The organism is Modestobacter sp. SYSU DS0657, assembly GCF_054050925.1.
The window spans coordinates 1-53,013 of sequence record NZ_JBJHAG010000027.1; the positions used below are offsets into that span (position 1 = coordinate 1).

Consider the following 53,013-nt stretch of genomic DNA (forward strand, 5'->3'; position numbering starts at 1 on the left):
AGCACGCCGCCAGCGTTCGTCCTGAGCCAGGATCAAACTCTCCGTAGATGAATTCAACCCACGGCTGAGAACCGAGAGCTAGCACTCTCGATGTCAATCAACCAAAGGAATCCCCAACCCAATCGCAGAACGACCAGGCCGAATGGGGGTTTAACTATATGGCACTGACTTTCGGCACGCTGTTGAGTTCTCAAGGAGCGGACGCGCACGAAACCCGACCGAATCTCTCCGGCCATCGTTCGCGGCGGCTTGTTCCACGTTACGCCGTGCACGGCTCGCTGTCACACCCGGGGGTCTGACCTCGCGGCTCCCGGCCCTTTCGGCCCGGTCTCGCTCGGCGCAGAAAGAAAGTTACGTGGCCGGAGGGGGCTCGTCAAACCGCAGGTGGCCATCTGGTGCACGTTCCGCCTCCCATGGGACGGGTTGCACGGCGAACGCGCAGGTCAGCGCCGTGCAGTCGACGCTGGAATGCGAGCCAGGTCACGTGCTGCGAGCCCGTTCGAGCGCCGCAGGAGCCCCCCGTGCACCACGGGGAGGTGCTCAGAGGCCCAGGAGGGACTCGATCCCGACCGTCAGGCCGGGGCGGTTGCGGACCTCGCGCACGGCCAGGAGGACGCCGGGCATGAAGGACGCCCGGTCGTAGGAGTCGTGCCGCAGGGTCAGCGTCTCCCCCGCCGCGCCCATCAGGACCTCCTGGTGCGCGACCAGTCCGGTCAACCGGACCGCGTGCACGGGGACCCCCTCGACGTCCGCGCCCCGGGCGCCCGGCAGGGAGTCCGATTCGCGGGTCGCGTCCGGCGCGTCCGGGACACCGGCCGCCCGCCGGGCCGCAGCGACCAGGCGGGCGGTGCGCGCGGCGGTGCCGGACGGGGCGTCGACCTTGGCCGGGTGGTGCAGTTCCACGATCTCCACCGAGGGGAAGAAGCGGGCGGCCTCCTGGGCGAAGCGCATGAGCAGCACGGCGCCGATGCCGAAGTTCGGCGCGATGAGCACCCCGAGGTCGGGCTTGGGCTGCAACCACTGGGCGATCGTCGCCAGGCGCTCCTCGTCGAAGCCCGTCGTCCCCACCACGCAGTGGATGTTCTGGTCGATGCAGAAGCGGATGTTCTCCATGACCGAGTCCGGGCGGGTGAAGTCCACGACCACCTGTGCGCCGGCGTCGGCGACGTTGAACAGCCAGTCCCGCTCGTCGACCATGGCGACGAGCTCCATGTCCTCGGCCGCGTCGACGGCGCGGCACACCTCGGTGCCCATCCGGCCCCGTGCGCCCAGCACGCCGACCGGGATGAGCGGGGCCTCCCCGGCGGGGGCCTCGGCGGCGGACACGGTCGGGGTGGGGGGTGTGCTCACCCCGCGATGCTCACCAACCCGGCCGCCCGGCGCAAGGCGGCCCACCCGGCGGCAGCAGATCAGCTCACGGTCGTGCGGCGTCGGCGGGTGAACGCCGTCCAGACCGCCAGGCCGAGGACCAGCCCGACCACGTCGGCGAGCAGGTCGCCCACGGAGGCGTTCCGGCCCACCATGTCGGTTCCCTGGAGCAGCTCGCTCACCGCGGCGTAGAGCACGAGCGTGCCGGCCAGGACGGCACGACCGATGCCCGCCCAGCGTCCGCTGCCCGCCAGCGCGGCGAAGAGCAGCAGGTGGACCAGCTTGTCCACGCCGGGCGGGCTGTCCGGCACGCCGCCTGGCGGTGCGAACAGCACCGCCAGGGAGACCAGGACGGTGACGGCGAGGACGCCCCGGGACAGGGCGCCGTGCATCCGCAGCGGTGAGGACACCGCTCAGCCCAGGAGCGCGTCGAGGTCGCGCTCGCGGTACGGGCCGACGACGGCCAGGCAGGTGGGGCGGGTCAGCAGGTCGGCGGCGACCGACCGCACCTGCTCCTCGTCGACCGAGTCCAGCCGCTCCAGCACGGTGCGGACCGGCAGGTACTCCCCGTAGGAGAGCTCGCTCTTGCCCAGCCGGCTCATCCGCGAGCCGGTGTCCTCCAACCCCAGCACGAGCCCGCCCTTCAGCTGCCCACGGCCACGGGCCACCTCGTCGCTGCGCAGCCCGCGGGCGGCCACCTCGGCGAGCTCCGCACGCACCAGTCGGAGCACCTCCGGAACCCGCTTGGGCGAGCAGCCGGCGTACACCGAGAAGGTGCCCGTGCCCGCGTAGTGGGTGAGCGACGAACCGACGCTGTACACCAGCCCGCGCTTCTCGCGGACCTCCTGGAACAGCCGGGAGCTCATCCCCCCGCCGACGGCGGCGTCGAGCACCGCCGCGGCGTACCGGCGGTCGTCGAGCCGTGGGAGGCCGACGCTCCCCAGCAGCAGGTGGGTCTGCTCGGTCCGCCGGTGGATCAGTCCGGCCGGGCGGGCCGGCCCGTCCGGCCGGTCGTCGCCCGACCGCAGCGGGTCCGGTCCCCCGGTCCCGGTCAGCCGGTCGCCGAACGCCGCGGTCACCAGGTCCACCACCTGCTGGTGGTCGACACGTCCCGCGGCCGAGACCACGATCGAGGGGACCCGGTAGCGCGAGCGGTACCAGCCGTCGACGTCGTCGCGGGTCAGCGCCTCGATCGACTCGATGGTGCCGAGCACCGACCGGCCCAGCGGGGAGTCGCCGAACAGGGTCTCGGAGAACAGGTCGTGCACGGCGTCGGCGGGCTCGTCGTCGCGCATGGCGATCTCCTCGAGCACCACCGTGCGCTCGGACTCGAGGTCCGGGGCGGTGTTGAGCGCCTCGGTGACCAGGTCACCGAGGAGCGTGACCGCCAGCGGCAGGTCGCTGGCGAGCACGTTCGCGTAGTAGCAGGTGTGCTCCTTGGCGGTGAAGGCGTTCATCTCACCGCCCACGGCGTCCATCGCCGTGGCGATCTCCAGCGCCGTGCGGCTGCGCGTGCCCTTGAACAGCAGGTGCTCGAGGAAGTGCGAGGAGCCCCCCAGCGCCGGGCTCTCGTCCCGGGATCCGACGCCGACCCAGATGCCCAGGGTCGCCGAGAGGACACCCGGCATGGACTCGGTGACCACCCGGAGCCCCCCGGGCAGCTCCGTCCGCTCCACCCGGCCGCCGACCTCGTCGACGTCCAGCACCTGCGTCGTGCCGGCGGTGAGACCGGCCGGGGCCGGGACGGACGCCGCAGCGCCCGTCCCGGCCCCGGTCAGGCCGTCCGAGGTGGTCACGCCTCCGCGGGCGTGGCGTCGGCGGCCGGAGCCGCGTCGCCGGCGGCGGCCGCGTCACCCTCGGCGACCGGCACCAGGCTGATCTTGCCGCGGGCGTCGATGTCGGTGATCTCCACCTGGAGCTTGTCACCGACGTTCGCGACGTCCTCGACCTTGGCGATCCGCTTGCCGCCACCGAGCTTGCTGATGTGCACCAGGCCGTCGCGGCCGGGCAGCAGCGAGACGAACGCACCGAAGGCGGTCGTCTTCACCACGGTGCCGAGGAACCGCTCGCCGACCTTGGGCAGCGTCGGGTTGGCGATCGCGTTGATCCGGTCGACCGCGGCCTGGGCCGAGGGGCCGTCGGAGGCGCCGACGTAGATCGTGCCGTCGTCCTCGATGGTGATGTCGGCGCCGGTCTCGTCCTGGATCGCGTTGATCATCTGGCCCTTCGGGCCGATGACCGCGCCGATCTTGTCGACCGGGATGCGCACCGTGGTCACCCGCGGGGCGTACGGGCTCATCTCGTCGGGGCCGTCGATCGCCTCGAGCATGACGTCGAGGATGTGCAGCCGGGCCGCGCGGGCCTGGGTCAGCGCACCGGCGAGGACGTCGGAGGGGATGCCGTCGAGCTTCGTGTCCAGCTGGAGGGCCGTGACGAAGTCCTTGGTGCCGGCGACCTTGAAGTCCATGTCACCGAAGGCGTCCTCGGCACCGAGGATGTCGGTCAGCGCGACGTACTCGGTCTTGCCGTCGACCTCGTCGGAGACCAGGCCCATGGCGATGCCGGCCACCGGGGCCTTCAGCGGCACACCGGCGTTCAGCAGGGCCAGCGTCGAGGCGCAGACCGAGCCCATCGAGGTGGAGCCGTTGGAGCCGAGGGCCTCGGAGACCTGACGGATCGCGTAGGGGAACTCCTCGCGGTCGGGCAGCACCGGCAGCAGCGCACGCTCGGCAAGCGCGCCGTGCCCGATCTCGCGGCGCTTGGGCGAGCCCACCCGGCCGGTCTCACCGGTGGAGTAGGGCGGGAAGTTGTAGTTGTGCATGTACCGCTTGCGGGTGACCGGGTTCAGCGTGTCCAGCTGCTGCTCCATGCGGAGCATGTTCAGCGTGGTGACGCCCAGGATCTGGGTCTCGCCGCGCTCGAACAGCGCCGAACCGTGCACCCGCGGGAGCACCTCGACCTCGGCCGACAGCGGCCGGATGTCGGTGAGGCCGCGGCCGTCGATGCGGATCTTGTCGCGCAGGATGCGCTGCCGGACGACCTTCTTGGTGACGGCACGGAAGGCCCCGGAGATCTCCTTCTCGCGGCCCTCGAACTGGCCGGCCAGCGCGGCCTTGACCTCGTCCTTGAGGGCGTCGGTGGCCTCCTCGCGCTCCTGCTTGCCGGCGATCGCCTGGGCGACGGCGAGCTTCTCGGCGGCCTGGGCCTCGACGGCGGCGTAGACGTCGTCGGAGTAGTCCAGGAAGCGGGGGAAGTGCGCCTCGGGCTTGGCGGCCTTGCCGGCCAGCTCGGACTGCGCCTGGCACAGCGCCTTGATGAACGGCTTGGCGGCCTCGAGGCCCTGGGCCACGACCTCCTCGGTCGGGGCGGTGGCCCCACCGGCGACCAGCTCGACGGTCTTCTCGGTGGCCTCGGCCTCGACCATCATGATCGCGACATCGCCGTCGGGCAGGACCCGGCCGGCCACGACCATGTCGAAGACGGCGTCCTCGAGTTCGGCGTGGGTCGGGAAGCCCACCCACTGGCCGTTGATCAGCGCCACCCGGGTGCCGCCGATCGGGCCGGAGAACGGCAGGCCGGAGAGCTGGGTGGAGGCCGACGCGCCGTTGATGGCGAGCACGTCGTACAGGTGGTCGGGGTCCAGGGACAGCACCGTGATGACGACCTGGACCTCGTTGCGCAGGCCCTTGGCGAAGGTCGGGCGCAGCGGGCGGTCGATCAGCCGGCAGGTGAGGATCGCGTCCTCGGACGGGCGGCCCTCGCGGCGGAAGAACGAACCGGGGATCTTCCCGAGCGAGTACATCCGCTCCTCGACGTCCACCGTGAGCGGGAAGAAGTCGAACTGCTCCTTGGGCTGGCGGCCTGCCGTGGTGGCCGACAGCAGCGTGGTGTCGCCCATGGTGGCGACGACGGAGCCGGCGGCCTGCTTGGCGAGACGGCCGGTCTCGAAGGTGACGGTGCGGGAGCCGAGGGCCCCGTTGTCGATCACCGCGGTCGCGGTGTAGACGCCGTCCTCGGCGTCGAAGTCGGTGGTCTCTGTGCTGGGTGCGGACATCGTGTCCTCTTCCTACGTCGCATACGGCGACGTCCTCTTCGCGGCGGGCTGCGCCGGCTCTCCTCCGGGGCGACCGGTCTTCGATCGAAGCTCCCGGGTGTCGTGTGCCCGCACCGGGTGCGGGCCGAACGTGCCCGGGGGCCACTACCGAGGACCGGCCCGCTGGTGGGGGACGGCAGACCGCCGGTGGGCCCGTGCGGCGGGTGCCGCACGAGTGAGGGGACCGTCCCGGCGTGCCGGAGCGGTCCCCTCGGTGGTGCTAGCGGCGCAGGCCGAGCCGCTCGATGAGCGAGCGGTACCGGTTGATGTCGGTCTTCGCCAGGTAGTTCAGCAGCCGCCGGCGGCGGCCGACCAGCAGGAGCAGGCCCCGCCGGCTGTGGTGGTCGTGCTTGTGCATCTTGAGGTGCTCGGTCAGGTCGCTGATCCGTCGGGTCAGCATCGCGACCTGCACCTCGGGGGAACCGGTGTCGTTCTCGACCGTCGCGTACTCGGTCATGATCTGCTTCTTCGTCGCGCTCTCCAGCGCCATGGTGCCTCCAGGGCAGGTCACGTGTGGCCCCCGGTCTGTGTCACGGGGGCAGCATGCACACACGTCGGTCACCCGACGTCCGCGCCAAGGTTACACACCGGTCACAGCCGACGCCGACGGCCGGTCAGGTCAGACCCAGCACCGCACGGGTCCGGGCGACGTCCTCGGCCATCGCCACGAGCAGTTCCGGGACGCCCGGGAAGGCGGTCATCGGGCGGAGCCGCTCGGCGAACTCGACCCCGACGTGCTCGCCGTAGAGGTCGCCGTCGAAGTCGAGCAGGTGCGCCTCGACCGTGCGGCGGGCGCCGGCGAACGTGGGGTTGGAGCCCACCGAGATCGCCGCGGGGTGCCGGGCCCCGCTGGCCCCGGTCTGGTGGTCGCGCAGCACCAGGTGCCCGGCGTAGACACCGTCGGCCGGGACGGCGGTGTGCGCCGGGCTCTCCACGTTGGCCGTCGGGTACCCCAGCTCACGGCCCCGCCGGTCCCCGCGCACGACGATGCCGTCGACCCGGTGCGGCCGGCCCAGCGCCAGCGCCGCCGACGTCATGTCGCCGGCGGCCACGCAGGCGCGGATGTACGTGGAGGAGATCGTGACGTCGCCACCGCCGACCGGGTCGGGTGCCTGCGCGACGCTGGCCAGGTCGACCCCCTCGACGCTGAACCCGAACCGGCGGCCCTCCGCGGTCAGGGTGGCCACCGTGCCGGCGGCCTTGTGCCCATAGGTGAAGTTGCGGCCGACGACGACCCGCGCGGCGTGCAGGTGCTCGACCAGCACGGTGTGGGTGAACTCGCCGGGGTCGAGCCGGCTGAACTCCTGGGTGAAGGGCAGCACGCACATCGCGTCCACGCCGAGGGCGGCCACCAGCTCGGCCTTGCGATCGGCCGAGGTGAGGATCGCCGGGTGGGACCCGGGGCGGACCACCTCCGACGGGTGCGGGTCGAAGGTGAGCAGCAGCGCCGGGCGGCCCATCGCGCGGGCGCGGGCCACCGCGGCACCGATCAGCTGCTGGTGCCCCCGGTGGACCCCGTCGTACATGCCGATGGTCACCACCGTGCGCCCTAGGTCACCGGGCGTGGCGTCCAGCCCGCGCCAGCGCAGCACGTCGCTCCCCCGTACCGGCCGGCTCAGGAGGCGGCGGGGACGCGGTGCAGCCAGCCGTGGGTGTCGGCCACCCGGCCGTGCTGGACGTCGAGCAGGTGCTCGCGCAGCCGCATGGTGAGCGGGCCGGGCTCGCCGTTGCCGACGACGAAGTCACCGGTGCGCGCCTTGACCGAGCCGACCGGGGTGATCACCGCGGCGGTGCCGCAGGCGAAGGTCTCGGTGATCGTGCCGTCGGCCACCCCGGCCCGCCACTCCTCGACGCTGAACTTCCGCTCGGTCACGGTGTGCCCCAGTTCGCGGGCGACGGTGACCAGTGAGTCACGGGTGATGCCGGGGAGCAGCGTGCCGGTGAGCTCGGGGGTGACCAGCTCGGCGTCGTCGCCGGCGCCGAGGACGAAGAACAGGTTCATCCCGCCCATCTCCTCGACGTACTTCTTCTCCACGGCGTCCAGCCACACGACCTGGTCGCAGCCGGCTGCGATGGCCTGCTCCTGGGCCAGCAGGCTGGCGGCGTAGTTGCCGGCGCACTTGACGTCGCCGGTGCCCCCGGGAGCCGCGCGGATGTAGTCCTCGGAGAGGTAGACCGACACCGGGTGCACCCCGCGCGGGAAGTAGGCACCGGCCGGGCTGGCGATGACCACGAAGAGGTACTCGTGCGCCGGCCGGACGCCGAGGAAGGGCTCGACCGCGAGCTGGTAGGGGCGCAGGTAGAGCGTCTGGTCGGGGCCGGTGGGCACCCAGTCGCGGTCGGCGTCGACCAGCGCGTCGACAGCGGTGAGGAAGGCGTCCTCGGGCACCGGCGGCATGGCCAGCCGGCGGGCACTGCGGGCGAAGCGGGCGGCGTTGGCCTCCGGGCGGAAGGTGGCCACGCTGCCGTCGGGCTGGGCGTAGGCCTTGAGCCCCTCGAAGATCGACTGGGCGTAGTGCAGCGCGGCGGCGCTCGGGTCGAGCTGCAGCGGCGCGTAGGCGGTGAGCCGGGCGTCGACCCAACCCTCGCCAGCCCGGTACCGGGCCACGAACATCGAGTCGGTGAAGTGCCGCCCGAAGCCCGGGTCGGCCAGCACGGCCGCGCGCTCGACGGTGGGCCGGCGCGGCACGTCCTCCGCGACCACCGGCACGCCGTCGGTGAAGACCCGAGCGGAGGTACGGCTGTCGGCGAGCGTGTCGGTCATGGCTCCCACCTGCTGGTGCTCGTGCTGGCGCGGTGCCCGGCGGGTGCCGGGCCGCCCCGTCACCCTAGTCCGCAGCTCCCGTGCGGCCAGTGGCACCGGGGCGGCCCACCCCGCGGACGGGGGAGCTCAGCTCTTCTCGCCGTGCGGACCGGAGGACTGGACGACCTCGTAGCTCCACAGGTGGTTCTTCGACCGCTCCGCGGCGGGGGCGAGCGTGTCGCCTCCGCCGGCGTGGGCGCGGTCGAAGTCCTGGCTGGACTGCCAGGCCTGGTAGGCCTCCTCGCTGGTCCACCGGGTGTAGACGAGGTAGGCATCGGTGCCCTCGACGGGGCGCAGCAGCTCGAACCACTCGAAGCCCTCGGTGGTCTCCACGGCGCCGGCCCGGCCCCGGAACCGCTCCTCGAACCGCTCGCGCTTGTCCTCCGGCATGGTCACCACGTTGATCTTCACGACGCTCATGCCCCGCATCCTGCCCGCCCGGCCGGGAACCGACACGCCGGGTGCGCCAGACTCCGGCCACGGGCCAGCAGCCGCGCACCACCGACCTCGGGCTCGCCCGGCTCGACCCGGACCCGGCCGCCCGCTGGTCGGGTCCGCTCACGCCCCGCAGGTGCCGCCGCGATCAGGCCTGCGGGAAGCCGACGGCGACCCGCGCCACCGGGCCGGCGTCCTCGACCAGGGCCACCAGCCGGCCGTCGGGGGCGATCGCGGCGTGCAGGCCGGGTGCGCCGGTGGCCGGCACCCGCTGGCCGTAGCCGAGGGCGACGGCCTCCTCCGCGGTGAGCTCGCGGGCCGGGAAGACCGCGCGGGCCGCCTCGGCCAGCGGCAGCACGCCGGGGCCGCTCCCCCGTTCGCCCAGCGCCCCGGCGGCCTCCTCGACCGGCCGGGCCTGGCCGGTGTCGAAGGGCCCGGAGGACGTGCGCCGCAGTGCGGTGAGGTGCCCGCCGACGCCGAGGGCCGCACCGACGTCCCGGGCGATCGCCCGGATGTAGGTGCCGGTGCTGCAGGAGACGGTGACCTCGACGTCGACCAGGTCCGGGGCCGGCCGGGTCACCCGGTGGACGTCGATGGCGTGCACGGTGACCGACCGGGCGGCCAGCTCGACCTCCTCACCGGCCCGCACCCGGTCGTAGGAGCGCCGTCCGTCGACCTTGACCGCGCTGACCGATGAGGGCACCTGCTGGAGGGGCCCGACCTGGGCGGCCAGGGCGGCCCGCACGGCGTCCTCGGTGACCCCGGCGGCCGACGTGGTGTCGGTGACCTCCCCCTCCCGGTCGTCGGTCACCGTCGACTGCCCGAGCCGGAGGGTGGCCGCGTAGACCTTGTCGGAGCCGGCCAGGTGACCCAGCAGCCGGGTGGCGGCCCCCACCCCGAGCACCAGCAGGCCGGTGGCCATGGGGTCGAGCGTGCCGGCGTGGCCGACCTTGCGCACCGACAGCACCCGGCGGGCGCGGGCCACGACGTCGTGGGAGGTCATGCCGCCGGGCTTGTCGACCAGCAGCAGGGACGGCGGGACGTCGGCATCCGGTCTCTTGGGACTCACGTCGTCACCGTCTCACCCAGCCAGGCGCTGCCCCGCACCCGCCAGCCGACCGCGACCAGCCGCAGCACGATGAAGAGGGTCAGCCCGCTCCACACCCCGGTCAGCCCCCAGTCCAGCCAGCCGGACAGCAGTGACAGCGGCACGAAGCCCACCAGCGCCGACCCGACGGTGACCGTGCGGAGCCAGGCGACGTCGCCGGCGCCCATGAGCACGCCGTCGAGGGCGAAGGCCGCGCCCGCCAGCGGCTGCATCAAGGCCAGGAACCACCAGACCACCCCGGTCTGGGCGAGCACCGCGGGGTCGTCGGTGAACAGCCCGGGCAGCGCCGGGCGCAGCAGGAGCAGCAGCGCCGCCACCAGCACGCCGGTGCCCAGACCCCAGCGGAGGACCCGGGCCGCCGTGCGGCGGGCATCGGCCGGCCGGGCGGCGCCGAGGGCGTGCCCGACCAGGGTCTGCGCGGCGATGGCGTAGGCGTCCAGCACCAGGGCGAGGAACAGCCACAGCTGCAGGGCGATCTGGTGGGCGGCCAGCTGCGCGGTGCTCGCGCGGGCCACGACCGCCGCCGCCGCCGCGAACGCCAGCTGCAGGACCGCCGCCCGCACGAGCAGGTCCCGGCCGAGCACCAGCTGCCCCCGCAGCGCCGCGGAACGGGGGCGCCAGTCGATCCCGTGCCGGGCCACCTCCCGGGCCAGTGACCAGCCGAACAGCGCTGCGGCGACGGCCTGACCGGTCACGTTCGCCACGGCGGAGCCGACCAGGCCCAGGCCGGCCGCGTGCACCAGCAGGGGGCACAGCACCAGGCTGACGAGGCTGCCGGCCAGCACGTAGCCCATCGGCCGGCGGAGCTCCTGCACGCCGCGCAGCCAGCCGTTGCCGGCCAGGGCGACCAGGAGCAGCGGCAGGCCGGCGCTGGCCACCCGCAGCCACTGCTCACCGGCGGCGGCGACCGGCCCGGCACCGCCGGCCATCAGCCGGGTGAGCGGCCCGGCCAGCAGCTGGAGCAGCATCGCGCCCCCCAGGCCGAGGCACCCGGCCAGCCAGGTGGCCTGGACCCCCTCGGCGACGGCGCCGGCCCGGTCCCCGGCGCCCGCCCGTCGGGCGGCGCGGGCGGTGGTGCCGTAGGCGAGGAAGTTCAGCAGTCCGGCGACGACCGCCAGGACGCCACCTCCGACGGCCAGGCCGCCCAGGGCGACCGTGCCCAGGTTGCCGACCACGGCGGTGTCGACGAGCAGGTACAGCGGCTCGGCGGCGAGCACGACCAGCGCGGGCGCCGCCAGCGACGGGATGCTCCGCTCGGCCGCGGGCGGGCCGGCCTCGGTCATGCCCGGCCGAGCTCCGACCGCAGCTGGTCGACGGTGCCCTCCAGGTCGAGCGCGGAGGTGTACCCGGCGGCCGCGCGGTGCCCGCCGCCCCCGAGGGCGATCGCGACCCGGGACACGTCGGTGGCGCCCCGGGAGCGCATGGAGACCACCCAGCTGCCGTCGTCGTGCCCCTTGACCACGGCGGCGACGTCGGCCTCGGCGGTGGCCCGGACCACGTCGACCAGCGCCTCGAGCTGGTCGGCGGCCAGCCCGTGCCCGCGCGCCTCGGCCGCGGTGGCCCAGGTCCACACCAGGCCCTCGCCGACCCCGGTCTCCAGCTGGGCCCGGCCGGTGACCTGGGACAGCAGCCCCAGCCAGCCGAAGGGCGCGGTGTCGAACAGCCGCCGGCTGATCGCGGCGTGGTCGATGCCGGTGCGCAGCAGCCGCGCGGCCAGCTCGTGGGTGCCGGGGGCGGTGTTGCCGAAGCGGAAGGACCCGGTGTCGGCGGCCAGCCCGGCGTACAGGCAGGTGGCCAGCTCCCGGTCCAGCGCGACGTCGAGCCCGTCCAGGATCTCGGCGACCAGCGCGACGGTCGCCGCGGCGTGCGGCTCGACCAGCCGCACCTGGCCGAAGCCGGGGTTGCTGGCGTGGTGGTCGACGACCACGGAGCGCCCGGCGGACGCCAGCAGCGGGGCGAGCTCGCCCAGCCGGCCGGGTGAGGCGGCGTCCAGGCTCACGAAGACGTCGACCGCGGCCGGCACGGTCGCCGGGTCGGTCAGCCGGTCGGCGCCGGGCAGCCAGGCGAGCGAGTCGGGCAGGGTGAACGGTGCCGGGAAGGTGGCGACCACGCGGGCACCCCGACGGCGCAGCCCCTCGGCCAGGGCCAGGGTGCTGCCCAGCGCGTCGGCGTCGGGCTGCACGTGCCCGGAGAGCACGACCGTCGCGCCCCCGTCGGCCGCCTCCGCCAGCACCCGCACCGCGGCCGCCAGCGGGGCGGAGACGGTGGCGGTCACGGGGTTCCGTCGGGCCCGGGGTCGGCGTGCGGGGGCTGCTGCGGCTCGGCGGAGATGTCGCCACCGCCGACCGGGTAGGTGCTGCCGTCGTCGGGCTCGTCGGCGGCGATGCTCGGGACCTCCCCGATCTCCCCGCGCTTGCCGCCCGCGGTCGGGTCGCCGGTGGCCGGCTCCTCCCGCCCGCCCAGGGTCACCCGTGGCTCGTCGGGGCCCTCGGGGTCGATCGGGTCGCTGGTCTCGGTCACGTGGCGCTCCGGGGGGTCGCCGGCGCGTCGGCCGGGTCGGTGAGCTCGGCGGTGTCGTCGTCGACGGCGTCGTGGCCCTCGCGGTCGTCGCCGTCCTGGTCGTCCTCGTCGACGGCGGGACGGCGGTACGGGTCGGCCTCGCCGGCGTACTGCGCGCCCTCCCGGGCGCGCGCCAGCTCGGCGTCGGCTCGCCGGACGCGCTCGAGGGCCTCCTCGAGCTCCCGCGCGGTGTCCGGGACGATGTCGGCCACGAAGGTCAGCGAGGGCACGAACTTGATGCCGGTCTGCTTGCCCACGGTGGAGCGCAGGACCCCGGTCGCGCTGGCCAGCGCCTTGGCGGAGTCCTCGATCTCCTGGGCGTCGCCGTACACGGTGTAGAACACCGTCGCCTCGCGCAGGTCGCTGGTCACCCGCGAGTCGGTGATGGTGACCATCCCCAGGCGTGGGTCCTTGATCTGCGTCTCGATGGTGGCGGAGACGATCTGGCGGATGCGCACCGCCAGCCGTCGTGCCCGGGCCGGGTCAGCCATCTCGGATCTCCTGGTTCGTGGGATGGAGCGGCCCCCTCGCAGGGGCCCGTCGCGAGCCTGCGAGCGGCGGGGGGCGAGGGGGTCCTTCCGTCAATCGGTGTCGCTGTGCAGCTGCCGATGGGTCGACAGCAGCGTCACCTCGGGGCGTTCGGCCAGCAACCGCTCGCACGCGTCGAGCACGTCGGTCACCTGCCCGGCCTCGCCGGCCACGGTGGCCACCCCGACCTGCACCCGGCGGTGGAGGTCCTGGTCACCCACCTCGGCGGCCGCCACGGCGAAGCGTCGCCGCAGCTCGGCCACGATCGGCCGGACGACGGCCCGCTTGCCCTTGAGCGAGTGGACGTCCCCCAGCAGCAGGTCGGCGGTCAGTGATCCGGTGAACACCGGACCACCTCCCGCCGACCTGCGGCCCCCGTGCAGGGGCCCGCCACGAGCCTGCGAGTGGTGGGGGGCACGGGGGTCCTTCGATTACGCGCGCGGCTTCTCGCGCAGCTCGAAGGTCTCGATCACGTCGTCGACCTTGATGTCGTTGAACGACCCCAGGCCGATACCGCACTCGTAGCCCTCGCGGACCTCGGTCGCGTCGTCCTTGAAGCGGCGCAGGGAGTCGACCGACAGGTTGTCGGCGACCACGGCACCGTCGCGGATGAGGCGCGCCTTGGAGTTGCGCACGATCGTGCCGCTGCGGACCAGCGAGCCGGCGACGTTGCCGATGCGCGGGACACGGAAGACCTCGCGGACCTCCGCGGTGCCCAGCTGCACCTCTTCGTACTCCGGCTTGAGCATGCCCTTGAGGGCGGACTCGATCTCCTCGATGGCCTGGTAGATGACCGTGTAGTACCGGACGTCCACACCCTCGCGGTTGGCCAGCTCGGTGGCCTGGCCCTCGGCCCGGACGTTGAAGCCCAGGACGATGACGTCGTCGGCCAGCGCCAGGTCGATGTCGCTCTTGGTGATCCCGCCGACGCCGCGGTGGATGACCCGCAGCGACAGGTCGTCGCTCACCTCGATCTTCATCAGCGCCTCTTCGAGCGCCTCGACGGTGCCCGAGTTGTCGCCCTTGATGATCAGGTTGAGCTGACGGGTCTCCTTGAGCGCCGCGTCCAGGTCCTCCAGGCTGATCCGCTTCCGCATCTGCGCGTTCTGCGCGTTGCGGATCCGGGCCTGGCGGCGGTCGGCGATCTGCCGGGCGACGCGGTCCTCCTCGACGACGAGGAAGGTGTCCCCGGCCCGCGGCACGGAGGTGAGGCCGACGACCTGCACCGGGCGGGCCGGCAGCGCCTCCTTGAGCTTGTTGCCGTGCTCGTCGAGCAGCGACCGGACACGCCCGTAGGCGTCGCCGGCCACGATCGAGTCGCCCTGGCGCAGCGTGCCGCGCTGGACCAGCACCGTGGCCACCGGGCCCCGGCCCTTGTCCAGCTTGCCCTCGATCACCACGCCCTGGGGGTCCTGCTCGGTGTTCGCGCGCAGGTCCAGGGAGGCGTCGGCGGTCAGCAGGATCGCCGCGAGCAGGTCGTTGAGGCCCTGGCCCGAGATCGCGGAGACGTCGACGAACATCGTCTCGCCGCCGTACTCCTCGGCCACCAGCCCGTACTCGGTGAGCTGCTGGCGGATCTTGGCGGGGTTGGCCCCCTCCTTGTCGATCTTGTTGACCGCGACCACGATCGGCACCTCGGCGGCCTGGGCGTGGTTCAGCGCCTCGACCGTCTGCGGCATGACGCCGTCGTCGGCGGCCACGACCAGCACGACGATGTCGGTGACCTTCGCACCACGGGCACGCATCGCGGTGAACGACTCGTGACCCGGGGTGTCGATGAAGGTGACCGGGCGCTCGTTGCCCTCCAGCTCGGTGACGATCTGGTAGGCGCCGATGTGCTGCGTGATGCCACCGGCCTCCTTGCCGGCCACGTTGGCGTTCCGCAGCGCGTCGAGGAGCTTGGTCTTCCCGTGGTCGACGTGACCCATGACGGTGACCACCGGCGGGCGGGAGGACCAGTCCTCCTCGTCACCTTCCTCGTCACCGAAGGTCAGGTCGAAGGTCTCGAGGAGCTCGCGGTCCTCGTCCTCGGGGCTGACCACCTGGATGACCCAGCCGATCTCGGCACCGAGCAGCTGCAGCGTGTCGTCGTTCACCGACTGCGTCGCGGTGACCATCTCGCCCAGGTGGAACAAGGCGGTGACCAGCGCGGCCGGCTGGGCGTTGATCCGCTCGGCCAGGTCGGTCAGCGAGGCGCCCCGCGGCAGGCGGACGGTCTGCCCGTTGCCACGCGGCAGGCTGACGCCGCCCATGTTGGGCGCCGCCATGGAGTCGAACTCCTGACGCCGCTGCTTCTTGCTCTTGCGCCCACGGACCGGACCGCGACCGCCCGGACGCCCGAAGGCACCCGCGGTGCCCGCACCGGAGCCACCGCGACCACGACCGCGGCCACCGCCGCCCGGGCGGAAGCCACCGCCGGCCGGAGCGCCACCGGGCGCGCCGCCACCACCGGGACGGAAACCGCCACCACCGCCGGGACCACCCGGGCGACCGCGGCCGCCGGGGGCACCGGGGCGACCGCCGCCGGCGGGGCGCGGCGGCATCATGCCCGGGCTCGGACGCTGCGGCATCATGCCCGGGTTGGGACGGGGCCCACCCGGACCGGCCGAGGGACGGGGCCCACCGGGACCGGCGGAGGGACGGGGCCCACCGGGACCGGCCGCGGGACGCGGGCCACCGGCGCCCGGGCCGGGACGGGGACCGCCCTGGCCGGGAGCGCCACCGGGGCCGGGACGACCCGGGGCCGCGGGCCGCGGCGCGCTGCTGAAGGGGTTGTTGCCCGGACGCGGCGCCGGCCGGGGGCCGGGACGCGGTCCGGCGCCCGCCGGACGCGGAGCGCCCGGGGTGGCGCCGCCACCGGGACCGGGACGCGCCGCGGGACCGGGACGGGGCCCGGACTGCGGAGCGGCCGGGGGCTGCTGGGGCGGTGCGCTCGCCGCGGCCGGGGCCGGGGCGGGAGCCGGAGTCGGGGCCGGAGCCGCCGGACGGGGACCGGGCCGCGGCCCGGGACGAGGCCCAGCCGCCGGTGCTGGCGCGGCAGGCGCTGCCGGTGCGGGCGCGGCAGGAGCCGCCGGAGCCTGCGGCGCAGGCGCCTCGGCCTGCGGCGCGGGCGCCGGAGCGGGGGTCGCCGGAGCCTGGGGCGCGGCCGCCGGCGCGCTGGGCGCGGCCGGACGGGGGGCCGGGCGCGGACCGGGACGGGGGGCGGAGCTGCTGCGGCTCTCACCGGAGCCTGAGCCACCCCCGGGGAACGCCTCTCGCAGCCGTCGGGCCACCGGGGCCTCGACGGTGGACGAGGCGGACTTCACGAACTCGCCCTGCTCCTTGAGCTTGGCGAGCACTGCCTTGCTGTCGACGCCGAGCTCTTTCGCGAGCTCGTGTACGCGGGCCTTGCCTGGCACGGGTCTCCTCTTCGTGAGGCCGGCGGCTGGCCCGCTCGACCTCGTCGTCAGTGGTGCATGGTCATCGTGGCGACTTCACGGGTTGCTCATCCGAGGGGTCGTCCTGTTCGAGTGGTGGACCGGCCGGGTGCCGGTCCGACGGTGTCCCGCCCGGCGCCGCACGCCCGGCGGACCGGGCGACGTGGCTCTCGAGCGGACCGGTCTCCAGCGGCACGCTGCTGCGCAGCGCGCGCGGGAAGGCCCGGCGCCGCACTGCTGCGTGCAGGCACTCACCGGTGGGGTGCAGGGACGCACCCCGGCCGGGGAGCCGCCGCCGCGGGTCGGGGGTGAGACCCCCGTCACGGACGACGACACGCAACAGCTCGGTGACCGGAGCGCGTCGCCGGCACCCCACACAGGTGCGGACCGGGATCGACGTGTCGGCCATCGATGAGTCTAGCGCGCTGCTCGTCCGGGATGTTCCGCCCGCCGCACCGGAGGGCGCTGCCCCGTCTGCGGACCGCGGAGCCCGGGTCGCTGCTCGGCCGGGCCGGGGCGCAGCGGCGCCCGCCCGACGCCCGGTGAGGCCGGGCCGTCGTCGAGGGGCTGGGCGTCGCTGCGGATGTCGATCCGGCACCCGGTCAGCCGCGCGGCGAGGCGGGCGTTCTGGCCCTCCTTGCCGATCGCCAGCGACAGCTGGTAGTCGGGGACGACGACCTGCACGGCCCGCGCCTTGGGGTCGACGACCCGGGCGCTGGAGACCCGGGCGGGCGACAGCGCGGAGGCGACGAAGGTGGCGTCGTCGTCCGACCAGTCCACGATGTCGATCTTCTCGCCGTTGAGCTCGCTCATCACGTTGCGCACCCGCTGGCCCATCGGGCCGATGCAGGCACCCTTCGCGTTGAGCCCGGGCACCGAGGTGCGGACGGCGATCTTGGTCCGGTGCCCGGCCTCGCGGGCCACCGAGACGATCTCGACGCTGCCGTCGGCGACCTCTGGGGCCTCCAGCGCGAACAGCTTGCGCACCAGGTTCGGGTGGGTGCGCGAGACGGTCACCTGCGGGCCACGGAAGCTGCGGGCCACCGAGACCACGTACCCCTTGAGCCGGCTGCCGTGGACGTAGCGCTCCCCCGGCACCTGCTCGGCGGCCGGCAGGGTGGCCTCCACCTTGCCGATGTCGACCATGACGACGCCGCTGGCGTTGCGCCGCTGGTCGGCCTGGACGATGCCGCTGACGATGTCGCCTTCCTTGCCCGCGTACTCCCCGAAGGTCTGCTCGTTCTCGGCGTCGCGCAGCCGCTGCACGATGACCTGCTTGGCGGTGCTCGCCGCGATCCGGCCGAAGTCGCGGGGGGTGTCGTCCCACTCGTGGACGACCTCGCCGTCGGGCCCGAGTTCCTGGGCGAGCACGGCGACCTCACCGCTCTTGCGGTCCACGTGCACGCGCACGTGCTTGGCGGCGCCGTCGGCGTGCCGGTAGGCGGTGACCAGGGCGGTCTCGATCGCCTCCAGCACCGTGTCCGCGGGGATGCCCTTCTCCCGCTCGACCGCCTTGAGGGCGGTCACGTCGATGTTCACTTCCTGCCTCCTCGTCGCGGCCGGTCGTCCCGCGGCGCGCGGCGCGGCCCCGGTCGCCCGGTCCGTCCGCTCGCGTCGGCCGCGGGGGAACCGGCCGGGTCCTGCTCGTGGTCCATCTCGTCGTCGCCGGTGTCGAGGTCCGCGCTCTCGTCCTCGTCGTCGTCGTGCTCGTCGTCGTGCTCGTCGTCGTGCTCGCCGTCACCGGTCGGCTCGTCGACCAGACCGGCGTCCCGGTGCCCCGCGGGGCGGGCGAACTCGACCTGCACCCGGGCCTCCCCGAGCTCGGCCCAGACGACCGTCCGCTCCCCTGCCGCCCTGCGGACCTGGCCCTTCTTGGCCCCGCCCTTCTGCACCTCGAGGACCACGCCCTCGTCGGTGACCCGCAGCACCCGGGCGACCAGCGGCTCCCGCGACCCGTCCGGCCCGACGGTGACGTCGACCAGCCGGCCGACGTTCCGGCGCCAGTGCCGGGGCGCGGTCAACGGCCGGTCGACCCCGGGGCTGGTGACCTCCAGCACGTAGGGCGCCCGCCCGAAGGCCTCGTCCTCGCCGTCCAGCACGTCGGACAGGGCCCGGCTGAGCTCGGCGACGTCGTCGAGGCTCACGCCGGCGTCCCGGTCGATGACCACGCGGACGACCGAGCGCTGACCGGCAGGGCGCACGACCAGCTCCTCCAGGTCGTAGCCGGCGGCGGTGACGACCGGTTCGACCGAGGCGGCGAGATGGGTGGTCACCGCGTCGGGGGTGCGGGCACCTCGGGTGGACACCGGCTGCCTCCTGTCGTCCGTGCGTGCGTGGGGTGGTGCGTGCGTCGGGTGGTCGTGCGGTGCGGGCGTCACCTCGCGGACCGGGAGCCGGGGCGCGGCGCCGGTGCGGGCGCGTCGGGGTGAACCGTCAGGCTACCGCCCGGGCGGGGACCTGCTCGCGGCCAGCGACGGACTCCCGCGGCACACCGGTGCGTCACCCCCGGGGCGGAGCCGGTCGGCTGTCAGGATGGACGCCGATGTCCGCTGCCGGCTCCCCTGTCCCGCGCGCGGGCGCCTTCTCCCGGCGCACCCTGCTCGCGGCCGCCCTGGCGGGCACCGCCGCCACGGCGATGGCGTGCACGGCCGGCGACGGCGGCGACCCGGCCGACGCGGTCACCCCCCAGCAGGCCGACCAGCTGGCGGCGCAGCTGACCGTGCAGCAGACGCTGGTCCGGGCCTACGACCAGGCCTTCGCCGCCGACCCGGAGCTGGCCGCTGCCGCGGCGACGCTGGCCCAGCAGGCCCGCACCCAGCTCGACCGGCTGCAGGCGGCATCGCCCCGGGCGACAGGCAGCTCGGCCCCCCCGACCGGCGGTGGCCCGGACCCGGCCGGCGCCCGGGCGTGGCTGCGCACGCAGGTCGTCGCCGCGGCCGACGCGCACGCCGCTGCCGCCCCCACCTTCAGCGGCGCCCGCGCGGCCCTGCTGGGCAGCATCGCCGCCGGCCTGCGCGGCCAGGACGGGCTGCTGGCGTGACCGGCCGGGCCGGTCGGGAGATCACCGGCGGACGACGGGGCGGACGACGAGGCGGACGACGAGGCGGAGGGCGGCACGGCGATGGCTGACGGCACCGACGGCGGGACACCGGCGAGCGGATCGACGACCCCGGCCGGCCGGGAGGCCGCCGCGCTGCAGGACGCGCTGGCCGCCACCCGCGCGGCCGTCTGGGGCTACGGCGTGGTCGGGGCGGCCTGGCCCGAAGGGGAGCGGGCCGTGGTCGCCGCCGCCGAGGAGGCGCACCGGGACGTCCGCGACGCCCTGCTCACCCTCCTGGCCGAACGCGGTCTGGACCCGGTGCCCGCGCGGGGCGGCTACACGCTGCCCTTCCCGGTGCTCTCCCCGGTGGACGCCGCGGCCCTCGCGGCCACCCTGGAGGAGGAGACGTCCCGGTCCTGGACGTGGGTGCTCGACCAGGCCGCCGGTCAGGCGATCCGCGAGCTGGCCGTGCGCGAGCTGACCGCGGCCGAGCTGCGCGCCGTCGGCTGGCGCACGGCGGCCGGCCGGACGCCGGTCACCAGCGCCCTGCCCGGCCTCCCTGCATAGGGCGACGGAGGAGCTCGCTCCCCCTACGGCCCCGGCCGGAGGCTCGCCCCGAGCCTGCTAGGGGTGCGGGGACCGAGGTCCTTGATCAGCCGAGGTTGCCGAGGAAGGCGTCGGTGACGGCGACGGCGGCGCTGCTGGACTGCCCGGCCTCGACCAGGACGGCGAACGCGATGTCACCCTGGGGGCCGCCCAGCTGGTAGCCCATGAACCAGCCGTGGGAGTCCGGCGGGGTGTTGGTGCCGAACTCGGCGGTGCCGGTCTTGCCGAAGACCTGGCCCCGGTCGTCCAGCGCCGTGGCGGTGCCGCTGAGCACGACCTCCCGCATCAGCGGTCGCAGCTGGTCCAGCACGGCCGCGCCGGGCCCGGCGGGGGCGGGGCCCGCCGGGTCCGCGCCGATGACCTCCACCGGGGCCGCCGGGGTGCCGCTGGCGATGCCGGCGGCGACCAGCGCGAGCTGGGCCGGGCTCATCAGCACCTCACCCTGACCGATGGCGTCGGCGGCCTTGGTGGTGCCGGTGCTCGTGCTGGGCACCTGGCCGCTGAAGATGCCGACCGGGAGGTCCCACTCCGCCCCGACGCCGTAGGAGGCGGCCGCCTGCGACAGCGCGTCGTCGGGCAGGGTGAGCGCCTGCTGGATGAAGGTGGTGTTGCAGGACTCGGCGAACGCCTGGGTGAAGGGGACGGTGCCCAGGTCGAACTGGTCCTCGTTCTCGAACTCCCGGCCGTCGACGACGGTCGTGCCCGGGCAGGGCACCGGGGTCTGCGGGGTGACCACCCCGGCGCCGAGCAGCGCCGTCGCGGTCATCGTCTTCATGCTCGACCCGGGCGGGAACTGGCCCGACAGCGCGTACGAGGGGTTGGCCGCCTCGTTGGAGCTCACCGCGAGCAGCTCGCCGGTGCCCGGCCGGACCACGACCAGGTGGGTGGCCAGCGGCTGGGTCGCGGCCGCCGCGTCGGCGGCGTTCTGCACCGCCGGCACCAGCGGGGTCTGCAGCAGGGTGCCGGGCACCGGGTCGACGGTGGCGACGACCTGGCCGGCGTCGGCGGTCGCCTCGTCGGCACTGACCACCGAGACGGTGAGCCCGGGGGTGCCGGTCAGCTGCTCCTGCGCCTGCCGCTGGAGCCCGGAGAGGCCGAGCTGGTCCCCGGCGGCGTAGCGCGGGGCGCCGTCGGCCGCGCTCTCGTCCAGCACCTCCTGGGTGGCCGGGCCGACCCGGCCGAGGAACCCGACCGCGAACCGCGACGAGGGGGCCAGCAGCCGTGTGTCGGTGGGGAAGACGGCGCCGGGGAGGTCGTAGACCTGTGCCCGGATCGCCTCGAAGTCCGGACGCCGCAGGGTGATCACCGGCACGAACTGGCCGGCCGGTGCGGCCTGCACGTCGGCGGTGATCTCCGCCGCGTCGACCCCGGTGGCCGCGGCCAGCCCCTGGGCCAGGGCCGGGAGATCGGTGACCTGGGCCGGGTCGACGCCGACGTTGACCACCTCGGTCTCGGTGAACAGCGGGGCGCCGGTGGCGTCGGTGATCGGGGCGCGCTCGGGGAGCGTGCGGGTGAGCTCGAGGTGCTGGCCGGCGGCGAGCTCGGGGTGCACCGTCGTGGGCTCGGCGACCACCTCCCAGCGGTCGTCGGTCTCGGTCAGCGAGAGGGTGGCCGGGTACTCCCAGTCGGGCGCGGCCGCCAGGTCCCAGGTGGCCGTCCAGTCGACGGTCGCCGCCCCGTCCTCGCCCACGCGCACCTCGCCGACGTCGGCCGACAGCCCGGCACCGGAGAGGTCGGTGGCGGTCTGCTCCAGCAGGGCGGTGGCCGCCGCGGGGTCGGTGGTCCGGCCGGCCGCGCCCGCGGTGTCCCCGGACGACCAGTCGGCCAGGAACGCCTCCGCTGCGGCGCGGACGTCGTCGGAGGGGTCCGCCGAGCACCCGGTCAGCAGCGGTCCGAGCAGCAGCACCGCCGTCCCCGCGACCGCCGTCGCCCGTCCCGCCGTCAGCCCCGTCGTCGTTCCCCGTGCCCGCACCGGCCCAGCCTGGCAGACGTGAAGCCCGGGACCGAAGCCACCGCACCAGCAGCCCCGCAACTCACAGCAGGCGCAGCCGAGAGGGTCAGAACAGCACCGAGGCGTAGGTGCCGACCTGCCGGAAGCCGACCCGCTCGTAGGCGGCGCGCGCGGCCCGGTTGTAGTCGTTCACGTAGAGGCTCACCACGGGGGCGATCGCCGTGCGCGCGTACTCGACGACGGCCGCGGTGCCGCCCCGCCCGATCCCCTGTCCCCGCAGGTGCGGCGCGACCCAGACCCCCTGGAGCTGGCAGGCGGCCCGGGAGACCGCACCGACGTCGGCCTTGAACAGGACCTGCCCGTCCTCGATCCAGGCCAGCGCCTGCCCGGCCCGGACCAGCTCGGTCACCCGGGCCCGGTAGCCGGCGCCGCCGTCGACCCGCAGCGGGCTGACCCCGACCTCCTCGGTGAACATGGCGACCGCCGCGGGCAGCAGGGTGTCCAGCTCGGCGAGCCGGACCGGGCGCACCCGGGGTTCGACGGGCACGGCCGGCGGCCCCTCGATGGCCAGCAGCGGCTGCTGGGCACGCACCTCGCGGGCGGGGCCCCAGGACGGCTCGAGCAGCTCCCACAGCGGGAGCACGGCCGCCGCCGGCCCGACCACGGTCGAGCAGCGTCGTCCGGCGCGTCGGGCCCGGTCGGCGAACGCGGTCGCCGCGGCGTGCTCGGCGCCCGGTCGGGCGAAGGGGATCAGGTTGGCCCCGGCCAGGCAGACCGCGTCCAGCCGCCGTCCCGAGTACAGGCCCCACAGCGGCGCACCGAGGGCGGAGGTCGACGTCCCGTGGACCTCGATCCGGCCGGCCAGCATGCAGGCCGCGACCGGGTCGGTGGCCAGCAGCTCCCGGACGGCGGGCTCGTCGCCGGCGTCCAGGACCCGTGCCGACGGCGCGCGCAGCACCCCGGCCCCTCGCTCTCTCGTTCCGGTGGCTCAGGAGACGCTGACGACGGGCGGACCCGAGGGGGTGCCGTCGGCCACCTGGTCGGCGGCGATGCGCATGGCCTCCTCGATGAGGGTCTCCACGATCAGCGACTCGGGCACGGTCTTGACCACCTCGCCCTTGACGAAGATCTGGCCCTTGCCGTTGCCGGAGGCGACGCCGAGGTCGGCCTCGCGGGCCTCGCCCGGGCCGTTGACGACGCAGCCCATGACGGCGACCCGCAGCGGCACCTCCATGCCCTCCAGGCCGGCGGTGACCTCGTCGGCGAGCTTGTAGACGTCGACCTGCGCGCGGCCGCACGAGGGGCAGCTGACGATCTCCAGGCCGCGCTGGCGGAGGTTGAGCGACTCCAGGATCTGGTTGCCGACCTTGACCTCCTCCGCCGGCGGCGCGGAGAGCGAGACCCGGATGGTGTCGCCGATGCCCTGGCTCAGCAGCGCGCCGAAGGCGACGGCGGACTTGATCGTGCCCTGGAAGGCCGGCCCCGCCTCGGTGACGCCCAGGTGGAGCGGGTAGTCGCACTGGGCGGCGAGCAGCTCGTAGGCGCGCACCATCACGACCGGGTCGTTGTGCTTGACCGAGATCTTGATGTCCCGGAAGTCGTGCTCCTCGAACAGCGAGCACTCCCACAGCGCGGACTCGACCAGCGCCTCCGGGGTGGCCTTGCCGTACTTGGCGAGCAGGCGCTTGTCCAGGGAGCCGGCGTTCACGCCGATCCGGATCGGGGTGCCGGCGTCCTTGGCCGCCCGGGCGATCTCGCCGACCTTGTCGTCGAACTTCTTGATGTTGCCCGGGTTGACCCGGACCGCGGCACAGCCGGCGTCGATCGCGGCGAACACGTAGCGCGGCTGGAAGTGGATGTCGGCGATCACCGGGATCTGCGACTTCTTGGCGATGATCGGCAGCGCCTCGGCGTCGTCGGTGTCGGGCACCGCGACCCGCACGATCTGGCAGCCCGAGGCGGTGAGCTCGGCGATCTGCTGGAGCGTGGCGTTGATGTCGGCGGTCTTGGTGGTGCACATCGACTGGACGCTCACCGGGGAGTCGCTGCCGACGCCGACGCCCCCCACGTCGAGCTGACGGGTCTTGCGCCGGGGCGCGAGGACCGGCGGAGGAGCTGCGGGCATGCCGAGACTGACGGGGGTCGCCATGCCGGTCAGTATCCCCCTGCCCGCCACCGTGCCGCCGGGATGCCCGGTGTGACCGTCGTCGTGGTCGGTGAGGTGGTCGGAGCCGCGGGCCTGCGCACGGTGCGGAGGACGGGTCCTTCGTCAGCGCAGGGTGATCGGGTTGACCACGTCGGCGACGACCAGCAGCAGGGACAGCAGCACGAAGGCACCGGCGACGACGTAGGCCACCGGCATCAGCCGCGCGATGTCGAACGGGCCGGGGTCGGGGCGTCCACGCAGCCGGGCGACGGTGGACCGCGCCTTCTCGTACAGCGCGCCGGCCACGTGGCCGCCGTCCAGCGGGTACATGGGCACCAGGTTGAACAGGAAGAGGATCAGGTTGAGGCTGGCCAGCAGCCCGACGAAGAAGCTGATCTTGTCGGTGTTGCTGAACCCCTCGAACGCGAACGCCTCCCCCGAGAGCCGGCCGACGCCGACGAGCCCGATCGGGCCCTCCCGGTCGCGCTCCTCGCCCAGGAAGGCCGCCCGGAACAGCTGCGGGATGCGCTCGGGGATGCCGAGCAGCCGCTGCACGGACTCGCTGACCACGTCGGCGAAGTAGTCGGGCAGCGCGCTCACCGGCTGACGGGTGTACAGCGGCGCGGACTGGACACCCAGGTACCCGGCGGTGACGACGTCGCCGTCGGCCTCGCGCACCTGGTTCTCGATCGGCGTGACGGTGACCTGCTCGCGGGACCCGTCGCGCTCGACGGTGAGGGTGAGCGGGGTGCCGGCGCTGGCCTGGACCCGGCGGACCAGGGTGGCCCAGCCCTCGTCGTTGGGGTCCTGGGGGATCTGCTCCCCGTCGACGGCCACGATCCGGTCCCCCGCCTGCAGCCCGGCCTCGGCCGCGGGGCTGGGGGCGGGCAGGGTGCCCGAGGCGTCGATCGGGGTGTCGCAGTCGGTCGTCGTGGCCGTGGCCGGCACGACGCAGGCGGGCACCCGCTCGATCGTCGTGCTGCTCATGGGGATGCCGATGCCGACCAGCAGGACCAGGAAGAGCAGCACGGCCAGCAGCAGGTTGTGCGCCGGCCCGGCGGCCATCACGACCACCCGCTGCCACCAGGGCTTCTTGTAGAAGACCCGGTTCCCGTCGCTGGGCAGCACGTCGTTGAGCGCCGCGCCGCGGACCTCGGCGATGAAGCTGCGCATCCGGGTGGCGCGCTTGCTCTCGTCCGGCTCGGCCGGCGGGATCATGCCGACGATCCGGATGAAGCCGCCCAGCGGGACGGCCTTGATGCCGAACTCGGTCTCCCCGCGGCGGCGCGACCACACCGTCGGGCCGAAGCCGACGAAGAACTGCGGCACCCGCATGCCGAACTTCCGGGCCCAGAAGTAGTGCCCGAACTCGTGGAAGCCGATGCTGAACAGCAGCCCGACGGCGAAGGCGACGATCCCGAGGACCGTCAGCAGGAACCCGCTCAGCTCAGCTCCCTCGTCAGATGCCCGGCCTCAGGTGCGGAGGCCGATGGCGGCGCGGGCGTGCTCCCGGGCCCACCTCTCGGCAGCCAGCACGTCCTCGACGCAGGTGGGTGCGCCGAGGTCCGGCGCGGCGTCGAGGGTACGCGCGATGACCTGCACGATCGCTGGGAACGACAGGCGGTTCGCTGTGAATGCCGCGACCGCCTCCTCGTTCGCCGCGTTGTACAGCGCCGGGACGACGCCCCCCTCCTCACCCGCCTGCCGGGCCAGCCGCACCGCGGGGAAGACCTCCTCGTCCAGCGGGGCGAACTCCCAGGTGCTCGCCGTCGACCAGTCCAGCGCCGGCTGCACGGCGGGCAGCCGGTCGGGCCAGGCCAGCGCCAGCGCGATCGGCAACCGCATGTCCGGCGGGCTGGCCTGGGCGATGGTGGCGCCGTCGGCGAAGGTGACCATCGAGTGCACGATCGACTGGGGGTGCACCACGACGTCGATGTCCGCGTAGGGGACGCCGAACAGCAGGTGCGCCTCGATGAGCTCCAGGCCCTTGTTCACCAGGGTGGCGGAGTTGATGGTGACCACCGGCCCCATGTCCCAGGTGGGATGGGCCAGCGCCTCCTCCCGGGTGACGCCGGCCAGCTCGGCGGCGGTGCGGCCGCGGAACGGGCCGCCGCTGGCGGTGAGCACCAGCCGCGCCACCTCCCCGCGGTCGCCACCGCGCAGGCACTGGGCCAGCGCGGAGTGCTCGGAGTCGACCGGGACGAGCTGCCCCGGGGCCGCCGCCGCCGTCACCAGTGCGCCACCGGCGACCAGCGACTCCTTGTTGGCCAGCGCCACGGTGCGCCCGGCCGCGAGCGCCGAGAGCGTCGGGCCCAGGCCGATCGACCCGGTGATGCCGTTGAGGACGACGTCGGCGGGGCGGGCCGCGAGCTCCTCGGCGGCCCGCGGTCCGGCCAGGATCTCCGGCAGCGCGTACCGCCCCTGCGCCCAGCCACGCTGCTGGGCCGCGGCGTAGAAGGCCAGTTGCAGGTCCTGGGCGGCGGTGGCCCGCGCGACGGCCACGGTGCGCACGCCCAGCGCGAGCGCCTGCTCGGCCAGCAGGGCGACGTCGCCGCCCCCGGCCGCCAGACCGGTGATCCGCAGCCGGCCGGGGAACTGCTGCGCGACGGCGATCGCCTGCCGGCCGATCGACCCGGTCGACCCCAGCACGGTCACGGTGCGGGGCTCGGTGCTGCGGAACTCGGTCACGACCCGATCCTGTCAGGACCCGCCGCGCCGTCCGCCGGGTGCGCGCCGACAGCGCCTGGCAAGATGACCCCCGTGAGCGAGCACAGCGGCCGGGGACAGGGCCACCAGACCAGCGCCCGGGTGGTCGAGCAGTCCGAGCGCGAGGAGGGCATCGTCCGCGCGGGCGAGGCCCCGATCACCCACGAGAGCCCCGAGGACTGGGGGTGGCACGGTGAGGCCGGCAAGTGGGGCCGCATCGGCGGCTGGTTCATGGTCCTGGTGGTCCTCGCCTTCCTGATCGGCAACCACGACGGCCAGGTCGAGAACCTGTGGATCATCGGCTTCGCGCTGTACCTGGCGGGGCTGCTGGTCTGGGACGCGCGGCGGCGGAAGAACGCCTGGCGCTCACGCTGAGCAAGGACCCCGTCCTCAGCACCCCGCGCACGCCCGGGGCGAAGCCGCTGGACGGGGCCGGTCGACAGGCCCGTCCCCACCGGGGGCGGGCCTGCGTCGTTCCCGGCCGGGTCAGGCGACCGAGACGCCGATCGCCAGGCCGATGAGGTAGGTGGCCCCGGCCGCCAGCGCGCCGAACAGCAGCTGGCGCAGCCCGGCCGACCACCACGGGCGCGGGGTGAAGCGGGAGGAGAGGGCGCCGGCCACGGCCAGGCCCAGCCCACCGCTGGCCAGCGCGGCCCACAGCAGCGGGAAGCCCAACAGGTAGGGCAGCAGCGGGATCAGCGCGCCCGTCGCGAAGGTCAGGAACGAGGAGACCGCCGCGACGCGGGGTGAGGGGCGGTCGGCCGCGCTCACGCCCAGCTCGGCCAGCACGTGCAGCTGCAGGGCCGCTTCGGGGTCGCGGGACAGCTGGGTGGCCACCTGCTCGGCCAGGTCGTCGTCGACGCCGCGGTCGCGCAGCAGCGCGACCAGCTCGGCCCGCTCGCCGGCCGGGTTGCGTGCCAGCTCGCCGCGCTCCTTGGCGACCTCGAGGTCGAGCTGCTCGTTCTGGGTGCGCACGGAGGTGTACTCCCCCAGCGCCATGGAGATGGCCCCGGCCACCAGGCTGGCCACCCCGGACAGCACGACGGTGCGGGCGGCCGCGCCCCCGGCGCCGACCCCGGCCACCAGCGCGGTGTTGGTGACCAGCCCGTCCATCGCACCGAAGACGGCCGCGCGCAGCCAGCCGCCTGAGACGTCGGCGTGGGTGTGCTCGGGGGCGGACCCCGGGAGCACCCCCGGGGCGCTCACGCCTGGTCCGACTCGGACCCGAGCGGGACACCCTCCTCGACCCCGGGAGTGGCCACCGCGACGCTCGGCACCCCGTCGACCCGGTCGGCCGCGGCCAGCTGCCCGCAGGCGCCGTCGATGTCCTGGCCGCGGGTGTCGCGCACCGTCGTCGGCACGCCGGCGGCGCGGAGCCGGGCGACGAACTCGCGCTGGGCCGGCAGCGGGCTGGCGTCCCACTTGCTGCCGGGGGTCGGGTTCAGCGGGATGAGGTTCACGTGCGCCAGCCGGTCGGCCAGCAGCCGGCCGAGCAGGTCGGCCCGCTCGGGCTGGTCGTTGACGTCACGGATGAGCGCGTACTCGATCGAGTACCGCCGGCCGGTGCGCTTGACGAAGTCGTCGGCCGCGGCGAGCACCTCGGCGACCTTGAAACGGGTGTTGATCGGGACGAGCGTGTCGCGCAGCTCGTCGTCGGGCGCGTGCAGGCTGACCGCCAGGGTGATGTTGAGGCCCTCGTCGGTGAGCTTGCGGATCGCCGGCACGAGCCCGACGGTGGAGACCGTCACCGAGCGCTGGCCCAGTCCGAGCCCGTGCGGCGCCGGGGTGAGCAGCGCGTCGAGGGTCTTGCGCACCCGCGGGTAGTTGGCCAGCGGCTCGCCCATGCCCATGAAGACGACGTTGGACAGCCGGCCGGGCCCGCCCGGGATCTCCCCGTTGGCCATCGCAGCGGCCGCGGCGACCGCCTGGCCGATGATTTCCGCGGCGGAGAGGTTGCGGGTCAGGCCGTTCTGGCCGGTGGCGCAGAAGGGGCAGGCCATGCCGCAGCCGGCCTGGCTGGAGATGCACACCGTGGCCCGGTCGGGGTAGCGCATCAGCACGCTCTCCACCAGCGCCCCGTCGTGCAGCCGCCACAGCGTCTTGCGGGTGCGCCCGCCGTCGGCCGACTGGTGCCGTACCGGGGTCAGCAGACCGGGCAGCAGCGCCGCGGTGAGGTCCGCGCGGGCTGCGGCCGGCAGGTCGGTCATCTGCTGCGGGTCGGTGACGCCGGCGTAGAAGTGCCGCGCGAGCTGGTCGGCGCGGAACGCCGGCTGACCGAGCTCGGCCACGGCCGCGCGGGCCTCCTCACGGGTGAGGTCGGCCAGGTGGCGGGGTGGCTTGGTGCGGCGCGGGGCGTCGAAGACCAGGGGGAGAGCAGTCATGGCGCCTCCCATGGTCCCACTCGCCTGGCGGCCGTGGCGCCCGTGCACCGTGAGATGGCTCCCCCGGAGGAGTCGGAGAGGGGTCAGCGGGGCACCACGCGCGCCGCGAGCGGCGCGGCCTCGCCCGGATCGGGGGTGCCGAGCGGGGTGCTCGTGGGCTGGGTGCTCGTGGGCTGGGCGGTCGTGGGCTGGGCGGTCGTGGGCTGGGCGGTCGTGGGCTGGGCGGTCGTGGGCTGGGCGGTCGTGGGCTGGGCGGTCGTCGTCGCTGGGGTGTCGCCGGCGGGCGCCCCGGTCTCCGGCGGGGTCGTGGTGGTCGGGGTGCTCGTCTCCGTCGGCGTTCCCGTCTCCGTCGGCGCTGCCGTCTCGGTCGGCGTCCCGGTCTCCGGCGGGGTCGTGGTCGTCGGGGTCCCGGTCTCCGTCGGGGTCCCGGTCTCCGTCGGCGTGCCCGAGGGCGTCGGCGTTCCGGTCTCCGTCGGCGTCCCCGTCGGCGCCCCCTGTGGCGTCCCCGTCGGCGTCCCCTGTGGCGGCGCGGTGGTGGGGATCGGGGTCGGCGGCAGCGTGGGGGCCGGCCCCGGCGGGAGCCCCGGACCACCGGGCACCGGCGGCGCCGGAACCGCTGCAGGCGGCCCCGACGGCGCGACGACGGGCAGCTGCCCAGCCGGCTCAGCGACCCCGGCCGGCGGAGCGCCGGCAACCCGCGCACTCCCCCGGGCGGCCGCCACCGGCCCCCCGTCGGACCGGAGCTCCCGCGGTGCCGGGGCGTCCGACTCCACCGCAGGAACCACCGGCCCACCCGACGGCGGAGCCGACGTCGAACGGCCGGGTCGGCTCGGCGAGGAGCTGGGCGTGCTGCGGCCGGGGGTGCCGACGGAGTCCCGGGCGACCGCGGCCACCGTCGGCTCCGCGTCGTCCCCGCCACCCAGCGCGGCGAGGAGCCCGAACACCCCGGCGATCACCAGGACCAGCAGGGGCACGAGCACCCGGGCGCGGTGGCGCGGTGCCACCGGCGGGCCCGCCACCGACCGCACCGGCGTCACCTCCGGGGGTGCGGCGATCAGGTCCGGCGCCTGTTCCGTCGCCGGGGCGGCCTGCGGTGCAGCGGCGGCACGCACCGCGAGCAGCTCGTCGGCGAGACGGGAGGCCGTCTGCGCGACCTCGGCGCGGACCGCGGCCCGCTCGTCCTCGGCCCGCTGCAGGGCGGCGAGTTCCTCGTCGAGCTCCGCGGCGGCGCGGATCAGGTCGGCGCGGACGCCGGCGGGGCGCGCCGGGAGACCCGGCTCGACATCACCCTCGGGCTGCGGCGACACGTCGGCGGCGGGACCCGGCGCCACGTCGGCCTCGGGCGGGGGGCCGTCGTCCGCTCCGCCGGGGGCAGCCAGGAGGGCGTCGTCCTGCGCCGGGCTCTCGTCGGTCACCGCGGCCCAGGCGGGGAGCCACGCCTCGTCCCAGGTGTCGCGGGGGTCGGGCCCCCCGGCGGGCTCGGCCGGGGGTTCCGTCGGCAGCTGCTCGGACGGCGTACCCGCACCGGCGTCCGCGGCGGCCGCACCGGCGTCCGGCACGTCGCCGGCGACAGCTCGCGGCTGCGGCAGCTCGTGGCCCGACGCCTGCGAGCGCTCGACCCCTGGTCGGCGCGACCCCACGTCCACTCCTCATCGGCGACCGTCTCCCCGGCCGCCGAGCGCGACCGGCCCGTCGGCCGCGTCTGGATGCTCCCCTGCGGGCGGTCACCGGCCCGGCGTGACGGGGCGGTCACATCTGACGACGCGCGTCAGACCTTTGGTGAGGTCTCGCCAGCACCCGCGGGCCCGGCAGTGGTGGGTCCGGCGTGCTGCCGGATCCAGGTGTGCATCGCGATGCCGGCGGCCACCCCGGCGTTGAGCGAACGGGTGGACCCGTACTGCGCGATGGAGACGGTGAGCGCCGCCCCCGCCGACGCCGCGCCGGTGAGGCCAGGCCCCTCCTGACCGAACAGCAGCAGGCAGGCGCGGGGCAGCTCGACCGTCTCCAGCGGTACCGCGCCCGGACCGTTGTCGACACCCACCACGACCAGACCGGCCGCGTCGGCGTGCGCGAGCAGCGCCGCGACGTCGGCGTGGTGGCGCAGGTGCTGGTACCGGTCGGTCACCATCGCCCCGCGGCGGTTCCAGCGACGGCGGCCGACGACGTGCACCTCCGCGGCGAGGAAGGCGTTGGCGGTCCGCACCACCGTGCCGATGTTCAGGTCGTGCTCGAAGTTCTCGATCGCGACGTGGAACGGGTGCCGCCGGCGGTCGAGGTCGGCGACGATCGCCTCCAGCCGCCAGTAGCGGTACCGGTCGACGACGTTGCGGCGGTCACCGGCGGCGAGCAGCTCCGGGTCGTAGCGGGGGTCGGCCGGCCACGGACCGGGCCACGGGCCGACGCCGACCGTCGTCCCCCACTCGGTGGGCCCCGGTCCGCTGTCCCCGTCCGCGGGGCCCTGCTGCTCGGCCACCGGGGCATGCTGCCACGCCCGATGCGGCCGACGTGCGGCGCGCCGGGCACAGTGGCCCGGTGAGCGACGGCGTGCGCGCCCGCCTGATCAGGCCGGGACGATCAGCGAGAGCACCAGCCAGGCGACGGCGGCCGAGGGCAGCAGCGAGTCCATCCGGTCCATCAGCCCGCCGTGGCCGGGCAGCAGGGTGCCCATGTCCTTGATCGCCAGGTCGCGCTTGATCAGCGACTCACCGAGGTCACCGAGCGTGGCGGTGAGCGCGATGGCGACACCGAAGACGACACCGCCCCACCAGGGCCCGTGGAAGGTGAGCGTGAACAGCAGGACGCCGACGACCACGCAAGCGGTGACCGACCCGGCCAGCCCCTCCCAGGACTTCTTCGGGCTGATGCTCTCCGCGAGCGGGCGCTTGCCGAACAGCACGCCGGCCGCGTACCCGCCGGTGTCGCTGCACACGACCGTCACGATGAACGCCAGGACGCGGGCGACCCCGTCGTCGGGCACCAGCAGGAGGACGGCGAACCCGGCCAGCAGCGGGACGTACAGCGCCACCAGGACGGCGGCGGAGGCGTCCCGCAGGTAGCCCACCGGCCCGTCACCCAGCCGCCACAGGACCACCGCGAAGACCGTGAGCAGGAAGCCGACGACCAACCCGGAGGGGCCGCGGGTCCAGGCGAGCGCCATCATCGCGAGGGCGCCGACGAGCACCGGGGGCAGCGGCGGGCGGTGACCACCGGCCTGCAACGCCCGGCCCAGCTCCACGACGCTGACCAGCACGGCGACGGTGATCACCAGCAGGAACGCCGGCCGCCAGACGAGCAGCGTGGCGATGACCACGGCGCCGAGGCCCAGCGCCACGCCGATCGCCGAGCCCAGGTCCCGGCCGGCGCGGCTGGCACCGGTGGGGGTCTCCTTCGGCGGTTCCCCGCTCACCTCGGCACCGGGCGCCCCGGGCACGGCGGTCAGCGGAGCGTGGTGCTCCGGAAGGTCCACGGGGCCCACGGGGTCCACAGGCTTATCGCCGCCCTCGGCGACGGCCGCCGGGCCGCACGCGGCGCCCTCGGCGCGGAGCTCGCCGTCTGCGGTGAACAGGCCATCGGCGTCCCCGCGCACCGGATCGCCGCCCGGGTCGCCGCCCGGGTCGGCGCCCGGCCGGCCAGGCCCTGCCTCAGCCGGCGACGGACGGACCCGGCCCGGCGGCACCGGTGGCCGACCGGCGCGTGGCAGGGAGCCGGTCTGCGGGCCACCCACCGTCGGCTGGGGAGCGGTCACCGGCGCCTCCGGTGACCAGCCGGGTTCGGCGACGCCGGCCCGGCCACGGGCAGGCTCGCGCTCCGGACCCTCGGGTCCGGAGCGGGACAGGAAGCGGGGCACCGCGCGGGTCCGGGCAGGATCAGACGTCGAGAAGCTCGGTCTCCTTGTTCTTCATCGCCTCGTCGATGGCCGCCACGTGCGTGGCGGTGAGGTCGTCGAGCTCCTTCTCCGCACGGCGCACGTCGTCCTCGCCGGCCTCACCGTCCTTGGCGATCCGGTCCAGCTCCTCCTTGGCGCGGCGGCGGATGTTGCGGATCGCGACCTTCGCGTCCTCGCCCTTGGCCCGCGCCTGCTTCACCAGGTCGCGACGCCGGTCCTCGGTCAGCTGCGGGAAGACCACCCGGATCAGCGTGCCGTCGTTGGTGGGGTTGACCCCGAGGTCGGAGTCGCGGATCGCCCGCTCGATGGCCTGCAGCTGACTCATGTCGTAGGGCTTGATGACCGCCATCCGCGCCTCGGGCACGGTGATCGAGGCCATCTGCGGCACCGGCGTCCAGGCGCCGTAGTAGTCGACCGCGATCTTGTTGAACATGGACGGCGCGGCGCGGCCGGTGCGCACGGAACCGAGGTCCTCGCGGGCGACCGACAAGGCCTTGTCCATCCGCTCCTCGGCATCGAGCAGGGTGTCGTCGATCACGGTTCTCTCCTCCTGCGGCGGCTGCCGCCGTGCTGGCCGTCTGGTCGATCGGCATTCCGCCGACCGGTACCCGGATCGGGGCGCGGCGACCGTCGCCCGCCCGGGAGCCGACCGGTCAGGCCGGCTGGCTGATCAGGGTCCCGATCTTCTCACCTGCGACGGCCCGGGCGATGTTGCCCTCACGCAGCAGGTTGAACACGACGATCGGCATGCGGTTGTCCATGCAGAGGCTGATGGCGGTGGCGTCGGCCACCCCCAGCTGCTTCGCCAGCACCGTGGCGTAGTCCAGCTCCTCGTACATGGTGGCGCCCGGGTTCGTCCGGGGGTCGGCGTCGTACACGCCGTCCACGCCGTTCTTGGCCATCAGCAGCACCTGGCAGCCGATCTCCAGCGCGCGCTGCGCGGCGACGGTGTCGGTGGAGAAGTACGGCATTCCGGCACCGGCGCCGAAGATGACCAACCGGCCCTTCTCCATGTGCCGGACGGCCTTGCGCGGGATGTAGGGCTCGGCGACCTGGCCCATGGTGATCGCGGTCTGCACCCGCGTCTCCAGGCCGATCTGCTCGCAGAACGCCTGCAGCGCGAGCGCGTTCATCACCGTGCCGAGCATGCCCATGTAGTCGGCGTGCCGGCGGTCCATGCCCGCCTCCGCCAACTGGGCGCCGCGGAAGAAGTTTCCCCCGCCGACGACGACGGCCACCTGGGTGCCGCCGTGCACGACCTCCGCGAGCTGCTCGGCGATGCCGTGCACGATGCCGCCGTCGACCCCGACGCTGCCGCCACCGAACGCCTCACCGGAGAGCTTGAGCAGCACCCGCCGGTAGCCGCTGCCGTCGGTCGGCGCGGAGGCGGCGGGCGCGAAGAGCAGGCCCTCCGGGTTGCTGGCGGGCGTCGTGTCGGTCACAGGTGTCCTTCGCGTCGATGTGGTCGGTGATCGATCCTGCCGCATGCCCCGCGCCGGGGCCTCCGCAGCGCGGGCCGGACAGGCCACCGGCCCCGCTCCGGGAGGAGCGGGGCCGGTGGTTGGCCACCCTTCGGGGGCCCGCGCCGAGCGTGCGAGGCGTGGGGGGAAGGGTGGTCCTCTTTCAGGCCTGGCCGACCTCGAACCGGGCGAACCGCTCGACGGTCAGACCGGCGTCGCCGATGACCTGCTTGACGGTGCGCTTCGGCTCGGTGATCGAGGGCTGCTCGAGGAGGACGAAGTCCTTGAAGTAGGAGTTGACCCGCCCCTCGACGATCTTGGCGATCGCCTGCTCGGGCTTGCCCTCCTCCTTCGCCGTCTGCTCGGCGACCCGGCGCTCGGTCTCCACCGTCTCGGCGGGGACGTCCTCGCGGGTCAGGTAGCGGGGACGGGCCGCGGCGATGTGCATCGCCAGGGCGCGGGCCGCGTCCTCGTCGCCACCGGAGTACTGCACCGCGACACCGATGGCCGGGGGCAGGTCGGTGGCGCGCTTGTGCAGGTAGACGGCGGTGGTGCCCTCGAAGAGCGCGAAGCGGGAGAGGACGAGCTTCTCGCCGATGCGGGCCGACTCGGACTCGATCAGCTTCTCGACCGTCTGACCGTCGACCTCGGTGGCGAGCAGCGCCGCGACGTCGGCCGGCTTCTGGGCCAGCACGATGTCCAGGAGCTTCTCGCCCAGGGCGACGAACTCGGCGTTCTTGGCGACGAAGTCGGTCTCGCAGTCGAGCTCGAGCAGCGCGCCGCCCTTGCTGACCACGATGCCGTTGGTCGTCGAGCGCTCCAGGCGCTTGCCGACGTCCTTGGCGCCCTTGATCCGCAGCAGCTCGACGGCCTTGTCGTACTCGCCGTCGGCCTCGGTCAGGGCCTTCTTGGCGTCCATCATGCCGGCGCCGGTGGCGTCGCGGAGACGCTTGACGTCGGCTGCGGTGAAGGCGGGCATGTCACTTCCTCTGGGGTGGTGTGCTGGGTGCGGACGTGCAGCGGCGCCGCTCCCCGGCCGTGTGGTGTCCGGGGAGCGGCGCCGGCGGATCAGCCGTTCTGGGCGCCCTGGGTGCCGGTCTCGGTGCTGCCGGTGGCCGGCACACCCTCGACCGGAGCCACCTCGTCGGCGGTGACGGTCGGCGGGGCGGCCGGGGTCTCGGGCAGCTCGGCGGCCGGGGCGTCACCGGACTGACCGGTGAGCAGCTCGCGCTCCCAGTCGGCCAGCGGCTCGGCCTCGGTACCGGCGGGGGCGCCGTCCTCGGAACGCCCGGCGTTGGCCTGCGCGGCCGAGCGGGCCATCAGGCCGTCGGCGACGGCGTCGGCGATCACGCGGGTGAGCAGCGCGGTGCTGCGGATCGCGTCGTCGTTGCCCGGGATCTTGTAGTCGACCTCGTCGGGGTCGCAGTTGGTGTCGAGGATCGCGACGACCGGGATGCCCAGCTTGCGGGCCTCGCCGACGGCGATGTGCTCCTTCTTGGTGTCCACGACCCAGATGGCGCTGGGCACCTTCTGCATGTCGCGGATGCCGCCGAGGCTGCGCTCGAGCTTGGCCTTCTCGCGGGTCAGGCCCAGCTGCTCCTTCTTGGAGAGGGAGGCCATGACGCCGGTCTGCTCCATGTCCTCCAGCTCCTTCATGCGCTGGAGCCGCTTGTAGACGGTGGAGAAGTTGGTGAGCATGCCGCCCAGCCAGCGCTGGTTGACGTAGGGCATGCCGACGCGGGTCGCCTGCTCGGCGATGACCTCCTGCGCCTGGCGCTTGGTCCCGACGAACATGATCGAACCGCCGTGGGCCACGGTCTGCTTGACGAACTCGTAGGCCTGGTCGATGTAACCCAGCGTCTGCTGGATGTCGATGATGTAGATGCCGTTGCGCTCGGTGAAGATGAACCGCTTCATCTTCGGGTTCCAGCGACGGGTCTGGTGCCCGAAGTGGACCCCGCTGTCGAGCAGGTTCTTCATGCTGACGACTGCCACGTGGCGCCGCCTTCCTTCTCGTGCGCGGACGGCCGGGGCCGGGCCGCGCTGTGCCGGTTGTCGCGGGCACCGGGTGGTGCGCCGCCCTGGTGTCCGGATCGCGCCACCGACCCGCCGCGAGGACGGGACCGGGGTGGCGAGCTCCCCGCCGGGCTCGTCGAGGTGCACGAGCAGCGGGACGCGGACACGCGAAGTCGACCCGCCGAGGCGGGCCGCACCGGCAAGCATACGCGGTGGCGCGGGGGGCTCCGCACCGGTCGTCCCCAGCGGTGCCCGCCGTCCACCGCCGGGCTCGCCGGCCGCCCCGCGGGCGCCGGTGGCACCAGGGTCGGGAAGGTGTCCGTCGCCCGTCTGCTGCTGCTCCTCCTCCTGGTCGCCGGCGCGCTGCTCGGGCCCGGGGCGCTGGCGGCGTCGCCGGCTCCTCCCCCGCCCGCCGCTGCGCCCACGACGACCCCGGCCGGGGTGTGGGGCTGGCCGTTGCCCGGATCGCCGGAGGTGACCCGGGCGTTCGAGCCGCCGCCGACGCCGTACGCGGCCGGGCACCGGGGCGTGGACCTGCGCGGTGACACCGGCGCCCCGGTGCTGTCCGCCGGGGACGGGGTCGTCGCGTTCGCCGGGATGGTGGCCGGGCGGCCGGTGGTGAGCGTCGACCACGCCGGGGGCCTGCGCACCACGTACGAGCCGGTGCAGCCGGCGGTGGCCGCCGGCCAGGCCGTGGTGCGTGGTTCACCCCTGGGCACGCTGGCCGCAGGGCACCCCGGCTGCCCGGTCGAGGCATGCCTGCACTGGGGCGTACGCCGGGGCGAGACCTACCTGGACCCGCTCGCCGTGCTGCGCCCGCCGCGGATCAGCCTGCTGCCGTGGGGGTGACCCCGGCGCGGTCGGGTTACCGTCCGGGCGTGCGCTGGCGACGGAAGAAGGAGTCGGGACCGGGAGAACAGGACGGTGGCCAGGTGCTGCGCGACCTGCAGGCGGTCATCGACCGGTTCGGGTGGGCGGTGCTGCACGGCGGCGGGTCCCCGGGCGAGCCGCGGTGGTCCCACACCGTGGGCCTGACCGGGCTCGGCCACCCCGAGGTGATCGTGACCGGGTTGCCGTTCGAGGCCGGGGAGAAGTACCTGAACCTGGTCGGCGAGGCCGTGCGGGCCGGCACCCGCTTCAGCGCGGACGCCGCGACGACGACGCTCACCGACGCCGACTCCCCCGTGGTCTTCCTGGCCGTGGCCGACACCGGCCGACTGCCGATGGCCGAACAGCTCTACGGCTCGGTCGACGCGCTCCAGCTGGTGTGGCCGGACTCCCAGGGCGCGCTGCCCTGGGAGGAGGGGCACCGCAACCCGCCGACCGCGCAGCCGCTGCTGGGGCCGCGCCCCGGTCAGCCGGGGGACTGACCGGGGCGCGCCGGCGTCGGGGCTCGAGCGCGCCGACCTGGCCCCGGGACGGGGGTCAGTCGCCGTCGGGCTCGGAGACCAGGTGCACGATCGAGGCCGGGCTGCTGATCCAGAAGGCCGAGGTCTCGCCCAGCGGCTCGATCTCGTCGCAGCGGGCCACGCCCTCCGCCGCGGCCACGTGCTGCGCCGCCGCGGCGGGGTCGTCACACGTCAGCTGCAGCCAGATCTCCGCCTGGCTGACCCCCGGCACCCGGTCGATCCACAGCCGGTTCGCGCCGAACTGGAAGCCGACCGAGGGTGGCCCCGACTCGAAGGGGTTCTCGATCTCCGGCAGGCCGACCGTCTCCCGGTAGAAGCGGACGGTCTGCTCCCACTGGTGCGGCGGCACCTTCATCGCGATGTTGCGCCCTCCCGCGAACGCCACCGCTCGGTCCGTGCTCATGCGCTGCGCCTCTCGCTGCTGGGTGTCCTGCGCAGCGTGGCACGAGGTGGGGCAGCCGGTGGAGGGTCAGCTCGCGGCGCGGTGCCCGGTCAGCGGGCGACGTCCCGGTGTCGGGATCCGCGCCAGCGGCGGACGAGAGCCGGTGACCTCAGGCGATGTCGACCAGCTTGGTGCGCAGCTGGAGCACGGCCTTGGTGTGCAGCTGGCAGATGCGGCTCTCGGTCACCCCGAGGACCCGGCCGATGTCGGCCAGGGTGAGCCCCTCGAAGTAGTACAGGCTCACCACGACCTTCTCCCGGTCGGGCAGCTGCTCCACCGCGCGGGCCAGCAGCTGCCGCGCCTCCCCGTGCTCGGCCATCGCCTGCGGGTCGAGTGCGCTGGTGTCCTTGAGCGTGTCGACCAGGCGCGGGGCGGAGCCGTCGTCGTCGACGAGCAGCTCGTCGAGGGCGACGACGTTGACCAGGGACAGCTGGCCGAGGAACTTGCGGATCTCCTCGACGTCCATCTCCATCTCCGCCGCGATCTCCTCCTCGCTCGGGCTCCGCTGGAGCCGGCTCTCGAGGGCGGCGATGGTGCGCTCGAACTGACGCGCCTTCATCCGCACCGACCGCGGGATCCAGTCGGTGGAGCGGAGCTCGTCGATGATCGCGCCGCGGATTCGTGACATCGCGTAGCTCTCGAACTTGATCTCCCGCGACGGCTCGAAGCGGGTGATCGCGTCGATCAGCCCGAAGGTGCCGTAGGAGACCAGGTCGGCCTGCTCGACGTGCGCGGGCAGACCACTGCCGACCCGGCCGGCGACGTACTTGACCAGCGGCGCGTAGTGCAGGATCAGCCGGTCGCGCAGACCGGTCTCCCGGTCGACGGCGTAGCGGGCCCAGAGGTCGGCGACCGCCGCGTCCGGGTCGTCGCTCGCCCCGAGCTGGTGGACCGTCGCCTCAGACACCTGCATCCCCCTGATCGCCAGTCGCTTCGCGCACCCTTGCCGTCCCCACTGTCTCAGGCCCGCGGATGGGCCTGCGCGTGGACAGCACGCAGCCGCTCGACCGTCACGTGCGTGTAGACCTGCGTGGTCGCGAGGCTAGCGTGCCCCAGCAGCTCCTGGACCGACCGCAGGTCGGCACCGCCCTCGAGGACGTGCGTGGCCGCGGAGTGCCGCAGCCCGTGCGGGCCGATGTCCGGCGTCCCGGGAGCGGCCTGGACCGCGGCGTGCACGATGCGTCGCGCCTCCCGCGCGTCCAGCCGGCCACCACGGGCGCCCAGCAGCAGCGCCGGCCCGCTGGCCGGGGTGGCGAGCGCGGGCCGGCCCTCCGCCGACCACGTCTCCAGCGCCCGGGCCGCCGGTGCACCGAACGGCACGCTGCGCTCCTTGCGCCCCTTGCCGAAAACCCGGAGCAGCCGCCGGCCCCGGTCGACGTCGTCGACGTCCAGGCCGACCAGCTCGCCCACCCGGATGCCGCTGGCGTACAGCAGCTCGAGCACCAGCAGGTTGCGCAGCCGGAGGGCGGTCGCCGTCGTGTCCTCGGTCTCGTCGGCGGGGTGGGCGGCCTGCTCGAGCACGGCGCGCGCCTGCTCGGTGCCCAGCACGCCGGGCAGGGTGCGGTGCGCCCGGGGGCTGGCCAGCCGGAGGCCGACGTCCTCGGCCACCTGGCCGCTGCGGCGCAGGTGGGCGGTGAACGAGCGCGCCGAGGCCGCCCGGCGGGCGGTGGTGGACCGGCTGTCGCCCCGGGTGCGGCCGGCGGCCAGCCAGCTGCGCAACGTGGCGAGGTCGAGGTCGGCGGGGGTGGTCCCCTGCCGGCGGGCCAGGTGGTCCAGCAACGACACGACGTCAGTGACGTAGCCGCGCACGGTGTGGGTGGAGAGGTCCCGCTGCATGCGCAGGTGCTCCTCCCAGCCGTCCAACGACTCGGCGAGGGCAGGAGGCAGGGCCGCCCGCAGCTCCGCCGTTCCCGCCATGGGGGCAGCGTCCGTGCCGCAACGGGACCGGTCAACGGGACGCGCCGGTCCCGGGCTTCGGCGGGGGGTGCAACCGCCAGCCGGTGCCGGTCCACTGGACCAGGTCGGCGAGCTCCAGCGCCGGCAGCACCCGCAGCACGTCCAGGACGTCGCAGCCGGCCACCGACGCGAGGCGTTCGGGGGTGACGCCGGTGCGGACCGGGCAGGCGTCCAGCACCCGCCGGGCCACGTCGGACAGCTCGTCGCGGGCGGTGCCCGGCCGCTCCGGTGGGGCGGCGAGGTCGGCGCCCAGCGACCCGACCCGCTCGATCACCTGCGCCGCGGTGGTCACCAGCCGGGCCGTGCGCAGCTCGTCGCGGAGCAGCTCGTGGCAGCCCACCGACATCGCGCTGGTGACCGGGCCGGGCACCACCATCAGCGCCCGGCCCAGGTCGTCGGCCCGGTGGGCGGTGGCCAGCGCGCCGGACCTCGCGGCCGCCTCGACCACCACCGTGCCCCGGGTCAGCGCGGCGATCAGCCGGTTGCGCACCAGGAACCGGTGCCGCAGCGGCGCGCAGCCCGGCGGCCACTCGCTCACCAGCAGGCCGCCGTCCAGCAGCCGGGAGAACAGCGCCGAGTGCGACGCCGGGTAGGCCCGGTCGACGCCGCAGGCGAGCACGGCGACGGTGGGGGCACCGGCGGCCAGCGCCCCGCGGTGAGCGGCGGCGTCGATCCCGTAGGCGCCGCCGGAGACGGTGGTCCACCCCCGCTCCCCCAGGCCGTGGGCCAATTCACCGGCCACGTGCTCGCCGTACGCCGTCGCCGCCCGCGATCCGACCAGGGCCACCGATCGGTCGACCACGTCGGCCAGCGCCCCGTCACCCCGCACCCACAGCGCCAGCGGCGGGACCGGCGTCCGCCGTCGGTCGAGCCCTCGGTCGTCGGCGATCTGCGCGGTCGCCACGGTCAGGCAGTGCAGGGCCAGCGCCGGCCACTCGTCGTCCTCGGGCACGACCAGGCGTGCGCCGCACCGCTCGGCCCGCTTCAGGTCGGCCAGGCTGGCGTCGTCAGCGACCCGGGCACCGGCGACCGCCTGCACGCGGGGTGGGGCGCTCCCGGCCCGGAGTGCGGCCACCGCCTCGATCGGACCGACCCGCTCCACGAACCGCCACGCCTCCACCGACCCGGGCTCCACCGCCCGGCTGAGCCAGGCCCGCGCCCGGCGGGTCGCCGGCCCCGCGGCACCTGCGTGATCATCGGTCGGTCCGCTCCGCAGGTCGGCCACCAGCTCGTCGTGGCTCCCGGCGGTCATGCCGCCGCCCGCTGCAGCCGCATACCGAGGGCCTCGGCGACCTCGTCGGAGCCCGGCACCGTGCGCCCGGCCAGGTCGGCCAGCGTCCAGCTCACCCGTAGCACCCGGTCGAACCCGCGGACCGACAGCGTGCCCCGCTCCAGGGCCCGCTCCGCGAGCGAGAGCGCCCGCCGGGGCACCGGCCACCGCTCGCGCAGCAGCCGGCCGGGGACCGCGCTGTTCAGGGTGAACCCGGTACCGGCCAGCCGGTCCGCGGCGGCTGCGCGCGCGGCGCCCACCCGCCGGGCCACCACCCGCGTCGACTCCGGCGGTGCGACACCGTCCAGCCAGGCCGCGCGGCTCACCGCCGGCAGCGTGACCCGCAGGTCGATCCGGTCGAGCAAGGGGCCGGAGAGGCGTGACTGGTAGCGCCGGCGCTCCGGCGGGCTGCAGGTGCAGGCCGTGTCGCCGGCCGCGCTCGCGCAGGGGCACGGGTTGGCGGCGAGCACCAGCTGCGCCCGGCAGGGGAAGGTGGCCGAGCCGTTCGCCCGGTGGATGGTGACCTCGCCGCGTTCCAGCGGCTGGCGCAGCGTGTCGAGCACGGCCCGCGGGAACTCCGGCGCCTCGTCCAGGAAGAGCACGCCCAGGTGGGCCCGGCACAGCGCCCCGGGGCGGATCTGGCCCGAGCCGCCGCCGACGAGCGCGGCCATCGTCGCCGAGTGGTGCGGTGACTCGAAGGTGGGCCGCCGGACCAGCGGCGCGCCCGGGGGCAGGGTGCCGGCGACGGACGCGATCGCGGTGACCTCCATCGCGGCCCGTTCGTCCAGCGGCGGCAGCAGGCCCGGCAGCCGCTCGGCCAGCATCGTCTTCCCCGCCCCGGGCGGGCCGGTGAGGAACAGGTGGTGGCCCCCGGCGGCGGCGACCTCCACCGCGCGGCGCCCGGCGGTCTGACCGACGACGTCGGCCAGGTCCGGCTCCGGGGGTTCGGGAGCCGCGGGGCCACGGACGTGGGCCGCGATGGCGGCACCCCCGGCCAGATGGGCGACGACCTGCCGCAGCGTCCGGGCGGCCAGCACCTCGATGCCCTCGACCAGCGCCGCCTCGTCGGCGTTGTCGGCCGGCACCACGACCTGCCGGTGCCCGGCGCGGGCGGCGGCCAGCACCGCGGGGAGCACTCCGCGCACCGTCCGCAGCGACCCGTCCAGGCCCAGCTCGCCCAGCAGCACCAGCTCACGCACCCGCTCGGCGGGGACCACGCCGGCGCCGGCGAGCACCGCCACGGCGAGGGCCAGGTCGAACCCACTGCCCTGCTTCGGCATCGCGGCCGGCGACAGCCCGATCGTCACCCGGCGCAGCGGGAAGTCGTGCCCGCTGTTGACGACCGCCGCACGCACCCGGTCGACCGACTGGCGCACGACGGCGTCGGGCAGGCCGACCAGCACCACCGTGGGCACCCCGGCGGCGAGGTCGACCTCGACCTCCACCATGGCGCCGCGCACGCCGACCAGCCCCACCGACCAGGTCCTCGCCAGCGCCATCAGAACGCGTTCCGCAGGTGCGCCACGCGGGCCGGCCCGTCGACCGGGACGTGCACCCCGACGACGTCGAAGCGCAGATCGGGTGCGTGGTGGTCGTGCGCGGCGAGCCAGGCGCGGGCCAGCTGGCGCAGCCGGCGCCGCTTGTCGGCGGTCACCGCCTCCACGGCGTGACCGAACCCGGTGCCGCGCCGGGTCTTCACCTCGCAGAAGACGATCGCGTCGCCGTCGCGGGCGACGACGTCGAGCTCACCGTGGCGGCAGCGCCAGTTCCGGTCGAGCACCTGCATGCCGGCGTCGGTGAGCAGCCGGACGGCCACCCGCTCGCCGTAGGCGCCGAGGGCGGCTCGTGGGGTCGGGGTCGGAGACACCCCTCGACCCTGGGTCCGGCGCGGGCAGCGGACCAGAGCCGCACCGGGTCTGTGGACAGCCGGTGCGGCTGTGGACGACGAACCGCCGCTCGTCCCCCCGCCGGGCAGCCTGGCCGGGTGGGCGACGCGGGATGAGGCCACGCGGGATCAGGCCAGGCGGGATCAGGGCAAGCAGGGTCAGGGCAGGCGCGGGTTGTCCGGCAACTCGAGGTCGGGCTTGTCCAGCTCCTCGACGTTGACGTCCTTGAACGTCACCACCCGCACGTTCTTCACGAACCGCGCCGGCCGGTACATGTCCCAGACCCAGGCGTCGGTGAGGGTGAGCTCGAAGAACACCTCACCGCCGGCGTCCCGGACCTGCAGGTCGACGCTGTTGGCCAGGTAGAACCGCCGCTCGGTCTCCACCACGTAGGAGAACTGGCGGACGATGTCCTTGTACTCGCGATAGAGCTGCAGCTCCATCTCGGTCTCGTACTTCTCGAGGTCCTCGGTGCTCATCGCGTGTGCTCCACGAGTGCCGGCGTGGGCAGGCCGGCGCGGTGGTCGGCAGCCCGCGGGATGGATCCGGAGACGAGCTCCGGGAGGTCGTTCGACTGGGCGGGCACGGGTCCATCATCGGGCATGGCCCGCCTCCCCGGCAGCGCCGGTGCCCGCGCGGCGTGCGCGTCCCGCGCCCGGGCCACGTTGACGAACCGCATCCGGTGCTCGGGGCAGGGGCCGTGCTCGTCCAGGGCCGCGCTGTGGGCGTCGGTGATGTACCCCTTGTGCACGTCGAAGCCGTAGGCGGGGAACCGCTCGTGCAGGTCGAGCATCATCCGGTCCCGGGTGACCTTGGCCAGCACGGAGGCCGCGGCCACGCAGGCAGCGACCCGGTCGCCTTTCCAGACCGCCAGGGAGGGCTGGGCCAGGCCGCTGACCGGGAAGCCGTCGGTGAGCACGTACTCCGGTCCGGGGTCCAGGGCGTGCACCGCCCGACGTAACGCCTCGATGTTGGTCACGTGCATCCCCCGGGCGTCGAGCTCGGGCACGGGGATGACGACGACCGACCAGGCGAGCGCCCGCTGGACGATCTCGGCGTAGACCTGCTCCCGGGTGGCCGGGGTGAGCAGCTTGGAGTCGGCGAGCCCGGGCACGCGGCCACGGCGACCGGCCGGCAGCACGCAGGCGGCCGCGACGAGGGGGCCGGCGCAGGCTCCGCGCCCGGCCTCGTCGGCGCCGGCGATCGCGGCGAACCCGCGGCGGCGCAGGGAGCGCTCCATCGCCCAGAGGGTGTCCGAGGCCTCCGCGGCGGACACGCCGCGGGAGCGGGGAGCAGTCGGGGTGGATCGGGCAGGCATCGACTGCCGACCCTACGACGCCGGGGGGACGTCGTGGCCCGCGGACCGAACGGCGGCGCACCCGGCGCGGCCCGGACACACCACGACCCGGACACACCACGACCCGGACACACCACGAGCCGGTCCGCGGGGGAACGGGGACCGGCTCGTGGCGGGCGAGCGTGGTCGGCGCGTGCCGACCAGCCCGGCCTGCCGGGGCGTGGGGGGACGTCCCGGCCGTCGGGTCGGGTCGGGGGCGGCGGGCGCGTTGCCCGGTCCGTCCCCGGCCCGCCGGCTCAGACGCCGGTGGCGGTGAAGGAGTGCGCGCCGCAGGTGCAGCCGGGGTTGCGGGCGGAGAGCACCAGCGACACGGCGTGCGCACGGTCGCGCGCGCCGAGCTTGCGCAGGATCGCCTTGACGTGGGACTTGACGGTGTCCTCGCTGATGAACAGGTTCCGGCCGATCTGCCGGTTGGACTGCCCCTGGAGGAGCTCGTCGAGGACGTCGGACTCACGGCGGGTCAGCGGCACCTCGGGGGCCAGCGGCTTGGCGACCGGCTCGGCCCCGCCCTCGGTGCGGCGGATCTGCGGGTCGACGACGGTGCGCCCGGCGCGGGCCGCGAGCACCGCCCAGCCCAGCAGCGTGGGCGAGGTGTTCATCAGCAGGTAGCCGCGGACGCCGGCGGCCAGCGCCTCGTTGACCACGGCGGGGTCCTCGGAGGTGGCGATGGCGACGATCGCGATCTGCGGGTAGCGGCGACGCAGGTCGCGGCAGGCGTTGAGGGTCGCGGCCCGGCCGGCGCCCAGCTCGACGACGACGGCGTCGGGGCGGGCGGAGTCGGCGAGGGTCAGCGCGCGGCGGGGCTCCCCCGGGGTGCCCACCGCCTGCATGCCGGCGGTCTCGTTGATCATGCCGATCAGGCCGCGGCGCAGAACCGGGGCGTCCGCGAGGATCATGACGCGGGTGACGCCGCGCGTGGTGCTCGCCATGGGTGCAGACACTGTCTGACTCTCCGTTCGGGTCTGATGACTCTCTGCGATGTACATCGACCGGGTGAACGGATTGCTTGAACAACTTTCGCGAACTTCTTTGCGCGACCCGCGCAGATCATGCCGAAAGGCGCCTCAGAGGGGTTGCCGAGCGCACCCGGACGACGGCGCGCCTGCTCGACAGTGGCCCTGCAGGAGCCCTCCCGGCGGGACCGTCAGTCGGCCGAGGAGCCCCGCGCCGGCCGGGTCTGCGCGGGCCGGCGCACGCGCCGCCAGCCGGTGCGGGGCGGACGCCGGGACGGCCCTGCCGCCCGGGCCCGCCGCTGCCCGTGCCGCCGTCGCCAGGCGGTCAGCGGTGCGGCGCCGGCCAGCCCCAGGACGTAGGGCACCGCGACCGCCGCGGCGCCCTGGACCGGCAGCCCGACGGGCGCGGCGGACGCGTCCGCCTGCTGGATGTCCGGGTCGTCGATGAGCCCGAAACGGTCCAGCGGCCAGACGATCACGGCCGCCTTCCCGATGACGTCGTCCTCGGAGATGGTGCCGGAGTACTGGTCGCCGACGTGCGATCGGGAGTCCGCGGACGCCGAGCGGTGGTCGCCCATCACCCACAACCGCCCCTCGGGCACGGTCACCGGGGAGAAGGCGCGGGACTCGGGCGGGTTGTCCTGGTAGACGTAGGGCTCGTCCAGCGGCTGCCCGTCGACGACCACCCGCCCCTCCGGGTCGCAGCACTCGACCGTCTGCCCTCCGGTGGCGATCACCCGCTTGACGTAGTCGTCCTCGCTGGGCGGGGCCACGCCGATCGTCCGGCCCAGGGTCAGCAGCGCCCCGGTGAACCAGTTGCTCGGCTCCGCCACCGTGATCTCCGGGGCCCAGGTGTCCGGACCGCGGAAGACGACGACGTCGCCGGGCTCCGGCTCGCCACCGAACCAGTAGGGCACCTTGTTGACCAGCACGCGGTCGCCGGTGCAGCCCGGGCAGCCGTGCAGCGTCTGCTCCATCGACCCCGACGGGATGAAGAACGCCTGCACGAGGAACGTCTTCACCAGCAGCGCCAGCACGAAGGCGATGACCAGCAGCACCGGCAGCTCCCGCAGCAGGGAGCCCTTCTTCGCCGGCGCGCGGCCACCGCGCTCCGCCGCCGGAGTGCTGCCCGGCTCGGGTTCGCCGGACCGGCGGTCGCCCGCCTCCGGGGAGGACGGGGAGTCCGGGGTTCCGTCCCGCGAGGGACGGCCGGCGGACGAGTCGGTGGGCCCGTGCGTGCTCATCGCCGATCAGCGTACGGTCCGCGCGCCACCCCGCCCGGCGGAACGCCGGGCAGGGTGCCACCGCACAGCGACGGGGCCGGCCGGAGAACGCGAACGGGCCGGCTGCCCGAAGGCAGCCGGCCCGTTCGACGCGGAGACGCTGGGGTCAGCGCGCGACGACCTCGCGCTTCTCCTTGATCTTGGCGGCCTTTCCGCGCAGCTCACGGAGGTAGTACAGCTTCGCCCGGCGGACGTCACCGCGGGTGAGCACCTCGATCTTCTCGACGACCGGGGTGTGCACCGGGAAGGTGCGCTCCACGCCGACGCCGAAGCTGACCTTGCGGACGGTGAAGGTCTCGCGGATCCCGCCGCCCTGGCGCCGGATGATGACGCCCTGGAAGACCTGGACGCGCGAGCGGTTGCCCTCGATGACCCGCACGTGCACCTTCACGGTGTCCCCGGGGCGGAAGTCGGGGATGTCGTTGCGCAACGACGCGGCGTCGAGGGCGTCCAGGGTGTTCATCGCAGCAGTCCTCAGAATCTAGGGAACTCGTCGTGTAACGGGCAGCGGGGTCCCGGTGAGTCCGTACCGGGGGGCCGCGCTCCACCACCCGCGTCGTCGTCCGTGACCTCGTGCAGGACGTGGTCGGGGGACGTCGTCGTCAGGTGCGGAGCCACTGTCGACAGGAGCCGACGGCGTGCAGCAGCTCTCTACTGTGCCACATCTTCAGGTGACGATGCGCGGGGGCCCCGTCCACGGGCGCGCGAGCAGCTGCGGGAGCGCGTCGGCGAGGTCGCGCGGGGCGAACGCCACCCCACCCGCGGCGATCTCCGCGACGCTCCACCAGCGGTGCGGCTCGTCGGCGAGCAGCTCCAGCTCGGTGCGCCCGGCCACGTCGACTTCGTGCCGGACGTCGCGCAGCACGAAGAAGGTCTCCCGCGAGTCGATCTCCTGCCCACCCCAGCGGCCCAGGTGCCGACGCAGCCACACCGGCCCCTCCAGTTCCGCGGGGTCGGCGCGCAGACCGGTCTCCTCGGCGAGCTCACGGACGGCGGCCGTGCGCAGGTCCTCGCCGTCCTCCACTCCCCCGCCGGGCGTGTACCAGAACAGCACCTCGCCGGGGACGGCGTCCGGGCCGGTGAGCCGCGCGCCGAGCAGCAGCACCCGCTGCGCCGGGTCGAGCACCAGCACGCGGGCGGTCGGCCGCACCCAGGGCCGGTCCGTCACGGCGGGGGCCTCACGGCTGGGGGTCGGCGTCCAGCGCGGCCCGGTCGGCCGGCGACAGCCCTTCGGCCGGCAGCGCGGCGAGCAGGTCGGGACGGCGGTCGGCGGTACGCCGGAGTGACTGCGCGCGGCGCCAGCGGGCGATGGCCGCGTGGTCGCCGGAGAGCAGCACCGGCGGCACGTCGTGGCCGCGCCAGCTGGCCGGGCGGGTGTAGGAGGGCCCTTCGAGCAGCCCGTCGGCGTGCGAGTCGAACTCCACCGACTCGGCGTTGCCGACGACGCCGGGGATCAGCCGGGTGACCGCCTCGACCATGACCAGCACCGCGGACTCCCCGCCGGCGAGGACGTAGTCGCCGATGGAGACCTCCGAGACCGGGCCCGCCGAGGCCGCCCAGTCCGCGACCCGCTGGTCGATGCCCTCGTAGCGGCCGCAGGCGAAGACCAGGCCGGGTTCGGTGGCCCACTCGGCGGCGATCGACTGGGTGAAGGGCCGGCCCGCCGGGGTCGGCACGACCAGCCGGGTGCCCGGCGGCCGGACCGCCTCCAGCGCCCGGGCCCAGGGCTCGGGGCGCATGACCATGCCGGGTCCGCCGCCGTACGGGGCGTCGTCGACCGTGCGGTGGACGTCGTCGGTCCACTGCCGCAGGTCGTGCACCCCGATGCTGACCAGCCCGCGCTCGGCGGCCTTGCCCAGCAGCGACTGGCGCAGCGGCGCGAGGTACTCGGGGAAGATCGAGACGACGTCGACGCGGAAGCTCACAGGTCGAGCAGCCCCTCGGGCGGGTCGACGACGAGCCGGCCACCGGCGACGTCGACCGTCGGCACCATGGCCGCGACGAACGGCACGAGCAGCTCGCGGCCGTCGGTGCGCCGCACGACCAGCAGCTCGGCGCCCTCGTGCTGGACGGCGGTCACCTCGCCCAGCGGCGTCCCGTCGGTCAGCTCGGCGGCCAGGCCGACCAGCTGGTGGTCGTAGAAGGAGTCCGGGTCGTCGAGCTCGGGCAGCGCGTCGACCGGGACCAGCAGCTGCGTGTTGCGCAGCGCGTCCGCGGCCTCGCGGTCGGCGATCACCGCGCCGTCGGGGCGGGACAGGGTGAGCAGCAGCGTGCCGCTGTGCCAGCGCATCCCGGCGACGGTGAGCGGGCCGCGGGAGGGCGGGTCGGTGAGCAGCACCGACCCGGGGGCGAACCGCAGGTCGGGGTCGTCGGTGCGCACCTCGACGGTCACCTGACCACGGACACCGTGGGGCCGGCCGATGCGGCCGACCACCACGGTGTCGGGGTGTGCGGGGGTGGCGCCTGCGGCGCCGGGAGTGCTCAGCGCCCGTCGGTGTCGACGACGTCGACCCGAAGGCCGCGGCCGCCGACACCGGTCATGACCTGGCGCAGCGCCTTGGCGGTGCGCCCGCCGCGGCCGATGACCTTGCCGAGGTCGTCGGGGTGCACCCGGACCTCGAGGGTCTTGCCGCGGCGGCCGTTGACCATGTCGACCACGACGTCGTCGGGGTTGTCGACGATGCCCTTGACCAGGTGCTCGAGCGCTTCTTCGAGCACGTCTTACTCGGCAGCAGGCGTCTCGGCGGCGTCCGCGGCCGGGGCGTCGGCAGCGGCGTCGGCCTTGGGGGCGGCCTTCTTGCGCGGGGTGGTCGCCTCGGTCGTCGGCTCGTCGGCGGCGGCGCGGGCGGCCTCCTCGTACAGGGCCTTCTTGTCCGGCTTGGGAGCCGCGACCTTCATCGGGGCCGGAGCCGGCTCGCCCTTGAACTTCTGCCAGTCACCGGTGACCCGGAGGATGGCGGCGACGGCCTCGGTCGGCTGGGCGCCGACGCCGAGCCAGTACTGCGCGCGCTCGCTGTCGACCTCGATGAAGGACGGGTCCTCCTTCGGGTGGTACTTGCCGATCGTCTCGATCGAGCGACCGTCCCGCTTGGTGCGGGCGTCGGCGACGACGATGCGGTAGTACGGCGCGCGCATCTTGCCCAGGCGCATGAGCTTGATCTTGGTGGCCACGGTGTGTGGTGTGCTCCTCGAACGTGTGTGGTTGCCCGCCGGACGGTCGCGTGGGGGTACGCCGGGGCGAGGCGATGGACACGGGCGGGGATGGTGAGAGGGCCACCCGCCGCCGTGTTCGACAGACCATGATGCCAGACGCGAGGGAAGAGCTCATGACCGCTGCCGGACCCCTGCATCACCTCGAGCTGTGGGTGCCCGATCTCGCCCGTGCGGAACGATCCTGGGGGTGGCTGCTGACCGCCCTGGGCGCCGCACCGTTCCAGTCGTGGCCGCACGGCCGGTCCTGGCGCTGGGCGGAGGGCGGCTACCTCGTCATCGAGCAGTCCCCGGCGCTGACCGGCGACCGGCACGACCGCCGCGCCCCCGGGCTCAACCACCTGGCGTTCTGGGTGCACGACCTGGACGCGCTGGTCGCCGAGGCCCCCGCCCACGGCTGGTCGCTGTTGTTCGCCGACCGGCACCCGTTCGCCGGTGGTCCCGAGCACCGGGCCGCCTACCTGGCCGACGGCGACGGCTACGAGGTGGAACTGGTGCCCTCGTCGCCGGACTCCGCGGCCACCAGGAACCCGCCCCAGCCGTCGTAGCGGCCCCCGTGCCGCTCGACGATGCCGACCACCTCACGGGTGAAGTCGGCCGCGGTCTCGTGGTCGACCGCCGTCATGGCACTGAACTCGAGCCACACGGTGAGGAAGCGGCGGTACAGCCCGTCGACCCGGTAGCCGGCCCCGGTGAGCTCCTGCCCGGCCGCCACCGCCGCCCTCCGGCTCCGGAAGGCGGCGGTGTGGTCGATCGGCCGGGGCGCGTGCACCTGGTCGCCGTGGCCGAGGTTGGCCTCGACCGTCTCGGCGGTCAGCCGCAGCTGCTCGGCGAGGCTGCGGTCAGCCACGGACGGCGGCGAGGACGGCGTCGGCCGCCTCGGCCACGGCAACCTCGGACCGCTCACCGGTGGCCCGGTCGCGCACCTCGATGACGCCGTCGGCCAGCCCGCGGCCCACGGTGACGATCGTCGGCATGCCGAGCAGCTCGGCGTCCTTGAACTTGACCCCAGGTGACACCTTCGGGCGGTCGTCGAAGAGCACGGTGAGCCCGGCGTCGACCAGCTGGCCGGCGAGGGTCTCGGCGTACTCGAAGACGGCGGCGTCCTTGCCGGTGGCGACCAGGTGGACGTCCGCGGGTGCGACCGAGCGCGGCCAGCGCAGGCCGAGCTCGTCGTGGGTGGACTCCGCGATGGCAGCCACCGCCCGGGAGACGCCGATGCCGTAGGAGCCCATGGTGACGGTGACCAGCTTGCCGTTCTCGTCGAGCACCTTGAGGTCCAGCGCCTCGGCGTACTTGCGACCCAGCTGGAAGATGTGGCCCATCTCCACGCCGCGGGCCAGCTCCAGCGGGCCGGAGCCGTCGGGCGCGGGGTCGCCGGCGAGCACCTCGGCGGCCTCGATCACGCCGTCCCAGGTGAAGTCTCGCCCGGCGACCAGGTCGAACACGTGCTTGCCCGGCTCGTTGGCGCCGGTGATCCACCGGCTGCCGGGCACCACCCGCGGGTCGACCAGGTAACGGATGCCGGTCTTGCTCTCGGTGCCCAGCACCTGCGGGCCGATGTAGCCCTTGACCAGGTCGGGGTGGGCGGCGAAGTCGGTGAACGGCTCGACCTCGGCGGGCGAGACCTGGGCCTCCAGCCGCTTGGCGTCGACCTCCCGGTCACCGGGCAGACCGATCACCAGCGGCTCGCGGGTGCCGTCGGGGTGGGCCAGCGTGACCACGACGTTCTTCAGCGTGTGCGCGGCGGTGTACCCGGCGTCCGGGAACTTCTCGGTGGCCACCGCGACCAGGGTGTCGATGGTCGGGGTGTCGGGGGTGTCCTCGACGTGCGCCTCGGGCAGCCCGTCGAACGGGATCGACTCGGGGACGACGGTCGACACCGCCTCCACGTTCGCCGCGTACCCGCCCGGCGAGCGGACGAAGGTGTCCTCCCCGATCGAGGTCGGGTGCAGGAACTCCTCGCTCTTGGAGCCACCCATCGCCCCGGACATGGCCGAGACGATCACGTACTCCAGGCCCAGCCGGTCGAAGATCCGGATGTAGGCCTCGCGGTGGGCGGCGTAGGAGCGGTCCAGGCCGGCGTCGTCGACGTCGAAGGAGTAGCTGTCCTTCATGGTGAACTCGCGGCCGCGGAACAGCCCGGCCCGGGGCCGCGCCTCGTCCCGGTACTTGGTCTGGATCTGGTAGAGCGAGACCGGCAGGTCCTTGTAGGAGCCGTAGAGGTCCTTCACCAGGAGGGTGAACATCTCCTCGTGGGTGGGGCCGAGCAGGAAGTCGTTGCCCCGCCGGTCCTGCAGCCGGAAGAGGTTGGGCCCGTACTCGGTCCAGCGGCCGGTCGCCTCGTAGGGCTCGCGCGGCAGCAGCGCCGGGAAGTGCACCTCCTGCGCGCCCATCGCGTCCATCTCCTCGCGGACGATGCGCTCGACGTTGCGGAACACCCGCCAGCCCAGCGGCAGCCAGGTGAACCCGCCCGGCGCGGCCCGCCGGATGTAGCCGCCCCGGGCGAGCAGCCGGTGGCTGGGGACCTCGGCATCGGCCGGGTCGTCGCGCAGCGTGCGCAGGAAGGACGTCGACATACGAAGGAGCACGGCGCAAGCATCCCAGGCGCCCGGGGAACGCCGTCCACGGGTTTGCCGGGGCGCCGTCCTGGCTCACCGTGGGGGGGGGGGGGGGGGGGGGGGGGGGGGGGGGGGGGGGGGGGGGGGGGGGGGGGGGGGGGGCGTCGTGGGGGGGGGCGGGCGG

Annotated in this window: 56 protein-coding genes and 1 pseudogene; 6 read left to right on the top strand and 51 right to left on the bottom strand. The window is 74.7% G+C overall.

Going from position 1 to position 53,013, the window contains the following annotated elements; translation table 11 throughout:
* Positions 1–540: 540 nt before the first annotated feature.
* The 19 genes and pseudogenes from dapB to rimP all read right to left on the bottom strand — a co-directional run bounded on the left by dapB (position 541) and on the right by rimP (position 18,616).
* Positions 541–1,350, bottom strand: a complete 810-nt coding sequence (dapB, locus tag ACI79A_RS15715) for a 4-hydroxy-tetrahydrodipicolinate reductase (RefSeq protein WP_457084689.1) — start codon at positions 1,348–1,350, stop codon at positions 541–543.
* Positions 1,351–1,409: 59 nt separating this feature from the next.
* A complete protein-coding gene (locus tag ACI79A_RS15720; RefSeq protein ID WP_457084690.1) occupies positions 1,410–1,778 on the bottom strand; it encodes a VanZ family protein in 369 nt (122 codons plus the stop codon).
* A 3-nt stretch (positions 1,779–1,781) separates the two neighbouring features.
* Positions 1,782–3,164, bottom strand: a complete 1,383-nt coding sequence (locus ACI79A_RS15725; RefSeq protein ID WP_457084691.1) for a M16 family metallopeptidase — start codon at positions 3,162–3,164, stop codon at positions 1,782–1,784.
* On the bottom strand, positions 3,161–5,422 hold the full coding sequence (locus tag ACI79A_RS15730; protein ID WP_457084692.1) for a polyribonucleotide nucleotidyltransferase: 2,262 nt from the start codon (positions 5,420–5,422) through the stop codon (positions 3,161–3,163). The genes ACI79A_RS15725 and ACI79A_RS15730 overlap by 4 nt, the downstream gene beginning before the upstream one ends.
* 259 nt (positions 5,423–5,681) lie before the next feature.
* Complete coding sequence (gene rpsO / locus ACI79A_RS15735) at positions 5,682–5,951, bottom strand: 30S ribosomal protein S15 (RefSeq protein ID WP_029339129.1); 270 nt, start codon at positions 5,949–5,951, stop codon at positions 5,682–5,684.
* 124 nt (positions 5,952–6,075) lie between these two features.
* Positions 6,076–7,053, bottom strand: a complete 978-nt coding sequence (locus ACI79A_RS15740) for a bifunctional riboflavin kinase/FAD synthetase (RefSeq protein ID WP_457084693.1) — start codon at positions 7,051–7,053, stop codon at positions 6,076–6,078.
* A gap of 23 nt (positions 7,054–7,076) precedes the next feature.
* A complete protein-coding gene (locus tag ACI79A_RS15745; protein WP_457084694.1) occupies positions 7,077–8,225 on the bottom strand; it encodes a branched-chain amino acid aminotransferase in 1,149 nt (382 codons plus the stop codon).
* A 126-nt stretch (positions 8,226–8,351) separates the two neighbouring features.
* Complete coding sequence (locus ACI79A_RS15750; protein WP_457084695.1) at positions 8,352–8,684, bottom strand: antibiotic biosynthesis monooxygenase family protein; 333 nt, start codon at positions 8,682–8,684, stop codon at positions 8,352–8,354.
* Positions 8,685–8,847: 163 nt separating this feature from the next.
* Complete coding sequence (gene truB / locus ACI79A_RS15755) at positions 8,848–9,768, bottom strand: tRNA pseudouridine(55) synthase TruB (protein WP_457084696.1); 921 nt, start codon at positions 9,766–9,768, stop codon at positions 8,848–8,850.
* Entirely contained in the window at positions 9,765–11,090 is a 1,326-nt protein-coding gene (locus tag ACI79A_RS15760; protein ID WP_457084697.1) for an MATE family efflux transporter, read from the bottom strand. Before ACI79A_RS15760 ends, truB begins: the two co-directional genes overlap by 4 nt.
* On the bottom strand, positions 11,087–12,082 hold the full coding sequence (locus ACI79A_RS15765; RefSeq protein ID WP_457084698.1) for a DHH family phosphoesterase: 996 nt from the start codon (positions 12,080–12,082) through the stop codon (positions 11,087–11,089). Before ACI79A_RS15765 ends, ACI79A_RS15760 begins: the two co-directional genes overlap by 4 nt.
* Positions 12,079–12,327, bottom strand: coding sequence for a hypothetical protein (locus tag ACI79A_RS15770; RefSeq protein WP_457084699.1), 249 nt, complete (start codon positions 12,325–12,327; stop codon positions 12,079–12,081). Before ACI79A_RS15770 ends, ACI79A_RS15765 begins: the two co-directional genes overlap by 4 nt.
* Positions 12,324–12,857: a 30S ribosome-binding factor RbfA gene (rbfA, locus tag ACI79A_RS15775; RefSeq protein WP_457084700.1), complete on the bottom strand. Its 534-nt coding sequence runs from the start codon at positions 12,855–12,857 to the stop codon at positions 12,324–12,326. The genes ACI79A_RS15770 and rbfA overlap by 4 nt, the downstream gene beginning before the upstream one ends.
* A gap of 90 nt (positions 12,858–12,947) precedes the next feature.
* Positions 12,948–13,241: a DUF503 domain-containing protein gene (locus ACI79A_RS15780; protein ID WP_457084701.1), complete on the bottom strand. Its 294-nt coding sequence runs from the start codon at positions 13,239–13,241 to the stop codon at positions 12,948–12,950.
* Positions 13,242–13,325: 84 nt separating this feature from the next.
* The gene (infB, locus tag ACI79A_RS15785) at positions 13,326–15,161 is read right to left on the bottom strand and encodes a translation initiation factor IF-2 (protein WP_457084739.1); all 1,836 of its coding nucleotides are present in this window, start codon (positions 15,159–15,161) and stop codon (positions 13,326–13,328) included.
* Between the two features lie 990 nt (positions 15,162–16,151).
* Positions 16,152–16,292, bottom strand: a pseudogene (locus ACI79A_RS15790) (translation initiation factor IF-2 N-terminal domain-containing protein); the annotation flags it as partial.
* A gap of 61 nt (positions 16,293–16,353) precedes the next feature.
* Positions 16,354–16,719 (bottom strand): YlxR family protein, encoded by a 366-nt coding sequence (locus tag ACI79A_RS15795; RefSeq protein ID WP_457084702.1) that lies wholly within the window; start codon positions 16,717–16,719, stop codon positions 16,354–16,356.
* A gap of 8 nt (positions 16,720–16,727) precedes the next feature.
* Positions 16,728–17,849, bottom strand: coding sequence for a transcription termination factor NusA (gene nusA / locus ACI79A_RS15800; protein WP_457084703.1), 1,122 nt, complete (start codon positions 17,847–17,849; stop codon positions 16,728–16,730).
* Positions 17,846–18,616 carry a ribosome maturation factor RimP gene (gene rimP, locus ACI79A_RS15805; RefSeq protein WP_457084704.1) on the bottom strand — a complete coding sequence of 257 codons (771 nt, stop codon included), beginning with the start codon at positions 18,614–18,616 and terminating at the stop codon, positions 17,846–17,848. Before rimP ends, nusA begins: the two co-directional genes overlap by 4 nt.
* A 236-nt stretch (positions 18,617–18,852) precedes the next feature.
* Between rimP and ACI79A_RS15810 the strand changes: the two genes are divergently transcribed.
* Together ACI79A_RS15810 and ACI79A_RS15815 are read left to right on the top strand one after the other, a co-directional pair.
* The gene (locus ACI79A_RS15810; RefSeq protein ID WP_457084705.1) at positions 18,853–19,350 is read left to right on the top strand and encodes a hypothetical protein; all 498 of its coding nucleotides are present in this window, start codon (positions 18,853–18,855) and stop codon (positions 19,348–19,350) included.
* An 81-nt stretch (positions 19,351–19,431) separates the two neighbouring features.
* Entirely contained in the window at positions 19,432–19,917 is a 486-nt protein-coding gene (locus tag ACI79A_RS15815; protein ID WP_457084706.1) for a ferritin-like domain-containing protein, read from the top strand.
* Positions 19,918–20,002: 85 nt separating this feature from the next.
* On the opposite strand, the gene ACI79A_RS15820 is transcribed toward ACI79A_RS15815, so the two are convergent.
* The 5 genes from ACI79A_RS15820 to dxr form a co-directional block, all read right to left on the bottom strand.
* Positions 20,003–21,928, bottom strand: coding sequence for a penicillin-binding transpeptidase domain-containing protein (locus ACI79A_RS15820; protein ID WP_457084707.1), 1,926 nt, complete (start codon positions 21,926–21,928; stop codon positions 20,003–20,005).
* An 85-nt stretch (positions 21,929–22,013) separates the two neighbouring features.
* A complete protein-coding gene (locus tag ACI79A_RS15825) occupies positions 22,014–22,865 on the bottom strand; it encodes a GNAT family N-acetyltransferase (protein WP_457084708.1) in 852 nt (283 codons plus the stop codon).
* A gap of 30 nt (positions 22,866–22,895) precedes the next feature.
* Positions 22,896–24,056, bottom strand: coding sequence for a flavodoxin-dependent (E)-4-hydroxy-3-methylbut-2-enyl-diphosphate synthase (gene ispG / locus ACI79A_RS15830; protein WP_457084709.1), 1,161 nt, complete (start codon positions 24,054–24,056; stop codon positions 22,896–22,898).
* A 120-nt stretch (positions 24,057–24,176) separates the two neighbouring features.
* Positions 24,177–25,499, bottom strand: coding sequence for a M50 family metallopeptidase (locus ACI79A_RS15835; protein WP_457084740.1), 1,323 nt, complete (start codon positions 25,497–25,499; stop codon positions 24,177–24,179).
* Positions 25,500–25,526: 27 nt separating this feature from the next.
* On the bottom strand, positions 25,527–26,741 hold the full coding sequence (dxr, locus tag ACI79A_RS15840; RefSeq protein WP_457084710.1) for a 1-deoxy-D-xylulose-5-phosphate reductoisomerase: 1,215 nt from the start codon (positions 26,739–26,741) through the stop codon (positions 25,527–25,529).
* Positions 26,742–26,804: 63 nt separating this feature from the next.
* Between dxr and ACI79A_RS15845 the strand changes: the two genes are divergently transcribed.
* Positions 26,805–27,134, top strand: a complete 330-nt coding sequence (locus tag ACI79A_RS15845) for a DUF2631 domain-containing protein (protein ID WP_457084711.1) — start codon at positions 26,805–26,807, stop codon at positions 27,132–27,134.
* 111 nt (positions 27,135–27,245) lie between these two features.
* On the opposite strand, the gene ACI79A_RS15850 is transcribed toward ACI79A_RS15845, so the two are convergent.
* The 9 genes from ACI79A_RS15850 to rpsB form a co-directional block, all read right to left on the bottom strand.
* Positions 27,246–27,965: a VIT1/CCC1 transporter family protein gene (locus ACI79A_RS15850; RefSeq protein ID WP_457084712.1), complete on the bottom strand. Its 720-nt coding sequence runs from the start codon at positions 27,963–27,965 to the stop codon at positions 27,246–27,248.
* Positions 27,962–29,140, bottom strand: coding sequence for a 23S rRNA (adenine(2503)-C(2))-methyltransferase RlmN (gene rlmN, locus ACI79A_RS15855; protein WP_457084713.1), 1,179 nt, complete (start codon positions 29,138–29,140; stop codon positions 27,962–27,964). Before rlmN ends, ACI79A_RS15850 begins: the two co-directional genes overlap by 4 nt.
* 83 nt (positions 29,141–29,223) lie before the next feature.
* The gene (locus ACI79A_RS15860; RefSeq protein WP_457084714.1) at positions 29,224–30,780 is read right to left on the bottom strand and encodes a hypothetical protein; all 1,557 of its coding nucleotides are present in this window, start codon (positions 30,778–30,780) and stop codon (positions 29,224–29,226) included.
* A 128-nt stretch (positions 30,781–30,908) separates the two neighbouring features.
* Entirely contained in the window at positions 30,909–31,613 is a 705-nt protein-coding gene (locus tag ACI79A_RS15865; protein WP_457084715.1) for a TrmH family RNA methyltransferase, read from the bottom strand.
* An 87-nt stretch (positions 31,614–31,700) separates the two neighbouring features.
* A complete protein-coding gene (locus tag ACI79A_RS15870; protein WP_457084716.1) occupies positions 31,701–32,606 on the bottom strand; it encodes a phosphatidate cytidylyltransferase in 906 nt (301 codons plus the stop codon).
* A gap of 400 nt (positions 32,607–33,006) precedes the next feature.
* Positions 33,007–33,564 carry a ribosome recycling factor gene (frr, locus tag ACI79A_RS15875; RefSeq protein ID WP_457084717.1) on the bottom strand — a complete coding sequence of 186 codons (558 nt, stop codon included), beginning with the start codon at positions 33,562–33,564 and terminating at the stop codon, positions 33,007–33,009.
* Positions 33,565–33,679: 115 nt separating this feature from the next.
* The gene (gene pyrH / locus ACI79A_RS15880; protein WP_457084718.1) at positions 33,680–34,468 is read right to left on the bottom strand and encodes a UMP kinase; all 789 of its coding nucleotides are present in this window, start codon (positions 34,466–34,468) and stop codon (positions 33,680–33,682) included.
* A 181-nt stretch (positions 34,469–34,649) separates the two neighbouring features.
* Positions 34,650–35,465: a translation elongation factor Ts gene (tsf, locus tag ACI79A_RS15885; RefSeq protein ID WP_457084719.1), complete on the bottom strand. Its 816-nt coding sequence runs from the start codon at positions 35,463–35,465 to the stop codon at positions 34,650–34,652.
* Positions 35,466–35,554: 89 nt separating this feature from the next.
* On the bottom strand, positions 35,555–36,481 hold the full coding sequence (rpsB, locus tag ACI79A_RS15890) for a 30S ribosomal protein S2 (RefSeq protein ID WP_457084720.1): 927 nt from the start codon (positions 36,479–36,481) through the stop codon (positions 35,555–35,557).
* A gap of 336 nt (positions 36,482–36,817) precedes the next feature.
* Between rpsB and ACI79A_RS15895 the strand changes: the two genes are divergently transcribed.
* Entirely contained in the window at positions 36,818–37,351 is a 534-nt protein-coding gene (locus ACI79A_RS15895) for a M23 family metallopeptidase (protein ID WP_457084721.1), read from the top strand.
* A gap of 29 nt (positions 37,352–37,380) precedes the next feature.
* Positions 37,381–37,872 (top strand): DUF4262 domain-containing protein, encoded by a 492-nt coding sequence (locus ACI79A_RS15900; protein ID WP_457084722.1) that lies wholly within the window; start codon positions 37,381–37,383, stop codon positions 37,870–37,872.
* 55 nt (positions 37,873–37,927) lie between these two features.
* On the opposite strand, the gene ACI79A_RS15905 is transcribed toward ACI79A_RS15900, so the two are convergent.
* From ACI79A_RS15905 to rpsP, 16 genes are all read right to left on the bottom strand, one after another.
* Complete coding sequence (locus tag ACI79A_RS15905) at positions 37,928–38,314, bottom strand: hypothetical protein (protein ID WP_457084723.1); 387 nt, start codon at positions 38,312–38,314, stop codon at positions 37,928–37,930.
* A gap of 148 nt (positions 38,315–38,462) precedes the next feature.
* Positions 38,463–39,266: an RNA polymerase sigma factor WhiG gene (gene whiG, locus ACI79A_RS15910; protein WP_457084724.1), complete on the bottom strand. Its 804-nt coding sequence runs from the start codon at positions 39,264–39,266 to the stop codon at positions 38,463–38,465.
* Between the two features lie 47 nt (positions 39,267–39,313).
* A complete protein-coding gene (locus tag ACI79A_RS15915; RefSeq protein ID WP_457084725.1) occupies positions 39,314–40,270 on the bottom strand; it encodes a tyrosine recombinase XerC in 957 nt (318 codons plus the stop codon).
* Between the two features lie 31 nt (positions 40,271–40,301).
* Positions 40,302–41,561, bottom strand: coding sequence for a DNA-processing protein DprA (gene dprA, locus ACI79A_RS15920; RefSeq protein WP_457084726.1), 1,260 nt, complete (start codon positions 41,559–41,561; stop codon positions 40,302–40,304).
* On the bottom strand, positions 41,558–43,078 hold the full coding sequence (locus ACI79A_RS15925) for a YifB family Mg chelatase-like AAA ATPase (RefSeq protein ID WP_457084727.1): 1,521 nt from the start codon (positions 43,076–43,078) through the stop codon (positions 41,558–41,560). The genes dprA and ACI79A_RS15925 overlap by 4 nt, the downstream gene beginning before the upstream one ends.
* Entirely contained in the window at positions 43,078–43,446 is a 369-nt protein-coding gene (locus ACI79A_RS15930) for a YraN family protein (RefSeq protein WP_457084728.1), read from the bottom strand. Before ACI79A_RS15930 ends, ACI79A_RS15925 begins: the two co-directional genes overlap by 1 nt.
* 177 nt (positions 43,447–43,623) lie before the next feature.
* Complete coding sequence (locus tag ACI79A_RS15935; protein ID WP_457066408.1) at positions 43,624–43,944, bottom strand: DUF2469 domain-containing protein; 321 nt, start codon at positions 43,942–43,944, stop codon at positions 43,624–43,626.
* Positions 43,941–44,705 carry a ribonuclease HII gene (locus tag ACI79A_RS15940; RefSeq protein ID WP_457084729.1) on the bottom strand — a complete coding sequence of 255 codons (765 nt, stop codon included), beginning with the start codon at positions 44,703–44,705 and terminating at the stop codon, positions 43,941–43,943. The genes ACI79A_RS15935 and ACI79A_RS15940 overlap by 4 nt, the downstream gene beginning before the upstream one ends.
* Before the next feature lie 353 nt (positions 44,706–45,058).
* Complete coding sequence (locus ACI79A_RS15945; protein WP_457084730.1) at positions 45,059–45,751, bottom strand: LuxR C-terminal-related transcriptional regulator; 693 nt, start codon at positions 45,749–45,751, stop codon at positions 45,059–45,061.
* 215 nt (positions 45,752–45,966) lie between these two features.
* Positions 45,967–47,019, bottom strand: coding sequence for a signal peptidase I (gene lepB, locus ACI79A_RS15950; RefSeq protein WP_457084731.1), 1,053 nt, complete (start codon positions 47,017–47,019; stop codon positions 45,967–45,969).
* A gap of 145 nt (positions 47,020–47,164) precedes the next feature.
* Positions 47,165–47,521, bottom strand: a complete 357-nt coding sequence (gene rplS / locus ACI79A_RS15955) for a 50S ribosomal protein L19 (protein ID WP_457084732.1) — start codon at positions 47,519–47,521, stop codon at positions 47,165–47,167.
* 204 nt (positions 47,522–47,725) lie between these two features.
* On the bottom strand, positions 47,726–48,226 hold the full coding sequence (locus tag ACI79A_RS15960) for an NUDIX hydrolase (protein WP_457084733.1): 501 nt from the start codon (positions 48,224–48,226) through the stop codon (positions 47,726–47,728).
* A gap of 10 nt (positions 48,227–48,236) precedes the next feature.
* On the bottom strand, positions 48,237–48,983 hold the full coding sequence (trmD, locus tag ACI79A_RS15965; protein WP_457084734.1) for a tRNA (guanosine(37)-N1)-methyltransferase TrmD: 747 nt from the start codon (positions 48,981–48,983) through the stop codon (positions 48,237–48,239).
* On the bottom strand, positions 48,980–49,495 hold the full coding sequence (gene rimM / locus ACI79A_RS15970; RefSeq protein WP_457084735.1) for a ribosome maturation factor RimM: 516 nt from the start codon (positions 49,493–49,495) through the stop codon (positions 48,980–48,982). The genes trmD and rimM overlap by 4 nt, the downstream gene beginning before the upstream one ends.
* Before the next feature lie 44 nt (positions 49,496–49,539).
* Positions 49,540–49,776 (bottom strand): RNA-binding protein, encoded by a 237-nt coding sequence (locus tag ACI79A_RS15975; protein WP_299958160.1) that lies wholly within the window; start codon positions 49,774–49,776, stop codon positions 49,540–49,542.
* Between the two features lie 3 nt (positions 49,777–49,779).
* The gene (gene rpsP / locus ACI79A_RS15980; RefSeq protein ID WP_153362013.1) at positions 49,780–50,229 is read right to left on the bottom strand and encodes a 30S ribosomal protein S16; all 450 of its coding nucleotides are present in this window, start codon (positions 50,227–50,229) and stop codon (positions 49,780–49,782) included.
* Positions 50,230–50,384: 155 nt separating this feature from the next.
* Between rpsP and ACI79A_RS15985 the strand changes: the two genes are divergently transcribed.
* Positions 50,385–50,816, top strand: coding sequence for a VOC family protein (locus ACI79A_RS15985; RefSeq protein WP_457084736.1), 432 nt, complete (start codon positions 50,385–50,387; stop codon positions 50,814–50,816).
* Here the strand turns inward: ACI79A_RS15985 and ACI79A_RS15990 are convergent.
* A complete protein-coding gene (locus ACI79A_RS15990) occupies positions 50,747–51,118 on the bottom strand; it encodes a ribonuclease E inhibitor RraB (protein WP_457084737.1) in 372 nt (123 codons plus the stop codon). The two genes, ACI79A_RS15985 and ACI79A_RS15990, sit on opposite strands and share 70 nt — an antisense overlap.
* Positions 51,111–52,859: a proline--tRNA ligase gene (locus ACI79A_RS15995; protein ID WP_457084738.1), complete on the bottom strand. Its 1,749-nt coding sequence runs from the start codon at positions 52,857–52,859 to the stop codon at positions 51,111–51,113. Before ACI79A_RS15995 ends, ACI79A_RS15990 begins: the two co-directional genes overlap by 8 nt.
* Positions 52,860–53,013 lie beyond the last annotated feature (154 nt).

Bases quoted from the DNA above. Each gene is read 5' to 3' on its own strand.
- tsf (WP_457084719.1), bottom strand. From the start codon at position 35,465: ATGCCCGCCTTCACCGCAGCCGACGTCAAGCGTCTCCGCGACGCCACC.
- rpsO (WP_029339129.1), bottom strand. From the start codon at position 5,951: ATGGCGCTGGAGAGCGCGACGAAGAAGCAGATCATGACCGAGTACGCG.
- ACI79A_RS15745 (WP_457084694.1), bottom strand. From the start codon at position 8,225: ATGACCGACACGCTCGCCGACAGCCGTACCTCCGCTCGGGTCTTCACC.
- rplS (WP_457084732.1), bottom strand. From the start codon at position 47,521: ATGAACACCCTGGACGCCCTCGACGCCGCGTCGTTGCGCAACGACATC.
- ACI79A_RS15935 (WP_457066408.1), bottom strand. From the start codon at position 43,944: ATGAGCACCGAGGACCTCGAGAAGTACGAGACCGAGATGGAGCTGCAG.
- ACI79A_RS15905 (WP_457084723.1), bottom strand. From the start codon at position 38,314: ATGAGCACGGACCGAGCGGTGGCGTTCGCGGGAGGGCGCAACATCGCG.
- ispG (WP_457084709.1), bottom strand. From the start codon at position 24,056: ATGGCGACCCCCGTCAGTCTCGGCATGCCCGCAGCTCCTCCGCCGGTC.
- whiG (WP_457084724.1), bottom strand. From the start codon at position 39,266: ATGCAGGTGTCTGAGGCGACGGTCCACCAGCTCGGGGCGAGCGACGAC.
- ACI79A_RS15945 (WP_457084730.1), bottom strand. From the start codon at position 45,751: ATGGCGAGCACCACGCGCGGCGTCACCCGCGTCATGATCCTCGCGGAC.
- ACI79A_RS15985 (WP_457084736.1), top strand. From the start codon at position 50,385: ATGACCGCTGCCGGACCCCTGCATCACCTCGAGCTGTGGGTGCCCGAT.
- rlmN (WP_457084713.1), bottom strand. From the start codon at position 29,140: ATGACTGCTCTCCCCCTGGTCTTCGACGCCCCGCGCCGCACCAAGCCA.
- lepB (WP_457084731.1), bottom strand. From the start codon at position 47,019: ATGAGCACGCACGGGCCCACCGACTCGTCCGCCGGCCGTCCCTCGCGG.
- ACI79A_RS15925 (WP_457084727.1), bottom strand. From the start codon at position 43,078: ATGGCGCTGGCGAGGACCTGGTCGGTGGGGCTGGTCGGCGTGCGCGGC.
- ACI79A_RS15940 (WP_457084729.1), bottom strand. From the start codon at position 44,705: ATGGAGCGCTCCCTGCGCCGCCGCGGGTTCGCCGCGATCGCCGGCGCC.
- ACI79A_RS15795 (WP_457084702.1), bottom strand. From the start codon at position 16,719: ATGGCCGACACGTCGATCCCGGTCCGCACCTGTGTGGGGTGCCGGCGA.
- dprA (WP_457084726.1), bottom strand. From the start codon at position 41,561: ATGACCGCCGGGAGCCACGACGAGCTGGTGGCCGACCTGCGGAGCGGA.
- ACI79A_RS15760 (WP_457084697.1), bottom strand. From the start codon at position 11,090: ATGACCGAGGCCGGCCCGCCCGCGGCCGAGCGGAGCATCCCGTCGCTG.
- ACI79A_RS15915 (WP_457084725.1), bottom strand. From the start codon at position 40,270: ATGGCGGGAACGGCGGAGCTGCGGGCGGCCCTGCCTCCTGCCCTCGCC.
- ACI79A_RS15810 (WP_457084705.1), top strand. From the start codon at position 18,853: ATGTCCGCTGCCGGCTCCCCTGTCCCGCGCGCGGGCGCCTTCTCCCGG.
- ACI79A_RS15730 (WP_457084692.1), bottom strand. From the start codon at position 5,422: ATGTCCGCACCCAGCACAGAGACCACCGACTTCGACGCCGAGGACGGC.
- ACI79A_RS15750 (WP_457084695.1), bottom strand. From the start codon at position 8,684: ATGAGCGTCGTGAAGATCAACGTGGTGACCATGCCGGAGGACAAGCGC.
- rbfA (WP_457084700.1), bottom strand. From the start codon at position 12,857: ATGGCTGACCCGGCCCGGGCACGACGGCTGGCGGTGCGCATCCGCCAG.
- ACI79A_RS15845 (WP_457084711.1), top strand. From the start codon at position 26,805: ATGACCCCCGTGAGCGAGCACAGCGGCCGGGGACAGGGCCACCAGACC.
- infB (WP_457084739.1), bottom strand. From the start codon at position 15,161: ATGGCGGCGCCCAACATGGGCGGCGTCAGCCTGCCGCGTGGCAACGGG.
- ACI79A_RS15815 (WP_457084706.1), top strand. From the start codon at position 19,432: ATGGCTGACGGCACCGACGGCGGGACACCGGCGAGCGGATCGACGACC.